The 54,368-nt window shown below is 73.8% G+C and carries 57 protein-coding genes, 1 tRNA gene, 5 pseudogenes and 1 riboswitch (1 of these 64 cut by a window edge); of the genes and pseudogenes, 9 read left to right on the plus strand and 54 right to left on the minus strand.

Annotated features, from left to right (window positions below; translation table 11 throughout):
• On the minus strand, positions 1-705 hold the 5' portion of the coding sequence (locus tag BJF81_RS06320) for a GNAT family N-acetyltransferase (RefSeq protein ID WP_075957566.1). The gene continues 303 nt to the left of window position 1, outside the view; the window shows 705 of its 1,008 coding nt (coding positions 1-705); its start codon is at positions 703-705; its stop codon lies beyond the left edge, outside the window.
• 104 nt (positions 706-809) lie between these two features.
• Here BJF81_RS06320 and BJF81_RS06325 point away from each other — a divergent pair, with 104 nt between their 5' ends.
• Entirely contained in the window at positions 810-1,478 is a 669-nt protein-coding gene (locus tag BJF81_RS06325) for a DUF421 domain-containing protein (RefSeq protein WP_075957567.1), read from the plus strand.
• 20 nt (positions 1,479-1,498) lie between these two features.
• On the opposite strand, the gene BJF81_RS06330 is transcribed toward BJF81_RS06325, so the two are convergent.
• The 19 genes and pseudogenes from BJF81_RS06330 to cmk form a co-directional block, all read right to left on the minus strand.
• Positions 1,499-1,933, minus strand: a complete 435-nt coding sequence (locus BJF81_RS06330) for an OsmC family protein (protein WP_075957568.1) — start codon at positions 1,931-1,933, stop codon at positions 1,499-1,501.
• Positions 1,926-3,449, minus strand: coding sequence for a glutamate--cysteine ligase (locus BJF81_RS06335; RefSeq protein WP_075957569.1), 1,524 nt, complete (start codon positions 3,447-3,449; stop codon positions 1,926-1,928). Before BJF81_RS06335 ends, BJF81_RS06330 begins: the two co-directional genes overlap by 8 nt.
• Positions 3,450-3,542: 93 nt before the next feature.
• A pseudogene (gene gcvP, locus BJF81_RS06340) lies at positions 3,543-6,484 on the minus strand (aminomethyl-transferring glycine dehydrogenase).
• Positions 6,485-6,562: 78 nt separating this feature from the next.
• Positions 6,563-6,656, minus strand: a riboswitch (glycine riboswitch).
• A gap of 67 nt (positions 6,657-6,723) precedes the next feature.
• Complete coding sequence (locus tag BJF81_RS06345; RefSeq protein ID WP_075957570.1) at positions 6,724-7,311, minus strand: MerR family transcriptional regulator; 588 nt, start codon at positions 7,309-7,311, stop codon at positions 6,724-6,726.
• A gap of 127 nt (positions 7,312-7,438) precedes the next feature.
• Entirely contained in the window at positions 7,439-7,903 is a 465-nt protein-coding gene (locus tag BJF81_RS06350) for a bifunctional nuclease family protein (RefSeq protein ID WP_075957571.1), read from the minus strand.
• Positions 7,904-7,943: 40 nt separating this feature from the next.
• Positions 7,944-8,324: a hypothetical protein gene (locus tag BJF81_RS18320; RefSeq protein WP_187345498.1), complete on the minus strand. Its 381-nt coding sequence runs from the start codon at positions 8,322-8,324 to the stop codon at positions 7,944-7,946.
• Positions 8,300-8,476, minus strand: coding sequence for a hypothetical protein (locus BJF81_RS19275; protein ID WP_237770078.1), 177 nt, complete (start codon positions 8,474-8,476; stop codon positions 8,300-8,302). The genes BJF81_RS18320 and BJF81_RS19275 overlap by 25 nt, the downstream gene beginning before the upstream one ends.
• A 74-nt stretch (positions 8,477-8,550) precedes the next feature.
• The gene (locus BJF81_RS19280; RefSeq protein ID WP_342447084.1) at positions 8,551-8,754 is read right to left on the minus strand and encodes a hypothetical protein; all 204 of its coding nucleotides are present in this window, start codon (positions 8,752-8,754) and stop codon (positions 8,551-8,553) included.
• Entirely contained in the window at positions 8,751-9,206 is a 456-nt protein-coding gene (locus BJF81_RS06360) for an FHA domain-containing protein (protein WP_075957572.1), read from the minus strand. The genes BJF81_RS19280 and BJF81_RS06360 overlap by 4 nt, the downstream gene beginning before the upstream one ends.
• Positions 9,207-9,323: 117 nt before the next feature.
• The gene (gcvH, locus tag BJF81_RS06365) at positions 9,324-9,713 is read right to left on the minus strand and encodes a glycine cleavage system protein GcvH (protein WP_075957573.1); all 390 of its coding nucleotides are present in this window, start codon (positions 9,711-9,713) and stop codon (positions 9,324-9,326) included.
• Positions 9,714-9,777: 64 nt separating this feature from the next.
• Positions 9,778-10,584: a DUF881 domain-containing protein gene (locus BJF81_RS06370; RefSeq protein ID WP_083664026.1), complete on the minus strand. Its 807-nt coding sequence runs from the start codon at positions 10,582-10,584 to the stop codon at positions 9,778-9,780.
• On the minus strand, positions 10,584-10,916 hold the full coding sequence (locus BJF81_RS06375; RefSeq protein ID WP_075957574.1) for a small basic family protein: 333 nt from the start codon (positions 10,914-10,916) through the stop codon (positions 10,584-10,586). The genes BJF81_RS06370 and BJF81_RS06375 overlap by 1 nt, the downstream gene beginning before the upstream one ends.
• A complete protein-coding gene (locus BJF81_RS06380; protein ID WP_075957575.1) occupies positions 10,913-11,800 on the minus strand; it encodes a DUF881 domain-containing protein in 888 nt (295 codons plus the stop codon). The genes BJF81_RS06375 and BJF81_RS06380 overlap by 4 nt, the downstream gene beginning before the upstream one ends.
• Positions 11,797-12,420, minus strand: a complete 624-nt coding sequence (locus BJF81_RS06385; RefSeq protein ID WP_075957576.1) for a CDP-alcohol phosphatidyltransferase family protein — start codon at positions 12,418-12,420, stop codon at positions 11,797-11,799. The genes BJF81_RS06380 and BJF81_RS06385 overlap by 4 nt, the downstream gene beginning before the upstream one ends.
• 146 nt (positions 12,421-12,566) lie before the next feature.
• Positions 12,567-12,640, minus strand: a tRNA-Pro gene (locus BJF81_RS06390).
• A gap of 92 nt (positions 12,641-12,732) precedes the next feature.
• Positions 12,733-14,157, minus strand: coding sequence for a ribosome biogenesis GTPase Der (gene der / locus BJF81_RS06395; RefSeq protein WP_237770075.1), 1,425 nt, complete (start codon positions 14,155-14,157; stop codon positions 12,733-12,735).
• A 122-nt stretch (positions 14,158-14,279) separates the two neighbouring features.
• Complete coding sequence (locus BJF81_RS06400) at positions 14,280-14,762, minus strand: SufE family protein (protein WP_075957577.1); 483 nt, start codon at positions 14,760-14,762, stop codon at positions 14,280-14,282.
• Position 14,763: 1 nt separating this feature from the next.
• Positions 14,764-15,573, minus strand: a complete 810-nt coding sequence (locus tag BJF81_RS06405; protein WP_237770059.1) for a sulfurtransferase — start codon at positions 15,571-15,573, stop codon at positions 14,764-14,766.
• Positions 15,574-15,654: 81 nt separating this feature from the next.
• Complete coding sequence (gene cmk / locus BJF81_RS06410) at positions 15,655-16,377, minus strand: (d)CMP kinase (protein WP_237770060.1); 723 nt, start codon at positions 16,375-16,377, stop codon at positions 15,655-15,657.
• 67 nt (positions 16,378-16,444) lie between these two features.
• Here cmk and BJF81_RS06415 point away from each other — a divergent pair, with 67 nt between their 5' ends.
• Positions 16,445-17,455, plus strand: coding sequence for a potassium channel family protein (locus BJF81_RS06415; protein WP_075957579.1), 1,011 nt, complete (start codon positions 16,445-16,447; stop codon positions 17,453-17,455).
• On the opposite strand, the gene BJF81_RS06420 is transcribed toward BJF81_RS06415, so the two are convergent.
• The 6 genes and pseudogenes from BJF81_RS06420 to arfB all read right to left on the minus strand — a co-directional run bounded on the left by BJF81_RS06420 (position 17,434) and on the right by arfB (position 22,264).
• Entirely contained in the window at positions 17,434-18,339 is a 906-nt protein-coding gene (locus tag BJF81_RS06420) for a pseudouridine synthase (RefSeq protein WP_075957580.1), read from the minus strand. The genes BJF81_RS06415 and BJF81_RS06420 overlap by 22 nt on opposite strands.
• Positions 18,336-18,956 (minus strand): SMC-Scp complex subunit ScpB, encoded by a 621-nt coding sequence (scpB, locus tag BJF81_RS06425; RefSeq protein WP_075957581.1) that lies wholly within the window; start codon positions 18,954-18,956, stop codon positions 18,336-18,338. The genes BJF81_RS06420 and scpB overlap by 4 nt, the downstream gene beginning before the upstream one ends.
• Positions 18,953-19,825: a segregation and condensation protein A gene (locus tag BJF81_RS06430; protein WP_075957582.1), complete on the minus strand. Its 873-nt coding sequence runs from the start codon at positions 19,823-19,825 to the stop codon at positions 18,953-18,955. Before BJF81_RS06430 ends, scpB begins: the two co-directional genes overlap by 4 nt.
• A 5-nt stretch (positions 19,826-19,830) precedes the next feature.
• On the minus strand, positions 19,831-20,700 hold the full coding sequence (locus BJF81_RS06435) for a ParA family protein (RefSeq protein WP_202817441.1): 870 nt from the start codon (positions 20,698-20,700) through the stop codon (positions 19,831-19,833).
• A gap of 147 nt (positions 20,701-20,847) precedes the next feature.
• Positions 20,848-21,813, minus strand: coding sequence for a site-specific tyrosine recombinase XerD (gene xerD, locus BJF81_RS06440; RefSeq protein ID WP_075957584.1), 966 nt, complete (start codon positions 21,811-21,813; stop codon positions 20,848-20,850).
• A pseudogene (arfB, locus tag BJF81_RS06445) lies at positions 21,810-22,264 on the minus strand (alternative ribosome rescue aminoacyl-tRNA hydrolase ArfB). The gene xerD and the pseudogene arfB overlap by 4 nt, the downstream one beginning before the upstream one ends.
• A gap of 67 nt (positions 22,265-22,331) precedes the next feature.
• Here arfB and BJF81_RS06450 point away from each other — a divergent pair.
• Positions 22,332-22,937 (plus strand): hypothetical protein, encoded by a 606-nt coding sequence (locus BJF81_RS06450; RefSeq protein ID WP_075957665.1) that lies wholly within the window; start codon positions 22,332-22,334, stop codon positions 22,935-22,937.
• Between the two features lie 19 nt (positions 22,938-22,956).
• Here the strand turns inward: BJF81_RS06450 and hisIE are convergent, their stop codons facing one another.
• From hisIE to BJF81_RS06495, 10 genes and pseudogenes are all read right to left on the minus strand, one after another.
• Positions 22,957-23,649 carry a bifunctional phosphoribosyl-AMP cyclohydrolase/phosphoribosyl-ATP diphosphatase HisIE gene (gene hisIE / locus BJF81_RS06455; RefSeq protein ID WP_075957585.1) on the minus strand — a complete coding sequence of 231 codons (693 nt, stop codon included), beginning with the start codon at positions 23,647-23,649 and terminating at the stop codon, positions 22,957-22,959.
• Positions 23,646-24,440 carry an imidazole glycerol phosphate synthase subunit HisF gene (gene hisF / locus BJF81_RS06460; RefSeq protein ID WP_141339302.1) on the minus strand — a complete coding sequence of 265 codons (795 nt, stop codon included), beginning with the start codon at positions 24,438-24,440 and terminating at the stop codon, positions 23,646-23,648. Before hisF ends, hisIE begins: the two co-directional genes overlap by 4 nt.
• Positions 24,437-25,234 carry a 1-(5-phosphoribosyl)-5-[(5-phosphoribosylamino)methylideneamino]imidazole-4-carboxamide isomerase gene (hisA, locus tag BJF81_RS06465; RefSeq protein ID WP_075957586.1) on the minus strand — a complete coding sequence of 266 codons (798 nt, stop codon included), beginning with the start codon at positions 25,232-25,234 and terminating at the stop codon, positions 24,437-24,439. The genes hisF and hisA overlap by 4 nt, the downstream gene beginning before the upstream one ends.
• Positions 25,231-25,845, minus strand: a complete 615-nt coding sequence (hisH, locus tag BJF81_RS06470) for an imidazole glycerol phosphate synthase subunit HisH (RefSeq protein ID WP_075957587.1) — start codon at positions 25,843-25,845, stop codon at positions 25,231-25,233. Before hisH ends, hisA begins: the two co-directional genes overlap by 4 nt.
• Positions 25,842-26,942 carry a bifunctional histidinol-phosphatase/imidazoleglycerol-phosphate dehydratase HisB gene (hisB, locus tag BJF81_RS06475; RefSeq protein ID WP_075957588.1) on the minus strand — a complete coding sequence of 367 codons (1,101 nt, stop codon included), beginning with the start codon at positions 26,940-26,942 and terminating at the stop codon, positions 25,842-25,844. Before hisB ends, hisH begins: the two co-directional genes overlap by 4 nt.
• Complete coding sequence (locus tag BJF81_RS20285) at positions 26,939-27,526, minus strand: aminotransferase class I/II-fold pyridoxal phosphate-dependent enzyme (RefSeq protein WP_269087312.1); 588 nt, start codon at positions 27,524-27,526, stop codon at positions 26,939-26,941. Before BJF81_RS20285 ends, hisB begins: the two co-directional genes overlap by 4 nt.
• Positions 27,527-27,639: 113 nt before the next feature.
• Positions 27,640-28,044, minus strand: a pseudogene (locus BJF81_RS21415) (aminotransferase class I/II-fold pyridoxal phosphate-dependent enzyme); the annotation flags it as partial.
• Entirely contained in the window at positions 28,041-29,357 is a 1,317-nt protein-coding gene (gene hisD, locus BJF81_RS06485) for a histidinol dehydrogenase (RefSeq protein ID WP_075957589.1), read from the minus strand. The pseudogene BJF81_RS21415 and the gene hisD, both read right to left, overlap by 4 nt.
• Positions 29,354-30,262, minus strand: coding sequence for an ATP phosphoribosyltransferase (gene hisG, locus BJF81_RS06490; RefSeq protein ID WP_075957590.1), 909 nt, complete (start codon positions 30,260-30,262; stop codon positions 29,354-29,356). The genes hisD and hisG overlap by 4 nt, the downstream gene beginning before the upstream one ends.
• Before the next feature lie 54 nt (positions 30,263-30,316).
• Positions 30,317-30,652: a YerC/YecD family TrpR-related protein gene (locus BJF81_RS06495; RefSeq protein WP_075957591.1), complete on the minus strand. Its 336-nt coding sequence runs from the start codon at positions 30,650-30,652 to the stop codon at positions 30,317-30,319.
• 126 nt (positions 30,653-30,778) lie between these two features.
• On the opposite strand from BJF81_RS06495, the gene BJF81_RS06500 reads away from it, so the two are divergent.
• Complete coding sequence (locus tag BJF81_RS06500; RefSeq protein ID WP_075957592.1) at positions 30,779-31,489, plus strand: peptidylprolyl isomerase; 711 nt, start codon at positions 30,779-30,781, stop codon at positions 31,487-31,489.
• 16 nt (positions 31,490-31,505) lie between these two features.
• Here the strand turns inward: BJF81_RS06500 and hisS are convergent, their stop codons facing one another.
• From hisS to BJF81_RS06515, 3 genes are read right to left on the minus strand one after another with little or no spacing between them, the layout of a single operon-like run.
• On the minus strand, positions 31,506-32,906 hold the full coding sequence (gene hisS / locus BJF81_RS06505) for a histidine--tRNA ligase (RefSeq protein ID WP_075957593.1): 1,401 nt from the start codon (positions 32,904-32,906) through the stop codon (positions 31,506-31,508).
• 40 nt (positions 32,907-32,946) lie between these two features.
• Positions 32,947-33,969 carry a 1-aminocyclopropane-1-carboxylate deaminase gene (locus BJF81_RS06510; protein ID WP_075957667.1) on the minus strand — a complete coding sequence of 341 codons (1,023 nt, stop codon included), beginning with the start codon at positions 33,967-33,969 and terminating at the stop codon, positions 32,947-32,949.
• A gap of 25 nt (positions 33,970-33,994) precedes the next feature.
• Positions 33,995-34,702, minus strand: coding sequence for an MBL fold metallo-hydrolase (locus BJF81_RS06515; protein WP_075957594.1), 708 nt, complete (start codon positions 34,700-34,702; stop codon positions 33,995-33,997).
• A gap of 443 nt (positions 34,703-35,145) precedes the next feature.
• On the opposite strand from BJF81_RS06515, the gene BJF81_RS06520 reads away from it, so the two are divergent.
• Together BJF81_RS06520 and BJF81_RS06525 are read left to right on the plus strand one after the other, a co-directional pair.
• Positions 35,146-36,498, plus strand: coding sequence for a DUF349 domain-containing protein (locus BJF81_RS06520; protein ID WP_083664030.1), 1,353 nt, complete (start codon positions 35,146-35,148; stop codon positions 36,496-36,498).
• Positions 36,498-37,730: pseudogene (locus BJF81_RS06525) on the plus strand (M18 family aminopeptidase); the annotation flags it as partial. The gene BJF81_RS06520 and the pseudogene BJF81_RS06525, both read left to right, overlap by 1 nt.
• A gap of 102 nt (positions 37,731-37,832) precedes the next feature.
• Here the strand turns inward: BJF81_RS06525 and BJF81_RS06530 are convergent.
• The 13 genes from BJF81_RS06530 to BJF81_RS06590 all read right to left on the minus strand — a co-directional run bounded on the left by BJF81_RS06530 (position 37,833) and on the right by BJF81_RS06590 (position 50,754).
• Positions 37,833-40,157, minus strand: coding sequence for a RelA/SpoT family protein (locus tag BJF81_RS06530; RefSeq protein WP_075957595.1), 2,325 nt, complete (start codon positions 40,155-40,157; stop codon positions 37,833-37,835).
• 57 nt (positions 40,158-40,214) lie between these two features.
• Positions 40,215-40,784, minus strand: a complete 570-nt coding sequence (locus BJF81_RS06535; protein WP_075957596.1) for an adenine phosphoribosyltransferase — start codon at positions 40,782-40,784, stop codon at positions 40,215-40,217.
• Positions 40,785-40,808: 24 nt separating this feature from the next.
• Positions 40,809-42,002, minus strand: a complete 1,194-nt coding sequence (gene secF, locus BJF81_RS06540; RefSeq protein ID WP_075957597.1) for a protein translocase subunit SecF — start codon at positions 42,000-42,002, stop codon at positions 40,809-40,811.
• Positions 42,002-43,987 carry a protein translocase subunit SecD gene (gene secD / locus BJF81_RS06545; RefSeq protein ID WP_075957598.1) on the minus strand — a complete coding sequence of 662 codons (1,986 nt, stop codon included), beginning with the start codon at positions 43,985-43,987 and terminating at the stop codon, positions 42,002-42,004. Before secD ends, secF begins: the two co-directional genes overlap by 1 nt.
• Positions 43,987-44,337: a preprotein translocase subunit YajC gene (gene yajC / locus BJF81_RS06550; protein ID WP_075957599.1), complete on the minus strand. Its 351-nt coding sequence runs from the start codon at positions 44,335-44,337 to the stop codon at positions 43,987-43,989. The genes secD and yajC overlap by 1 nt, the downstream gene beginning before the upstream one ends.
• 142 nt (positions 44,338-44,479) lie before the next feature.
• On the minus strand, positions 44,480-45,667 hold the full coding sequence (gene ruvB, locus BJF81_RS06555) for a Holliday junction branch migration DNA helicase RuvB (RefSeq protein WP_237770061.1): 1,188 nt from the start codon (positions 45,665-45,667) through the stop codon (positions 44,480-44,482).
• Complete coding sequence (gene ruvA, locus BJF81_RS06560) at positions 45,664-46,275, minus strand: Holliday junction branch migration protein RuvA (RefSeq protein WP_075957601.1); 612 nt, start codon at positions 46,273-46,275, stop codon at positions 45,664-45,666. Before ruvA ends, ruvB begins: the two co-directional genes overlap by 4 nt.
• Entirely contained in the window at positions 46,276-46,923 is a 648-nt protein-coding gene (gene ruvC, locus BJF81_RS06565; protein WP_075957602.1) for a crossover junction endodeoxyribonuclease RuvC, read from the minus strand. It abuts the gene before it with no gap.
• 177 nt (positions 46,924-47,100) lie between these two features.
• Positions 47,101-47,868 carry a YebC/PmpR family DNA-binding transcriptional regulator gene (locus tag BJF81_RS06570; RefSeq protein ID WP_075957603.1) on the minus strand — a complete coding sequence of 256 codons (768 nt, stop codon included), beginning with the start codon at positions 47,866-47,868 and terminating at the stop codon, positions 47,101-47,103.
• A 59-nt stretch (positions 47,869-47,927) separates the two neighbouring features.
• Complete coding sequence (gene pdxT / locus BJF81_RS06575; RefSeq protein WP_075957604.1) at positions 47,928-48,554, minus strand: pyridoxal 5'-phosphate synthase glutaminase subunit PdxT; 627 nt, start codon at positions 48,552-48,554, stop codon at positions 47,928-47,930.
• A complete protein-coding gene (gene pdxS, locus BJF81_RS06580) occupies positions 48,551-49,450 on the minus strand; it encodes a pyridoxal 5'-phosphate synthase lyase subunit PdxS (RefSeq protein ID WP_075957605.1) in 900 nt (299 codons plus the stop codon). Before pdxS ends, pdxT begins: the two co-directional genes overlap by 4 nt.
• A 105-nt stretch (positions 49,451-49,555) precedes the next feature.
• On the minus strand, positions 49,556-50,164 hold the full coding sequence (pgsA, locus tag BJF81_RS06585; RefSeq protein WP_075957606.1) for a phosphatidylinositol phosphate synthase: 609 nt from the start codon (positions 50,162-50,164) through the stop codon (positions 49,556-49,558).
• Positions 50,164-50,754 (minus strand): HIT family protein, encoded by a 591-nt coding sequence (locus BJF81_RS06590; RefSeq protein ID WP_075957607.1) that lies wholly within the window; start codon positions 50,752-50,754, stop codon positions 50,164-50,166. Before BJF81_RS06590 ends, pgsA begins: the two co-directional genes overlap by 1 nt.
• Positions 50,755-50,844: 90 nt before the next feature.
• Between BJF81_RS06590 and BJF81_RS06595 the strand changes: the two genes are divergently transcribed.
• On the plus strand, positions 50,845-51,327 hold the full coding sequence (locus BJF81_RS06595) for a nitroreductase family deazaflavin-dependent oxidoreductase (protein ID WP_083664031.1): 483 nt from the start codon (positions 50,845-50,847) through the stop codon (positions 51,325-51,327).
• Between the two features lie 17 nt (positions 51,328-51,344).
• Here BJF81_RS06595 and BJF81_RS06600 read toward each other — a convergent pair whose 3' ends face one another.
• Positions 51,345-51,821 carry a hypothetical protein gene (locus BJF81_RS06600; protein WP_075957608.1) on the minus strand — a complete coding sequence of 159 codons (477 nt, stop codon included), beginning with the start codon at positions 51,819-51,821 and terminating at the stop codon, positions 51,345-51,347.
• A gap of 29 nt (positions 51,822-51,850) precedes the next feature.
• Positions 51,851-53,832, minus strand: a pseudogene (gene thrS / locus BJF81_RS06605) (threonine--tRNA ligase).
• Between thrS and BJF81_RS18330 the strand changes: the two are divergent.
• Entirely contained in the window at positions 53,768-53,959 is a 192-nt protein-coding gene (locus tag BJF81_RS18330; RefSeq protein ID WP_187345503.1) for a hypothetical protein, read from the plus strand. The pseudogene thrS and the gene BJF81_RS18330 overlap by 65 nt on opposite strands.
• Before the next feature lie 73 nt (positions 53,960-54,032).
• Positions 54,033-54,368: transposase (locus BJF81_RS21420; RefSeq protein WP_143780695.1), on the plus strand; the 336-nt coding region annotated here is incomplete at its 3' end.

The following is a 54,368-nucleotide window of genomic DNA, read 5'->3' on the forward strand; positions in this document are numbered from 1 at the left end:
CGGGCGGGCCGAGCGGGCGACCCAGCGCTCGTGCCAGGGCTCGGGAGCCACCGGTCCGGAGCCCCAGTGGTCCTGGAAGGCCAGGTTGTGGGCCTCGCGGACCGCGTCCTCGTGCTCGGGCCCCGGAGCGGTCAGGCGGACCCCCGCCGGAACCTGCGGGACGTCGGGCACGCCGTCCAGCGGACGGGCGAGCATGTCGAACCAGCGCACGTCGGCATACCCCCGGCGGCGCAGCATCGCCTGGGCGGAGGACCCGACGAGGCCGGCGCCGACGGACAGGTGGCCGGGGCGGCCCGGGTGCCGCTCGGCCACCAGCTGGGCGGCGCGGGGCTCCGCGACGTCCATCAGCGCCCGTCCCAGGCCCCGCCCCCGGTGGTCGGGATGCACCCCGCCCTCGAGGTGGGCCCGCCCGTGGCCCTCGTGGTCGGGGGTCGTCGGGCAGCCGACGGCCGTCCAGGCGACCAGCTCCTCCCCCGCCCACACGGCCCAGGTGTCGCGGGCCGGGTCGACCCCGTGCCCGGTGAGCTCCTCGGCGAGGTCCTCCGGCTGGTAGAACTCCTCGGTGCCGTCGACCTCGGCGACGTGGTTGACCAGGCGGGACCACGCCTCGACGTCGTCCGGGCCGAGGGAGCCCCACCGGTATGCCGTGGACGGGCTCGTGGGGGCGGCGCCGGCCCGGGCGTCGGGGTGCTGGGTGTCGTGCATGGGGACCAGTGTGCGCCGCCCGTCCGCACGCCCGCCACCCGTTTGTCCGTCGCCCCCGCGCTGCGCCCCCGCTGCGGGTCGCCGAGGTGCCACCATGGGCTGCCATGAGCACGGACCTCTGGTACTACCTGGGCATCACGCCCGCCGGCGCGCTGGCCGTCCTCATCAGCACGGTGACGGTGTACTTCGTCTTCGGCGCGGTCCTGCGACTGTGGGGCCAGCGGCTGTGGTCCAGCCCCCGGTCCCTGGACCTGGCTGTCGTGACCGTGCTGGGCGCGATCGTGGGGCGGGCGACCATGGGCCACGTGCCGACGCTGGCCGGCGGCCTGGTCGCGCTGGGGACCCTGGCCGGCCTGGAGCTGGTGTTCCGGGGGCTGCGGCGCCTGCCGCTGCCGCCCCTGCCCCAGCTCCCTGGCGGGCAGCGCGGCCGTGCGGTGGTGCTGGCCGTCGACGGACGGGTGCGGACCGACAGCCTGACCCACTACGGGCTGACGATGCCGGTGCTGTGGAGCTCGATGCGGCAGGCCGGGATCAGCCACCCCTCGCAGGTGGCGCTGGCGGTGCTGGAGCCCAACGGCCGGATCTCGGTGCTGCGGGCCGGGCAACCGATCCACCCGCGGGCCCTCATGGGGATCAAGGGGGCGCACGTGGTCCAGGAGCAGCTGCGGGAGGCGGGTCACCTGCACACCGCGCCGTTGCACCCCGACGACGCCGGCCCGTCCGGCGGCAGCGCACCGGTGGCCTCGCCGACGCAGGAGACGTCCAAGGAGTAGCCCGCGCCCGGGGGGGCCGGTCAGCCGGAGGTGATCTCGAAGTCGACCGGGGTGGGCAGCTGGACGGTGCGGGAGACCGTGCACAGACGGTCCCGCGACTTGGCGACCGCGTCGGGGAGCCGTTCGCGGGCGGCGTCGCCGCGCTCCCCCTGCGGGAAGGTCACCTCCACGGTCACGGTGACCGGGCCGAGGTGGTTGCCCTCGCCGTCGCGGACCTTCTCGGCGGACGCCGAGATGCGGAAGTCCTCCGGCTCGGCCAGCCGGGAGGTCAGCAGGTCGATGTCGATGCCGGAGCAGCCGGCCACCCCCACGAGCAGCAGCTCGACCGGGGTGAAGTCGCTGCTGCCGCTGCCCCCGGAGGTCACGGGGAGGGTGCCGCCCCGGGCGTTGGTCGCCTCGAAGGTCGCCGGCCCGGTCCGGGTGAGGGCGACCGAGCGCACGGTGTCGTCAGCCACGGTCCTCCTCCGTGCCGGAGCTGGCCGCGGGCTGGGGAACGGGCCAGGTGTGCACGGGTGCGTTCTCCTCGGAGTTGTCCAGGTAGTGGGCGAACATCTCCCGCAGCGCCTCCTCGCGGGAGCGGCCGGCCGTCTCGTAGGCCTCGGTGACGGCGATCTGCCAGCTGGCGCCGTTGGTCCGGGTCCGGCACCGTCCCTCGATGACGGACAGGTAGTGGCTGCGCACCTCGCGCCGCAGCCCCAGCGCCGCCAGGCCGTCGTCGGCGACGCTGAGCAGGTGGTCGGCCACCAGCTCGGTGACCGGCAGGGTGCCCAGCCCGGGCCAGCTGTGCACCGAGTCGATGCCGTGCTTGGCCGCGTCCACGAAGTTCTGCTCGGCGGTCCGGAAGGCCATCTTCGTCCAGATGGGGCGGCCGCTCGTCGTGGCGGCCTCCAGCAGGCCGTAGTAGAAGCACGCGTTGGCCACCGTGTCCACGACGGACGGGCCGGCCGGTAGCACCCGGTTCTCCACCCGCAGGTGGGGCACGCCCTGGCTGGTGTCGTAGATCGGGCGGTTCCAGCGCCAGACCGTCCCGTTGTGCAGCTTGAGGTCCTTCAGCTCGGGCACCCCGCCGGCCTCGAGGACGGCCATGCTGTCCTCCTCGGAGGTCTCGGGCAGCAGGGCGGGGAAGGAGCGGACGTTCTCCTCGAAGAGGTCGAAGATGGAGGTGATCCAGTTGTTGCCGAAGTAGGCCCGGGGGCGCACCCCCTGGTACTTCAGCTCCACCGACCGGGTGTCGACCATCTGGGTGAACAGCGGGATGCGGGTCTCGGCCCACAGCCGGCGACCGAAGAGGTAGGGCGAGTTGGCCCCCATGGCGACCTGCAGGCTGGAGATCACCGACGCCGCGTTCCAGTAGACCGGGAAGTCCTGCGGGGTGACCTGCTGGTGCAGCTGGACCGACGTGCACCCCGACAGCGGCCCGATCGTGTCGTGGTAGCTGGAGACCCGCTCCCCCGTCGGGCCCTCGATCTCCAGCTCCATGCCCTCGCCGCGCTCCCGCAGCAGCGAGTCGTTGAGGCCCTGGTAGCGCACCCCCTCGGAGATCCACGGCTCGTCGAACAGCTCGGCGGTCAGCGTGGGCAGGATGCCGACCTCGGCGACGCGGGCGCCGTGGGCGCGGGCGGCGTCCCCGGCGCGTCGCAGCGCCTGGGTGAGGAAGCGGTCCAGGCGGACGGCCTGGTCGCCGGCCATGGGCCGGGGCGGCACGTTCATCTCGATGTTGTAGCGGGCGACCTCGGTCTGGAAGTCCTCCTCGCCCAGGTCGGCCAGGACCTCCCGGTTGATCATCGCCGGGGCCAGCGTCTGCCCGTCCAGGAGGTTGAGCTCGATCTCCAGGCCCATGAGCGGGCGGGTGAAGTCGAACCGGCTGCCCTCGAGCATCCGCTCGAAGACGACGAGGTCGGTCCGCACCTTCTCGCGGAACCGCAGGCGCTGCTCACGGGTGAAGTCCGCCTGGCTCACTTCCTGGCCCATGCGTCGATCCAAGCACACCGAGGGCCCGTTGGCGAGGGTGGGCGCACCCGCCCGTCCGTCCGCCTGACCTGCGGCGGACGGACGGGCCGGTGCTCAGTCCTCGGGGTGCGCGGGCAGGGGGCGGGAGGCGACCAGGTTGCGGTCGCCGTAGACGCCGTCGATGCGTCGCACCGGGGGCCAGTACTTGCGGCCGGGGTCCACCCCCGGCGGGTAGGCGGCGCTCATCCGGTCGTAGGCGTGGGGCCACTCCCCGGCCAGGGACAGCGCTGTGTGCGGGGCGTTGCGCAGGACGCTGTCCTCGACGCCGTCCCGGGCCGCGTCGTCCATCTCCCGGCGGATGGCGATCATCGCCTCGACGAAGCGGTCCAGCTCGTCCTGGTCCTCGGACTCGGTCGGCTCGACCATGAGGGTCCCCGAGACGGGGAACGACATCGTGGGGGCGTGGAAGCCGTAGTCGATGAGGCGCTTGGCGACGTCGTCGACGGTGACGCCCGTCTCCTTGGTCAGGCTGCGCAGGTCGAGGATGCACTCGTGCGCGACGAGTCCGGCGGCGCCGGTGTAGAGCACCGGGAAGTGCTCGTGCAGCCGGGCGGCGACGTAGTTGGCGTTGAGCACCGCGACCTGCGAGGACCGGGTCAGCCCGGCTCCGCCGACCAGCCGGATGTAGGCCCAGGAGATCGGCAGGATGCTGGCCGAGCCGTAGGGTGCGGCGGAGATGGGCCCCACGCCCGTCCCGGGCCCTGCGCCGTCGGCGACCGGGTGGTTGGGCAGGTAGGGGGCCAGGTGGGAGCGCACCCCGATCGGGCCCACCCCGGGTCCGCCGCCCCCGTGGGGGATGGTGAAGGTCTTGTGCAGGTTCAGGTGGGAGACGTCGCTGCCGAACTCGCCCGGCTTGGCGATCCCCATCAGCGCGTTGAGGTTGGCGCCGTCGAGGTAGACCTGTCCGCCGGCGTCGTGCACCAGCTGGCACAGCTCGGTGATGGTGCCCTCGTAGACGCCGTGCGTCGAGGGGTAGGTGATCATGATCGCGGCGAGCTCGTCGCGGTGCTTGTCCACCTTGCTCCGCAGGTCCTCCAGGTCGACCTCGCCCTCGGACGTGCTCTTGACCACGACCACCGTCAGGCCGGCCATGACGCGCTCGCGGCGTTGGTCCCGTGCGCGCTGGAGGGGATGAGGCAGACGGTGCGCTGGTGGTCGCCCTGCGCCTCGTGGTACTTGCGGATGGCCAGGAGCCCCGCGAACTCGCCCTGCGAGCCGGCGTTGGGCTGGAGGGAGACCTCGTCGTAGCCGGTGATCTCGCACAGCCACGCGGAGAGCTGACGGACGAGCTCGTGGGTGCCCTCGGCCTGGTCGGCCGGGGCGAAGGGGTGCAGCGCACCGAACTCCGGCCAGGTGATGGGCTCCATCTCGGTGGTGGCGTTGAGCTTCATCGTGCACGAGCCCAGCGGGATCATCCCGCGGTCGAGCGCGAAGTCCTTGTCGGCCAGGCTGCGGATGTAGCGCAGCATCGCGGTCTCGCTGCGGTAGGTGTTGAACACCGGGTGGGTCAGGTAGACCTGCTCCTCGGTGCGCACGAGGGCGTCCCAGTCGGGGGCCGGGACCGCGTCGACCGCCGAGGGGCCCTCGACGCCGAAGGCGCCGGCGACGGCCTGCAGGTCGGCCAGCGTGGTCATCTCGTCGGTGGACAGCAGGATCGTGTCCTCGTCCACCCGCCACAGGTTGATCCCCTGCTTCAGGGCCGCGGCCAGGACCTCGTCGGCCCGGCCGGGGACGGCGACGGTCAGGGTGTCGAAGTAGCGGTCGACCTTCAGCGTCAGCCCGCCGGCGGTGAGCGCACCGGCCAGCGCGCGGGCCTTGGCGTGCGTCTCCAGCGCGATGCGGCGCAGTCCCTCCGGACCGTGCCACACCGCATACATCCCGGCCATGACGGCCAGGAGCACCTGGGCGGTGGTGATGTTGGAGGTGGCCTTCTCCCGGCGGATGTGCTGCTCCCGGGTTTGCAGGGCGAGGCGGTATGCCGGGTCGCCGTCGGCGTCCCGGCTCACCCCCACGAGGCGACCGGGCAGGGACCGCTCCAGGCCGGACCGGATGCTCAGGTAGCCCGCGTGCGGGCCGCCGAAGCCCATCGGCACCCCGAAGCGCTGCGTGGTGCCGACGGCGACGTCGGCGCCCCACTCGCCGGGGGGCGTCATCAGGGTGAGGGCGAGCAGGTCGGCCGCCACGGTGACCAGCGCCCCGACCTCGTGCGCCGCCTCGGCCACCGCGCGCCAGTCGCGCACCTGGCCGTCGGCTCCGGGGTACTGGACGACGACGCCGAAGACGTCGCGGTCCCCCGCGGCCGCACGCAGGGCGGTCGCGTCGGTGACCTGCTCCAGGTCGGCGGGGACCACCTCGATGCCCAGCGGGGTGGCGCGGGTGGTCAGCACGCCCAGCGTCTGCGGGAGCAGGTGCTCGTCGACGAGCAGGACCGCGTCCTGGGCCACCTTGCTGTTGCGCCGCATGAGCGCGACCGCCTCCGCGGCCGCGGTGCCCTCGTCCAGGAGGGAGGCCCCGGCGACGGGCAGGCCGGTGAGGTCGCTGACCATGGTCTGGAAGTTGAGCAGGGCCTCGAGCCGGCCCTGGGAGATCTCGGGCTGGTAGGGGGTGTAGGCGGTGTACCAGGCCGGGTTCTCCAGGATGTTGCGCTTGACGACCGGCGGGGTCTGGGTGCCGTAGTAGCCCAGCCCGATCATCGAGGTGAGCACCCGGTTGCGCGAGGCCAGCTCGCGCAGCTCGGCGATGACGGCCTGCTCGCTGGGCGCCGCCTGGATGGACAGGGGGTCGGCGGACCGGATCGCGGGGGGGACGGCCGCGTCGACGAGCGCCTCGAGGCTGTCGTGCCCGAGGACCTCCAGCATGTGCTCGATCTCCTCGGGCCGGGGACCGACGTGCCGGGACACGAAGTCGGACAGCGTGTCCGGTCCCAGCGGGCGGGCGTCGTCGGTGGTGACTGTGGTGGTCCGGCCCGCCGGCGTGGGGGTGGTCTGGGTGCTCATCGTCGTGCTCCTCGGGGCAGGGGGGCAGTGGCCCTCCCCCTCTGTCCGCCCGCGGCGTCGCGGACGTTCCAGAGTTGCCTGGTCCGCGCGGTCCTGGCGCCTGAGAGCTTGTCGGGGAGATTGCCCCTTCGGCGCCCCACGACCGGCGTGGGGACTCTCCCGCGCGGCGTCGACGGCACCGTCAATCTAGCAGCCCGGCGGCCACCTCGGCGCGTGCGGCGCCGGAGGGGGCGGCGCGGTCAGGAGGTGCGGCGGGCCCTCCGGCGGGCGGAGAGCTCGTCGCCCGGGTGGTGGGCCACCGGGTCGTCGGCGCGTTCGCCGGGCAGCTGGGCCAGCTGCCCCTCGACCTCGCGCCAGACGCTGCCCACGGCGATGCCGAAGACACCCTGGCCGCCGCGGACGAGGTCGATGACCTCGTCGTCGCTGGTGCACTCGTAGACGCTGGCACCGTCGCTCATGAGGGTGATCCGGGCCAGGTCCTCGACCCCCCGCTCGCGCAGGGCGTTGACCGCGACCCGGATCTGCTGCAGCGAGACCCCGGTGTCGAGGAGCCGCTTGATGATCTTCAGGACGAGGATGTCCCGGAAGCTGTAGAGCCGCTGCGTGCCCGAGCCGCTGGGGTTGCGCACCGACGGCTCCAGCAGCCCCGTCCGTGCCCAGTAGTCCAGCTGGCGGTAGGTCACCCCGGCGGCGCCGCAGGCCGTCGGGCCGCGGAAGCCGATGGTCTCGTCCAGGGCGGGGACGTCGCCGGTGAAGAGCACGCCCTGGGACGGGCGTCCGTCCCGGCCGGACCCGGCCTCGGTGCCGGGGTCTGCGCCAGCGCTCACCGGTCCTCCTCGGATGTGTGAGTGGTGTGACTCGTGTGCACCGTGTGCACACCCCGACCGTAGGTGTCCCGGGGTGCCCGGTCAACGACCGACGCGCCGAGGACCGCCCCGAAGGGCCGTGGGGCGCTCACTCCTCGAAGTCCTCGGCCGAGACGTTGTCGAGGAACTCGCGGAAACGCTCCACCTCGTCCTCCTCCTCGACCGCCATGGTGATGCCCACCTCGTCGAGCAGCTCCTCCGGGGCCAGGATGGAGGTGGCCGTCCGCAGGGCCAGCGCGATCGCGTCCGAGGGCCGGGCCGAGACCACGGTGCCCCCGTCGAAGTGCAGCTCGGCGTAGAAGGTGCCGTTCTCCACCGTGGTGACGTGGACCTGCTCCAGACGTCGGCCGAGCGCCTCCACCACGTCGACCATGAGGTCGTGGGTGAGCGGCCGGGGCGGCTCGACCCCCTGCTGGGCGTAGGCGATCGCGGTGGCCTCGGGGGCACCGATCCAGATCGGGACGTACCGCTGGCCGTCGCGCTCACGCAGCAGCACGATGGGGCTGTTGGTGGGCATCTCCACCCGCACTCCGAGGACGTCGAGCTCCTTCACCCCACCCACGGTACTCCGCCGGGGGGACCCGTGCGGCCCGTCAGTGCCCGCGGGCGAGCCCCGAGCGCACGAGGGCGACGTGCAGCGCCAGCATCGTGGAGAGCAGCTCGGCCTCCGCCTGGGCGGGGTCGGGCCCTTCCGCGCCCCTCGCGCGGCGCCGCCGGAGCGGTTCGAGGATCTGCTGGGCCAGCCCGATCTCCCGGTCGGCGCCGACCCGGAAGGCACGCAGGTGGCGGGCCTCGAGCCCGTAGCGCGCCAGGGCCGACGCCGCGGTCGCCACGTCCAGGTCGTCGGCGTGGTGCCGACCTGACGCGTCGGTGCGCAGCAGCCCGAAGGCGACCAGGTGGCCGTAGGCGCCGCGGTCGAGCCCGGTCCGCTCACGCAGCTCGAGCGGGGTCAGCCGTACCGCACGCCGCCGCACAGGGCGGCGGCGCTCAGGTCGGCGACGGGCGGGACGGGCCGCTCGTCGCCGGTGGCGGCGGGTGCGTGCGGCGCCGCGTCGGCGTGCCCTACGGGGACGCCCGGGGCGTCCTCCCCGGGGCGGGGCGTGGCGCCGTCGGTCAGCCCGGGCACGTCCAGACCCCGGTCCAGCCGGTCCAGGGCGTCCTTGATGACCTTCAGCGGCCAGAAGCGGTCCCGCTGGGCGGTCAGGACGAACCGCAGGCGGGCGACGTCCGCAGGGGTGAAGAGCCGGTAGCCGGACGCCTGCGCTCCGGGGAGATGAGGCCCTCGGTCTCCAGGTAGCGGATCTTGGAGATCGTCAGGTCGGGGAAGTCGCCCTGCAGCTCCCGCAGGACCGCACCGATGGACACCCCCTCGGGGGCCGCGTCGGCCCGTGCCGCCGAGGTCACGAGCGGCTGCGGTAGTAGACCAGCCGGAACTTGCCGATCTGCACCTCGTCCCCCTGGTGCAGCACGGACTCGTCGATGCGCTCCCGGTTGACGTAGGTGCCGTTGAGGGATCCCACGTCCCGCACGAGGTACCCGTCGCCCTCACGGGCAAAGACGGCGTGCCGCCGGGACACCGTGACGTCGTCGAGGAAGATGTCGCTGCTGGGATGCCGCCCGGAGCTGACCTCGTCCGCGTCCAGGAGGAACCGGGCGCCCGCGTTCGGTCCGCGCAGCACGATCAGCAGGGCCGTCCCGGGACGGAGGGCGTCGACGGTGCGCTGGTCGTCCGGGGAGAGCCGGGGGGCCTCGTCGTCGAAGGTGTAGTCCGCCGACGGCAGCTCCGCTCCCCCGGGGAGACGCGCCGTGGCGGGGTCGGTGCCGAAGTCGTGGTGCTCACGGTCGCGGTCGCTCACGGGATGTGACCTTCCTGGTGGTGCGCGGTGGTCCGGGGACGAGAGGGACCGGTGCCCGACGTGGTCGGCCACCGGTCACCCACTCTAGTGCAGGGCGTCCAGGACGCCCGGGCGGTCTCAGTCGAGCGTGGCCTGGTAGGCGGACGCGTCCAGGAGGCTCTCCAGGACGGCCGGGTCGTCGACCCGGACCTCGTACATCCAGCCGTCGCCGTACGTGTCGGTGTTGAGCAGCTCCGGGGTCCCGTCGAGGCCGTCGTTGACGCCGGTGACCTCGCCGGCGACGGGGGCGTAGATGTCGCTGACCGACTTGGTGGACTCCACCTCCCCCACGGCGTCGCCCACGGCGACGGTGTCGCCCACCGTGGGCAGGGAGACGTAGACGACGTCCCCCAGCGCGTCCTGCGCGTAGGCGGTGATGCCGATGCGGACCACGCCCTCGCCCATGTCACGGACCCACTCGTGGTCGGTGGTGTACCGAAGGTCGTCCGGATACTGCAAGGTGCTCATCGCTCTCCTCGGTCTGGGCGGGTGCGCCGCTGCGCCCGTCGGTGGTGTGTGTCCCTTTTCTACCCTACGAGGAGGGGGTCGCGGGCACCGGCTCGGCCCACCGGAGGTCCGGGGTGGGCCGGACCGCGTCGACGAGCACCTCGTCCCCCTCCACGACCTGGACGGTGGCGCCCGCCCCCCGCAGGCTGTCGAGGAAGCCGCCGGGGATGGCCAGCCCCCCGGCGAGCGTGTCGGGCTCCCCGACGGCCACGATGCGGAACGGGGGGACGAGCACCGCGCCGTCCAGCGTCACCGATCCGCCTCCGGCACCCTCGGCCACGCCGACGTGGCTGGAGGCCACGACCCGGACCGACCCGACCTGGATCGCCTCGGCCCCGGCGTCGCGCAGCTCCTGGATGGCGTCCAGGAGCATCGTCTGGGTCATCCCTCCGTCGGGGTCGTCGACGATGACCGAGATGCCGGGGCCCGTCACGGGCGCCGTCCCGGCCAGGATCGCGTAGGACTGCAGCCGCTCACGGGCAGCCTCCGCGGCGGCCACGTCGCCCTGCTGACCCTCCAGCCGGCGACGGTCGGCCTCCAGCTCCAGGACCTCCTGCTGCAGGTCGTCCACCCGGCCCGAGACGTCGTCGAGCAGGGCGACGAGCTCGCTCTCGCGCAGCTGGCTCAGCCCGGCCTCGTCCTGGGCGCGCACCTGGGCGACCAGGGCGACGCCGAGCAGGGCGGTGATCACGGCCGCGACGACCTGGCCGGGGGCGAGCCGCAGCGAGGTGATCGCCCGGAGCCGGCGACGGGCCTGCTCGGGCGTGGGGTCGTGGCCGGCTCGCCGTCGGATCCGCTCCAGCGCCCCCCGGGGTCGCGGTGTCCCGGGCATCAGGCACCCAGGAGATGGCGCCGGATGGCGGCGACGTTGGAGAAGATGCGCAGCCCCAGCACCACGACGACGCCGGTGGAGAGCTGGGCCCCGACACCGAGCTGGTTGCCCAGGAAGACGATGAGGCCGGCGACGACGACGTTCGACAGGATCGAGATGACGAAGACGCGGTCGTTGAAGATGCCCTCGAGCGCCGCCCGGGTGGCACCGAACACGGCGTCGAGGGCGGCGATCACGGCGATGGGCAGGTAGGGCTGGAGCCAGACGGGGACCTCCGGGCTGACGACCAGCCCGAGCAGCACGCCCAGGACCAGTCCGATGAGCGGGATCATGCGTCCTCCTCGGCGGTGGGCGGCAGGGCGGGGACCTGCCCCACCCGGGTGGTCAGCCGCGCGGCCGGGTCGACCACGACCTCGGCCTCCGCGGCGACGTCGGAGCGGATCCCCAGCTGGGCGCGCAGCTGGCCGAGGTAGGCGCCGGTCACCCCGGTGGTGGCCTCGCGCAGCAACGTCTCGGGGTCGCCGATGGCCCGCACCTCGTAGGGGGGTGCCAGGCTCCGGAAGTCCACGACCACGGCCTCCCCCGCGTGCCGGATCGCGGACATGGAGGTCAGCCGGTGGCCGTTGACCGAGACCGCCTCGGCCCCCGCGGCCCACAGGCCGTTGACGACGAGCTGGATGTCCCGGGCGTTGACCCTCTCGGGCGGCCCCTCGTCGCCGGGGGCCGCGTCCACCCGGGTGGTCGCGTCCTCGAGCAGCACCACGACACCCGGCCCGCGCACGGCCGTGGCACCCACGGCGGTGCCCGCCGCGGCCACCTCAGCCCCCGCGTCGGGCCCCTCGTCCACGCTCGCCCGCTGCTGCTCCAGCTCGAGGATGTCGGTGCGCAGCGCCTCGATCCGGGCACGCTGGTCGTCGCCGGCCTCCTGCAGCGTCTCGATCCGTGCGATGAGGGACGCCCGGGTCTCGGCCGCGGCGGGGTCCGGCGTGCGCAGGGTCCCCGCCGAGACGGTGACGAGCAGCCCCAGCACCAGGGCGGTCGCGAAGAGCAGCCAGGTGGAGTACCCCGACGACGGCGGTAGCCCGGCCTCCGTCCGACGCTCCGCGGCGGAGTGGTAGCCCGGCCCGAGCGGAGGGTCCAGCACCTCGTCCAGGAGCGCCATCGACGCGGCGGGATTGGGGTCGGGCCGGGCCGTGCCCCGGCGCGGGATCCTCATCCGGCCGCCTCCAGCACCCGGCGCTGGGCCATCATGCCGCGGACCTGGGCGGCGTAGACCAGCCCGGTCACCCAGTACAGGCCAACGCCCCACCAGGCCAACGCCCAGCCGGTGGCCAGCGCCGGCACCGTCCACCACCCGGGGACGTGGCCGAGGAGCAGGAGGGGGAAGGCCCCCAGCAGGTTGAAGGTGGCCGCCTTGCCCACGAAGTCGACCGAGGGGATGGGCAGGTGGTGGCGGCGCACGAGGGGGTACATGGCCAGGATGAAGGCGTCCCGGGCCACCAGCACGGCGACCAGCCACCAGCCGATGACCCCCGTCCCGGCGAGGCTGAGCAGGGTGACCGCGATGTAGAGCCGGTCGGCGATGGGGTCGAGCAGCTGCCCCAGTCGGCTCACCAGCCCGTAGCGACGGGCGATCTTGCCGTCGAGGTAGTCGGTGAACCCGGACGCCACCAGGACCGCGGCCGCCCAGACGAGGTGGCCGGAGACCAGCAGCCAGATGAACACCGGCAGACCCAGCAGCCGCACGATGCTCAGCACGTTGGGCACGGTGAGGAGCCGGTCGGTCACCGGCAGGACCCGCTGGTCGTGCCGGCCCTCCCCCGTTCCTTCCCTCATGGGGCCTCCCCCGTTCCTTCCCTCATGGGTGCAGTCTAGGGCGGGCCGGCCGCCGGCCCCGGCGCACCGCCGCGGGGACCGCATGCCCGACGCCGGAGGGGCGGTCCCGTCGTGCGGGACCGCCCCTCCGGCGTACTGCCTCTCGGTCGGGCTGACAGGATTTGAACCTGCGACCCCTTGACCCCCAGTCAAGTGCGCTACCAAGCTGCGCCACAGCCCGAGGCCCGTGCGGGCGAGGATCACCTTAGCCCATGGCCGGCCCCGCCCACGAATCCGTGGCGGCGCCCGGCCGGTGCCTCCCGCCGGCCGGGGTCAACGCCGGCCGCGCCGTTCCCGGACCCGCACCGAGATCTCGATCGGGGTGCCCTCGAAGCCGAACTCCTCGCGGATCCGGCGTTCCAGGAACCGGCGGTAGCCGTGCTCGATGAACCCCGAGGCGAACACCACGAAGGTGGGCGGCCGGGTGCCGGCCTGGGTGGCGAACAGGATGCGGGGCTGCTTGCCCCCGCGCACGGGGTGCGGGTGGGCCGCGACGACCTCCCCGAGGAAGGCGTTGAGACGCCCGGTGGGCACCCGGCGGTCCCAGGAGGCCAGCGCCGTCTCCAGCGCCGGCACGAGCCGGGCGACGTTGCGTCCGGTCGAGGCGGACAGGTTGACCCGGGGCGCCCACTGGATCTGCACCAGCTCGCGCTCGATCTCCCGTTCCAGGTAGTGGCGGCGTTCCTCGTCGAGCAGGTCCCACTTGTTGTAGCCGATGACCAGGGCCCGGCCGGAGTCCACCACCTGCTGGACCACGCGGATGTCCTGCTCGGCGATGGGCTCGGAGACGTCGATGAGCACCACGGCCACCTCGGCCTTCTCCAGCGCCGTCTGGGTGCGCAGGGAGGCGTAGAAGTCGGCGCCGCGGGTCTGGTGCACCCGCCGGCGGATGCCGGCGGTGTCCACGAACCGCCAGACCTTGCCTCCGAGCTCGACGAGCTCGTCGACGGGGTCCCGGGTGGTGCCGGCGACGGCGTCGACGACGACCCGCTCGCTGCCGGCGAGCCGGTTGAGCAACGAGGACTTGCCCACGTTGGGCCGGCCCAGGAGGGCCACCCGTCGGGGACCGCCCCGGGCGTAGGCACCGGCGACGGACGTCTTCTCCGGCAGGACGTCAAGCAACGCGTCGAGCACGTCGCCCGAGCCGCGCCCGTGCAGGGCCGAGACCGGCCACGGCTGCCCCAGGCCCAGGGACCACAGGGCGGCGGCGTCCGCCTCCTGCCGCTGGTCGTCCACCTTGTTGGCGACGAGGACCACCGGCTTGCCCGACCGCCGCAGCAGCCGGACGACCTGCTCGTCGGTGTCGGTGGCTCCCACGGTGGCGTCCACGACGAACAGGACCGCGTCCGCCAGCTCCACGGCGACCTCGGCCTGCTCGGCCACCCGCAGGTGGATCCCGCTCGCGTCGACCTCCCAGCCGCCGGTGTCGACCACGGTGAACCGGCGGCCGGACCACTCGGCGTCGTAGGCGACCCGGTCCCGGGTCACGCCCGGGACGTCCTCGACGACCGCCTCGCGACGGCCCAGGATCCGGTTGACCAGGCTCGACTTGCCGACGTTGGGCCGACCGACGACCGCCAAGACGGGGCGCACGGCCTCCTCGTCGTCCTCCTCGGAGGGGCCCTCCGAGTCCACGAGCGAGAGGTCCTCCTCGGAGAGCTCGAAGTCCTCCAGGCCGGCGCGCAGGGCCTCCGCCATCCGGTCGGAGCCGTCGTCCTCCAGGTCGTCCGCCGCATCGGCGGCCCCCGGATCACGCCCCCCGGTCCACTCGACCTCGACCTCGTCCTCCCCGGCCCCGTGCCCGGCCGGCCCGGGGTAGGTCATGCCCCGCCGCCGGCGGTCAGGGCCTCGCTGCGCAGCCGCACCTGACGCTTGATGCGGCCGAGCATCCCCACCATGCCGCGCATGCGCAGCGGGGAGACGGCCTCGGCCAGACCGAAGCGGTAGGGCGCGTCGTCGGGCACCGCCAGGACCTCCTCGGCAGGCAGACCGTCCAGACCCTCGTGGAGGATCCCGGCGAACCCGCGGGTGGTCGGCGCCTCGGCCGGCGCGTCGAAGAAGAGCGACACGGTACGGGCCTCGTCGTCGGCGACCTCGACCGCGAGGAAGAGCGGCGACTGGCACTCGTCGACGCGCTCCATCTGGTCCAGCCGGCCGGCGTAGCGTTCGGGCAGGTCGGGCAGCTCGTGGCTCAGCTCGAGGAGCAGCTGCAGGCGCTCCCGCTCGGTCACCGCGTGGAAGTCCTCGGCCAGGTTGGTCATCGCGGCCGGGAGGTCGGCGCGCACGTCGTCGGTGGTGCCCATCTCAGCGCTCCACCGGCACGCCCACGGCGTTGCCCCACTCGGTCCAGCTGCCGTCGTAGTTGCGGACCTTCTCGAAGCCCAGCAGGTGGGTCAGGACGAACCAGGTGTGGCTGGACCGCTCGCCGATCCGGCAGTAGGCGACCGTCTCCTCGGCGGGGTCCAGGCCCTGCTCGGCCAGGTAGATCGCCTCCAGCTCCTCGCGTGCCTTGAAGGTGCCGTCCTCGTTCGCGGCCCTGGCCCAGGGGACCGACCGGGCCCCGGGGATGTGCCCGCCGCGCATGGCCCCCTCCTGCGGGTAGTCGGGCATGTGCAGCAGCTCGCCGGAGTACTCCCCCGGGCTGCGCACGTCGACGAGCGGGCCGCCCAGGTGGGCGAGCACGTCCTCCCGGAAGGCCCGCACCTGCGAGTCGTCCCGCTCCACGACCGGGTAGTCGACCGGCTCCACCTGGGGCACGTCGGTGGTCAGCTCACGCCCCTCGGCGATCCAGGCTGCCCGCCCGCCGTCGAGCAGGCGCACGTCCTCGTGGCCGAACAGGGTCATCACCCACAGGGCGTAGGCGGCCCACCAGTTGGACTTGTCGCCGTAGATCACCACGGTGGTGTCGCGACCGACGCCGCGCTCGCCCATGACCTGGGCGAAGCGCTCGCCGTCGACGTAGTCGCGGGTCAGCGGGTCGTTGAGGTCGGTGTGCCAGTCGAGCTTGAGGGCGCCGGGGACGTGGCCGGTGTCGTAGAGCAGCACGTCCTCGTCGGACTCGAGCACCACCAGCCCGTCGTCACCGAGGTGCTCGGCCAGCCAGGTGGTCGTCACGAGCCGCTCGGGGTGGGCGTAGGCGGCCAGCTTCTCGCTGGGGTCGGGGGGGAAGGCTCATGTCGGTCTCTCCTCGGGGGTTCAGGGGGTATGGGGTGTGCCGGCCGCGGCGTCCGGGCGGACCTCGCCACGCGCCAGCGCCAGCAGGGCGGCCACGACCTCCTCGAAGGTCAGGGCCGAGGTGTCCACGGTCGCCACGCCGTCGGTGGCCTCCAGGAAGGCCGACACGGTGGAGTCCTCCCGGTCGCGCCGGAGCACCAGGTCACGGGTGGCGGCCAGGGTGACGGCGTCCGCGGCACCGTGGCGCTCGGTCGCGCGCCGGGCCAGCCGGGCCTCCTCGGAGGCGGTGAGCAGCACCCGCAGCTCGGCGTCCGGGGCGACGACGGTGGTGAGGTCGCGGCCCTCGGCGACCACGCCGCCGGTCGTGCTGCGCTGCTCCTCGATGATCCGCCGCTGCCGGCGGCGCAGCTCGGCACGGACGTCCAGGTTGGTGGCCACCGCCGAGACCTGCCCGGTGATGCGGTCCTCCCGGATCGCGTCGGTGACGTCGACGTCCCCCACGCGCACGTGCGGGGCGTCGGGGTCGGTGGAGATGGTCAGCGGCAGGTCGGCCGCCGCCCGCGCCACCGCGACGTCGTCGGACAGGTCCACCTGCTGGTCCAGGCACCACCAGGCCAGGGCCCGGTACATGGCCCCGGTGTCCAGGTAGCCCAGCCCCAGCTCCCGGGCCACGGCGCGGGACACCGAGGACTTGCCGGACCCGCTGGGTCCGTCGACGGCGATCGTCATGGGGGTCTGGGGCACCCGTCCAGCCTAACGGCTGCCGGGGTGTCCTCCCCGGTCGCAGGCCGCGGCGCGGGACACTGGACCGGTGACGGTGCTGCTCAGCGTGCTCGGCTGGTCCCTCGTCGTCCTCGTCGTGTGGGACGCGTTCGTGACGATCCTGCGGATCGACGGTCCCGGACCCCTGACCCACGCGTGGTCCCAACCGACATGGCGGGCCCTGCTGGCGGTCCACCGGCGCCGGCGGATCCACCCGCTCCTCGCGGTGGCGGGTCCGGCGATCACGATCCTGACCATCGTGCTGTGGTTCGCGGGGCTGGTCCTGGGCACCTGGCTGGTGCTGCGGGCCGCGCCGGGGTCGGTCGTGCTGGCCACGGGACGGGTCCCCGCCGGGCCCCTCGACCTGGCCTACTACGTCCCGGTGGCGCTGACCGGGCTGGGCTACGGCGACTACGTGCCGGCCGGTCCCCCGTGGACGTTCGTCACCGGTGCGCTGACCTTCGTGGCCACGACCCTGCTCACCCTGGCCGTCTCCTACCTCGTCTCCGTCATCTCGGCGGCCCTGCAGCGCCGGACCACGGCGTCCTCGGTCTTCGCCCTGGGCGAGGACCCCGAGACCGTCGCCCGCCGCCTGGGCGAGGACCCGGGCAGCTGGGCCGGGCCCTACCTGGCCGGGCTGGCCGGGGACGTCTCGCAGGTCGCGGCCCAGCAGCGGGCCTTCCCGGTGCTGCGCTACTTCCACAGCGCCGACCCGCAACGCTCCCCCGCGCTGGCCACGCTCCTGCTGGCCGACGCCGCGCACCTGCTGCGCAGCCGCCCCGGCGAGGGACTGCCCGCGGGACTGGCGGCCGTGGTGGACTCGGCGGTGGGCGACCTCGTCGACGTCAAGGCGGTCGGTGCGGCCGCCCTCGACGAGGAGCACGAGGAACGGGTCCTCGTCGGGGCGGCCCGCCGGCTGGGCATCCCGACGGGGGAAGGAACCCCGTTCCGGACCCGGTGGCGGGAGCATGCGCAGGTGCGGCAGGATCTCGCCCGCGCGGTCGCCGACGACGGGTGGGACGTCTCGCAGGTCGGACCTCAGAGCCCGGCCGCGCGGTAGAGCTGGGCGACCTCCTCGGCGGACAGGGCCCGGTAGCGGCCGGGGCGCAGCTCCGCGAGCCGGACCGGCCCGACCTGCACCCGGGAGAGCATCTCCACCGGGTAGCCGACGGTCTCCATCATCCGCCGGACGATGTGCTTGCGGCCCTCGTGCAGCACGATCTCCACGATCGAGTGACCGGGCACGTTGTCGACCAGACGGAAGGAGTCCGCCCGGGCGACGCCGTCGTCGAGCTCGACCCCCTCCCGCAGCCGGCGGCCGACGTCCTTGGCCACGAGCCCGTGCACCTGGGCCACGTAGGTCTTGGGCACCCCGTAGGCGGGGTGCTGGAGGCGGTGCGCCAGGTCGCCGTCGTTGGTCAGCAGCAGCAGCCCCTCGGTGTCGACGTCGAGGCGGCCGACGTGGAACAGCCGGGTGGACAGCTGGCCGACGTAGTCGGCCAGGCAGGGTCGCCCCTCCTCGTCGTGCATCGTGGACACCACGCCGGCCGGCTTGTTGAACGCCAGGTAGACCTTGTCGGTGTCGAGGATGACGCGGTCGCCGTCGACGTGCACCACCTGGGTGGCCGGGGAGACCCGCACGCCCAGCTCGGTGACGACCTGCCCGTCGACCGCGACCCGGCCCTGCTCGATGAGCTTCTCGCACGCCCGTCGGCTGCCGAACCCGGCCGCGGCCAGCAGCTTCTGCAGCCGGACGCCGTCCGGGTCGTGCACGTCGAGGTCCGGCGTGGCCGCCCGCTGGGGCTGGGGCCGTCGGCCCCGTGGGGGCCGGGACCCGCCCGCCTGCCGGGGGCCGGCGTTGCCGCCGCCACCGCGTCGGGGACCGCCGGGTCCGCCGCGGCCGCCCTGGCGGCCGCCGCCGCGGCCCCTTCTGTCGTCGTTCATGCCAGTCCTTCCGCCGCCAGCTCCTCGAGCACCTCTGCCGAGGGCAGGTAGGGCGCGAGGGCCGGCAGGTCGTCGAGGGAGTCCAGTCCCATCTTCTGCAGGAAAAGGTCGGTCGTGCCGTAGAGCACCGCACCCGCGGTGGGGTCCTGCCCCACCTCGGTCACCATGCCCCTGGCGAGCAGGGTACGCACCACGCCGTCGACGTTCACGCCGCGGATCGCGCCGATGCGGGCCCGGCTGATCGGTTGCCGGTAGGCGACCACGGCCAGGGTCTCCAGCGCGGCCTGGGTGAGCCGGGCCTGCTGGCCCCCGAGCAGGAAGCCCTCGACGACCGGGGCGAGGTCGGCCCGCGTGTAGAGCCGCCACCCTCCCCCGAGGCGGCGCAGGACGAACCCGCGCTCCTGCACCGCATACTCCTGGGCGAGCGTGTCGAGGAGGCCGCCGACCTCCTCGACCGTGCTCCGCAGGGCGGTGGCCAGCGCCTCCTCGGTCACTGGCTCGTCCAGCACCATGAGGACGGCCTCGAGGGCGGCCCGGGCACCGCCGGGCACGGTCGCCACGTCGAGGGCAGGCTCCTCCGGGTCGTCGGCCCGGTCCGGCACGGCCTCCTCGCTCACGTCGCCTCCTCGGGGTCGTCGTCCTCGTCGAACTCGTCGCTCACCTGGACGGTACCCGCGTCGGGACCGGTCCAGCGCACGACGATCTCGCCGAGGGCCTCCTCCTGGTGCAGGGCGACGACGGTGTCGCGGAAGAGCTCCAGCAGCGCGAGAAAGCGGGCGACGACCACGAGGGTGGAGTCGGCGTCGGCGACGAGCTCGCGGAAGCTGGCCTGCCCGTGCTCGCGGAGGCGGGCCACGACGATCGAGGCCTGCTCGCGGACGGAGACCTGCGGCGCGTGCAGGTGGCCCACCCCCACCGCGGGCGGTGGCCGGGGGATCATCGCCCGTGCGGCGATCATCGCCAGCTGCTCGGGGCCGACGGAGAGGACGACCTCGGGCAGCAGGGTGGCGAAGCGGTCCTCGAGGCCGACGTCGCGGGGGTAGATGCGTCCCGCGCCGGCCATCCGCAGCCGCAGCTCGTCGGCCACCTGCTTGAAGGCGCGGTACTGCAGCAGCCGGGCGAAGAGCAGGTCCCGGGCCTCGATCAGCGCCAGGTCCTCCTCGTCGTCCTCGCGGGCCCCGGGCAGCAGCCGGGCGGCCTTGAGGTCCAGGAGCGTCGCGGCGATGACGACGAACTCGCTGGCCTGGGACAGGTCCCAGTCCTCCTGGGCCTCCCGGGCCGCGCGCAGGTGCGCCACGAACTCGTCGGTCACCGACGCCAGGGCGATCTCGGTGACGTCGAGCCGATGCTTGGCGATCAGGCCCAGGAGCAGCTCGAACGGCCCGGAGAAGACGTCGAGGTGCACCTCGAAGCTGCCCCGTGAGCCGGTGAGCACCCCGCCGGGGGTGGCCTCGGGCGGTGCCGCGGGCGCCCGCTCCACGGCCATCGGGCTCAGGGGGCGCCGCCGCGGGCCACGAGCTCGCGCGCCAGCTGCCGGTAGGCCTCGGCACCGGAGTGGGTGCTGGCGTAGGAGGTGATCGGCTCGGCGGCCAGGGTGGCGTCGGGGAACTTGACGGTGCGGCTGATCACGGTGTGGAAGACGGTGTCCTGGAAGTGGTCGACGACGCTGCGGACCACCTCGCGCGAGTGCAGCGTGCGCCCGTCGTACATGGTCGCCAGGATGCCGTCGACCTGCAGGCGCGGGTTGAGCCGGTCGGTGATCTTCTCGATCGTCTCGATGAGCAGGGCCACGCCGCGCATGGCGAAGAACTCGCACTCCAGCGGGATGATCACGCCGTGCGCCGCCGTGAGGGCGTTCACGGTCAGCAGGCCCAGCGAGGGCTGGCAGTCGATGAGGATGACGTCGTAGTCGTCGACCACGGGCCGCAGCACCCGGGCCAGGATCTGCTCGCGGGCCACCTCGCCGACCAGCTTGACCTCGGCGGCCGACAGGTCGATGTTGGCGGGCAGCAGGTCGACGTCCTGGACGGTGGTGGGCTGGATGACCTCGCGCACGTCGTGCCCCCGCTCGACGAGCAGGTTGTAGACGGTCACGTCCAGGTCGTGGGTGCGCACCCCGAGGCCGACCGACAGCGCTCCCTGGGGGTCGAAGTCGACCATGAGCACCCGCCGGCCGTACTCGGCGAGCGCCGCCCCCAGGTTGATCGTCGTGGTCGTCTTGCCGACGCCGCCCTTCTGGTTGCACATGGCGATGATGCGGGCCGGGCCGTGCCCGGCCAGCGGCGGCGGCACGGGGAAGTCGGGCAGCGGGCGACCGGTGGGGCCGTCCTGTCCCACGCCGGTCGTCTCGGTCCCGGGCAGGCGGTCGTAGGTGGCGTGTGCCTCGCGGTTCACGTGTGTGGTCTCCAGCCTCGCTCGCGTCGGGTCGGCTCGCGCCGATCATCCCCGACCCTAACGGAGCCGGCGACCCGGGGCGGCGGTCGGTGAACCTCGACCTGAGGTCGAGAGTTACCCTTCCTGCCGTGCGGCGGAGCGTGCCCGGGGGTGGGCCTGCGCGTAGACCTCCCGCAGCCGCTGGGTGGAGACGTGCGTGTAGATCTGGGTGGTGGTCACCGACGCGTGCCCGAGGAGCTCCTGGACCACCCGGACGTCGGCCCCCCCGTCGAGCAGGTGGGTGGCGAAGGAGTGCCGCAGGGTGTGGGGGCTCACCGTGGATGCCAGGCCCGACCGTTCGGCGGCGGTCTTGATAGCGGTCCAGGCGGACTGGCGCGACAGCCGGCCGCCCCGCGCGTTGACGAACACCGCCGGGGTGCCCCGCCCCGTCCGCACCAGCTCGGGGCGGCCCCGGACGAGCCAGGCGTCCAGCGACGCCCGGGCGTAGCGGCCCATGGGGACGATCCGTTCCTTGCGGCCCTTGCCGAAGAGCCGCACGACGCCCCCGGTGCCGTCCTCGGCCCGGCCCAGCTCCAGGTCGTCCAGGTCGAGGGCGACCGTCTCCCCGACCCGGGCCCCGCAGCCGTAGAGGACCTCGAGCAGGGCACGGTCGCGCAGCGCCGCCGGGGTGTCCCCGACGGAGGCGGCCTGCAGCAGCCGGTGGACCTCGTCCACCGACAGCGCCGACGGCAGCCGGCGCGGCGGGGTCGGGGGCGAGACCTCCCGGGCCGGGTCGTCCGGGGTCTCCCCCTCCAGCGCCAGGAAGGTGTGCAGCCCACGGACGGCGACGACGGCGCGGGCGGCCGACGTCGCAGCCAGCGGCGGGTGGTCGGCGTCGCCGGCCCGCAGGTGGGCCAGGAACTCGCTGACATGCTCCTCGCGCACCTGCTCGGCCGAGGTGATCCCTCGTGCGGCGAGGAAGTCGAGGTAGCGGACCACGTCCCGCCGGTAGGCCCGCAGGGTGTGCTCCGAGCGACCCCGCTCGACCCGTAGGTGGTCCAGCCAGCCGTCGGCCGCCAGGCGCAGGCCCGTCCCGCTCACGTCTGGTCCCCGGATCCGGGCCGGCGGCGCGTCCGCTTGAGGCGGGCGCGCTGCTCCTTGCCCCGCAGCCGTCGCTCCACCGAGCCCCGGGTCGGCCGCGTCGGCCGCCGGCGCCGGGCCGGCGGCGCGGTGGCCTCCCGCAGCACCTGGGCGAGCCGGCGGCGGGCGGCGCGCCGGTTGTCCAGCTGCCGCCGGTGCTCGGCGGCGACGACCGTCAGCACCCCGTCGACGAGGCGGGGCCCCAGCGGTCCGTGGCCCGGGCGCGCAGGTCGGGGGGAAGGCTGGTCGTGCCGGCCACGTCGAGGCTCAGCTCCACCCGGGAGTCGGCGGTGTTGACCCCCTGCCCGCCCGGCCCGGAGGAGCGGGAGAACCGTTCGAGGAGCTCGGCCGCCGGCACGACGACCCGGGCGGAGACGACCAGGTCCTCGGTCACGTCCGGGCGGGGGCTCATCCGGTCACTGTGCCACGCCGGTCCGTCGGTGCGGCCCGTCGGCCGCGGGCGGGGCGACACTGGGCGCATGCGCCTCTACGCCGACGCCCCCGCCCGCCGCGCGCGGCAGGTGGCCGCCGACCTCTTCGTGCTGGCCTGGGCCGTCGCCTGGATCCTGCTCGGCCGGTGGGTCTTCGACCTCGTCCAGACGCTGGCCCGGCCGGCCGTCCCCCTGCGCAGCGCCGGGACCGGGCTGAGCGAGCGGATGGAGGACATCGCCGGGCGCATCGGGCAGGTCCCCCTGGTCGGCGACCAGCTGGACGCGCCCTTCACCGGTGCCGCGGCCGTCGGGGAGGACCTGGTCAGTGCGGGGGACCAGCTCGAGACCTCGGTCCGCACCGTCGCGTGGGTGGTCTCGCTGCTCACCGCCGGCACCCCCGTGCTGCTCGTGCTCCTGGCCTGGGCGCTCCTGCGGCTGTCCTGGGTGCGACGGGCGGCGTCCCTGGGGCACGAGGTCTCCGACCCGCAGTCCCAGCAGCTGCTCGCCCTGCGCGCCCTGGTCCGGCAGCACCCGCGGCGGCTGCAGCAGGTGCATCCCGACCCGGTCGCGGCCTTCCGGTCCGGCGACCCCGAGCTGCTGCGCCGGCTGGCCGACCTCGAGCTGGCCCAGGTGGGCCTGCGCACCCGTCGCTGACGTCGCCCGGCGGCAGGGGTCAGCCGTGCCGCCGGCGCAGGACGTCCTCGACGTCCGCGAGGGACAGGTCGCGCGCGCGGAGCAGCACGATCAGGTGGTAGAGCAGGTCGGCGGACTCCCCGAGGAGCGCCTCGTCGTCCTGCACGACCCCGGCCAGGGCGGTCTCCACGCCCTCCTCCCCCACCTTCTGGGCGATCCGGCGAACGCCGTCGGTGAACAGCCGGGTCGTGTAGGACCCCTCCGGCAGGGCGGCGCGCCGGTTGGCCACGACCGCGTCGAGCACCGGCAGGAAGGTCCCGGTCCCGTGAGCGGACCCTGCGTCAACGGGACCCTCCGCCGCGGCCCGCGGCCCGCGGGCGGCGTCGAAGCAGCTGCGGTCGCCGGTGTGGCAGGTGGGACCGGCCGGCAGCGCGTGGATCAGCAGCGTGTCCCGGTCGCAGTCCACGTCGACCGACACCACCCGCAGGGTGTTGCCGCTGGTCTCGCCCTTGGTCCACAGGCCGCCCCGGCTACGGCTGCGGAAGGTCGCCAGGCCGGTGCGCAGCGTCGTCCCCAGCGCGTCCGCGTCGAGGAACCCGACCATGAGCACCTCGGCCGTGCGCGCGTCCTGGACCACGCCGGGCACGAGCCCGCCGGCCTTGGCGAAGTCGACGTCCGCCACCTGCAGGCCTCCCCCGAGCACGAGGGGGTATGCGGTCTCCTCCGTGCTCATGCCGCCTCCTCCGGGGGGCGCACCTCGACCCCGGCGGCCGCCAGGGTGCGCTTGAGCTGCGGGATGGGCAGCGAGCCGTCGTGGAAGACGGTGGCGGCCAGCGCCCCGTCGACGTCGGCCTCGCGGAACACCTCGACGAAGTGCTCGGCCGCACCCGCCCCGCCGCTGGCGACGAGGGGGACGTCGCAGACGGCGCGCACGGCGGCCAGCTGCTCCACGTCATACCCCGACCGCACCCCGTCCGAGCCCATGCAGTTGAGCACGACCTCGCCGGCCCCGAGCTCCTGCACCCGGCGCACCCAGTCGAGGGTCCCGACGGGCAGGGCGCGGGTGGCCTCGGGGTCCCCGGTGAACTGGCGGATCCGCCAGGTGTCGTCCTCGTCCCGCAGGCTGTCCACCCCGACGACGACGCACTGCACCCCGAAGGCGGCGGCCAGCTCGGAGACCAGCTCGGGCCGCTGGGTCGCGGGGGTGTTGACCGAGATCTTGTCGGCCCCGGCGTGCAGCACCGCCCTGGCCGTGTCCACCGAGCTGATGCCGCCCGCGACGCAGAACGGGATGTCGATCGCGCGGGCCACCCGGCGGACCCACTCGACGTCGACCGGTCGGCCCTGAGGGCTGGCGGTGATGTCGTAGAAGACCAGCTCGTCAGCGCCCTCCGCTGCGTAGCGGGTGGCCAGCTGCACGATGTCGCCCATGTCGCGGTGGTCGCGGAACCGGGTGCCCTTGACGACGCGCCCGTCCCGCACGTCCAGGCAGGGGATGACCCGGCGCGCCAGGGTGGTGCTCACAGTCCCTCCTCGGAGATGGCCTCGCCCACCGTGAGGCGGCCCTCCAGCAGGGCCTTGCCCAGGATGATCCCGGCGGTGCCGGTGCGGCGGGCGGCCCGGACGTCGTCGACGTTGCGGGCGCCGCCCGAGGCCTGGACCTGCAGCCCGGGGGCGGAGCGGGTGAGCATGGTGTAGAGGTGGAAGTTGGGCCCGGAGAGGGTCCCGTCGCGGCCGATGTCGGTGCACAGCACGTGCCGCAGGCCGGTCCCGTCGTACTGGTGCAGGCAGGTGATGAGGTCCTGCTCCCCCACGGACGTCCAGCCGGCCACGGGCAGCACCCACCGGCCGTCGTCGGAGGTGCGGGTGTCGAGGGCGACGGTGAGCTGCTCGGGGCCGAAGCGGTCGAGCCAGCCGGAGACCGTCTGCGGCTCGCGCACCGCCAGCGACCCGACCACGACCCGGGTGGCGCCGGCGTCCAGGAGTCGCTGCACGTCGTCGGCGCTGCGCACCCCTCCGCCGGTCTGGACCATCAGGCCGGTGGTGTCCACGATGCGGGTGAGGGTCTGCTCCAGGGTGTAGCCGCCGGCGCGGGCGGCGTCGAGGTCGACCAGGTGCAGCCAGCGCGCCCCGCCGCGGGCGTAGTTCTCCGCCACCGCGACCGGGTCGTCGGTGTAGCGGGTCTCCTGGTCGTAGTCGCCGCGCAGGAGCCGGACCACGGCACCGCCGCGGACGTCGATGGCCGGGTAGACGGTGAACGGGCGGGCGGTGGTCACAGCTGTCTCACTCCGGACGTCGTCGGTGGGGCCGGTCGTCATCGGTCGACCTCCAGCAGGAAGTTTCGCAGAAGGAGGGCCCCGACCCGACCTGAACGTTCCGGGTGGAACTGCGCGCCCCAGCGCAGCCCGGAGCGCACGACCGCCGAGAAGGTGGTGCCGTGCGTGGTCGAGGCCAGGGTGGCGGGGCCGACGGGGGCGGCGTAGGAGTGCACGAAGTAGGCGCGCTCCCCGGGGGTGATGCCGGTCAGCAGCGGGTCCTCGACGAGGTCGTCCAGCCGGTTCCAGCCCATGTGCGGCACCCGCACGCCGGGCGCCGGGGGGATCGGCACGACCTCGCCGGGGACCAGGCCCAGGGTGGGCGTGCCCCCGTCCTCGGCCGAGCGGTCGAAGAGCAGCTGCATCCCCAGGCAGACGCCGAGCAGGGGGGCCTGCACCTGACGCAGCAGGTCCTCCAGCCCGGCCGCCCGCAACCGGGCCATGCCGGCCCCGGCGGCGCCCACGCCGGGCAGGACCACCCGGTCGGCGGCGAGGATCTCGGCGGGGTCGTCGGTGAGCCGGGTCGAGGCGCCCAGCCGTTCCAGGGCGTAGCTCACCGAGCCGATGTTGGTGCCGCCCCCGTCGACGAGGGCGACCCGTGGGGCGGTGCTCACAGGACGCCCTTGGTGGAGGGCAGCTCGGTGCCGTCGCCCTGACGGGCCAGCGCCATCCGCAGGGCCCGCGCGACGGCCTTGAACCCCACCTCGACCTGGTGGTGGGCGTTGTCCCCCAGGACGCTCAGGTGCAGCGTGCACCGCATCGCGTCGGCGAACGAGCGCCAGAAGTGCTCGACCATCTCGGTGGGGAAGCCGCCGACGTGGGACCGCGTGAAGCTGCCCTCGTAGCGGAAGTAGGGCCGCCCGGACAGGTCGATCGAGGCGCTGGCCCGGGCCTCGTCCATCGGCAGGGTGAAGCCGTAGCGGGCGATCCCGCGCTTGTCCCCCAGGGCGGTGCGGACCGCCTCGCCGACGGCCAGGGCGACGTCCTCGATCGTGTGGTGGTCGTCGATGTGCAGGTCGCCGTCGCAGCGGACCGTCATGCTGAAGCCGCCGTGCTTGGCCAGCTGGTCGAGCATGTGGTCGAGGAACCCGAGCCCGGTGCTGGCGTCGGCCCCGCCGGGGCGGTCCAGGTCCACGTCGACGCTGATCCGGGTCTCGGCGGTGTTCCGGTCCACGTGCGCGGTCCGCGGCCGGTCGGCGAGCGCGTGGGCGATCTGCTCCCAGCTGGTGGTCGCGGTGCCCTCCGGCGTCGCGGCGGAGGGCAGCAGGTAGGTGGCGATGCCCAGGTTGTCGCCGAACTGCCGGTCGGTCTCCCGGTCGCCCACCATGACGCTGCGCTCCCAGTCCACCCCCTTGTCCTTGAGGAGGTGCACGACCATGCCGATGCCCGGCTTGCGGGTCCACGGGGCGTCCGGCCCGGCCGGGTGCGGGTCGAGGAGCACCTCGCGGAACCGGATCCCCTGGCTGGTGAGGATCTGCAGGAGCAACTCGTGCGGGCCGTCGAAGGACTCCTGCGGGAAGGCGTCGGTGCCCAGCCCGTCCTGGTTGCTCACCATGACCAGGTCGTAGCCGGCGGCCTGGATGCGCAGCAGCGCGGGGATCACGCCCTCGACCAGGCGCAGTTTGGCCAGGTCGTCGACCTGGAAGTCGTCCGGCTCGGCGATGATCGTCCCGTCGCGGTCGACGAGGCAGAGGGGACGGGCGGTGCTCATGCGAGGTTCTCCCTGAGGGCGGTGTCGAGGGCGGTCATCTCGTCGGCGGTGCCGACGGTGATCCGCAGGGCGTCGTGCAGGCCGGGCTGGTGCCGCAGGTCGCGGACCACGATCCCGGCCGAGGCGAGGGTATGCAGCAGCGCGTCCGGGTCGTCGGACCGGACGAGGAGGAAGTTGGCGTCGCTGGCGTAGACCGCCCGCACGCCGGGGACGTCCCGGAGCCGGCGTCCGGCGGTGTCGCGCAGCCGGAGGGTCTGCTGCACCCGGCGGCGGGTGGCGGCCAGGGCCTCGGGCCCCAGCGCGGAGAGCCCCATCGCGGCGACCGGCGCCGGCACCGGGTAGGGCGCCTGCACCCGTCGCAGCACGGCGGCGAGGTCGGGGTGCGCCAGCCCGATGCCGATCCGGGCCCCGGCCAGGCCGTGCGCCTTGGACAGGGTGCGCAGGACGACGACGTTCGGCCGTTCCTCGAGCAGGGCGATGGCGGAGCGCTGCTCGGCGTACTCCCCGTAGGCCTCGTCGACGACCACGACGGCCTCCTCGGCCAGCTCCTCGGCCAGCGCGGCCAGCTCCCGCAGCGGCACCACGGTGCCGGTCGGGTTGCCGGGGGAGGCGACGAAGACGACCCGGGACCGGTGCGCCGGGCGGTCCGGGCCAGTCCGTCGGTGTCCACCCGCCAGGTCAGGTCGTCGTCGGTCTGCGGCACCTCGTGGACGGGCACGCCGTGGAGGCGGGCGGAGACGGCATACATCCCGAAGGTGGGCGGGGCCACGACGATCCCGTCGCCGCCGGGGCGGCACAGCGTCCGCACGAGCAGCTCGATGACCTCGTCGCTGCCGCGACCCACGACCACCCGGTCCGGCGTCGTGGCCCACAGGTCGGCGAACGCCTCGACCAGCGCGGGGGGCTGGGGCTCGGGGTAGCGCCGGCACTCCCCGTCCGGGTCTGCGGTGCTGGGCTCCCCGGACTCGTTGGCGTTCAACCAGATCGACGCCGGAACCCCGGGGGCGCTCGTCCGCGCGGACGAGTAGCCGGTGAAGTCGCGCAGGTCCTCCCGGACCAGGTGGGCCGGGAACGGGGCCGTGCGGGAGGGGGCGGCGGTCACGGCGCCACCGCCGCGGCGTCGATCCGGGCCAGCCGCCGGGTGACCGCCCGCTGGTGGGCGTGCAGCTGCTCCGCGCCGGAGAGCGTCACCGCGCAGGGCCCGACGGCCGCCAGGCCGGCGGGCGTGGCCTGCTGGACGGTCATGGCGACCTGGAAGGAGGCGACGTTCACCCCGCCGGTGAACCGGGCGGCGCCGGCCGTGGGCAGGACGTGGTTGGTTCCGGAGCAGTAGTCCCCCAACGTCTCCGGGGTGTGGTCGCCGATGAAGACCGACCCGGCCCGGTCGACGCGGTCCACCCAGGACGCGGCGTCCCGCAGCGCGAGGATGAGGTGCTCGGGGGCGTAGTCGTTCGACACCTCGAAGGCGGTGTCCAGGTCGGGCGTCACGATGAGCCGGCTCGCGGCGAGCGCCTTGCGGGCGATGTCGGCGCGGGGCAGCGTCTCGACCTGCCGCTCGACCTCCTCGGCCACGCGCTCGGCCAGGCCCCGGTCGTCGGTCAGCAGCACGACCTGGCTGTCGGGGCCGTGCTCGGCCTGGCTGAGCAGGTCGGCCGCGACGAACTCGGCGTCCGCGCCCGCGTCGGCGACGACCAGGACCTCCGAGGGGCCGGCCGGCATGTCGATGCCGGGGCCGCCCTCGGCGGTGCTCACCTGCCGCTTGGCCTCGGTGACCCAGGCGTTGCCGGGCCCGAAGATCTTGTCCACCCGCGGCACGGAGGCCGTCCCGTAGGCCATCGCGGCGACCGCCTGGGCCCCGCCGACGAGGAAGATGCGGGTGATGCCGCACTCGGCGGCCGCGGCGAGCACGGCCGGGTCGGCGGTGCCGTCCGGCCGGGGCGGGGTGCACAGGACCACCTCGGGGCAGCCGGCGAGCTGCGCCGGGACGCCGAGCATGAGGGCGGTGGAGGGAAGCGGCGCGGAGCCGGCCGGGACGTAGAGCCCGACCCGGCGGACCGGCCGGACCACCCGGCGGCACTCCACCCCCGGGGCGGTCTCCACGGCATACCCCTGCTGCATGCCGGCCTCGTGGAAGACCCGGATGCGGCCGGCGGCCTCGGTGATCGCCTCCCGCAGCACCGGGTCGAGGCCTGCGACGGCGGCGTCCCGGTCGGCGACGGGCACCTCGAGGGTCTCGACCTCGGCACCGTCGAGGCGGGCGGTGAGCTCGCGCAGGGCGGTGTCCCCCTCGGTGCGCACCCGCCGGAGGATGTCGGCGACCCCGGCGGTGACCTCCGCGCCGGCCGCGGCGGTGCCGCGCCGCAGGGCCTCCTCGCGGGCGGTGTCCTCGAGCTCGGACCAGGTGAGCACGTTCATGCGAGCATCCCCTCCACGGGCAGGACCATGAGGTTGGCGGCGCCGGCACGCTTGAGGTCCTCGAGCTTGGCCCAGGGCACCGGCCCGTGGACGAGCACCTGGACGGCGACCTCGTCGCGGCCCTCGACCTGGGTGACCGTCGGCTCGTGGCCGGCGGGCAGCAGGGGGCCCACCGCGTCGAGGTCCGACCGCGCCACCCGCAGCATGAGCAGGCGGGACTCCTTGAGCTGCACGGCGCCGTCGATCCGGCGCAGGAGCAGGTCGGCGATCTCCTGGCGGCCGTCGTCCAGGGTGCCGGACGGCCCGGCGATGACCGCCTCGGAGTGCAGGATCGTGGTGACCGGCCGCAGCTGGTTGGCGCGCAGGGTGCCGCCGCTGGAGACGAGGTCGCAGACCACGTCGGCCTGGCCCAGCCGCGGGGCGATCTCCACGGACCCGTTGAGCACGACCGGCTCGGCGTCCACGCCCTGCTCCTGCAGCCACCGTCCCAGGGTGCGGGGGTAGGAGGTGGCGATGCGCAGCCCCTCCAGCTGCTCGGGGCCGGTCCACTCCTGCTGCTCCTCGATCGCCACGTCGAGCCGGCAGGCCCCCCACCCCAGCTGGCGCCACTCGGTCAGGTCGGCGGGCCGGCCCTGCGCGGCGCGCTCCAGGCCGTGCTCGACGAGCACGTTGCGCCCCACGATGCCGAGGTCGCAGACGCCGTCGGCGATGAGGCCCGGGATGTCGTCGTCGCGCACGAGGAGCAGGTCGACCGGCAGCGACTCCCCGTAGCAGAACAGCTTGTCCCGGCTCTCGCGCCAGGTCAGCCCGCACGAGGCGAGCAGGTCGCGGGCCGGCTCGCCGAGCCGGCCGGACTTCTGGATGGCCACGCGCAGGCGTTCGCGCGGCTGGGCGGGCGGGGTCATGGGGACCTCTTCGTGGGAGCAGGGGTATGGCGTGGTGCGGCGGAGGGGGCGGGCTCAGGCCGTGGAGGTGGCCCGCGGATGCCCGTCCCCGGCGGCATGGTGCTCCAGCGCGGCCCGGTAGCCGCCGGCACCGGCCTCCAGGCAGCGGGCGATGCGGCCGACGGTGGTCACGCTCACGCCGGTCGCCTCGTGGGCCTGCCGGTAGGACAGCCCCTCGGCCAGCAGCGGCACCACCGCCCAGCGGTCGGCCAGCGCCTCGATCTCGGCCGGGGTGCACAGGTCCTCCAGGAAGGCGTCGACCTGCTCGGGGTCCTGCAGCGCGGCGAGCACGTGGGCGAGGTCGGCACGGGTGCGCGAGGCGCGGGTGCTGTCCCCGTGGCGCTGCTTCACCGGTGCTCCTGCCGTCGTCGTTCCGTGGCCCCGCCTGTCACAGCGTGCTAGTACGTTAACACGCTGGGTGCGCCCCGCCGAAACCTGTCCCGCGCCGGTGCACGGGGCGCGCCTACACTTCCGGTCGTGTCCCCGCGCACCGGCCTGGCCGCCCTGCTGCCCCTGCTCGTCCTGGTCGCGGCGGGCTGCGGCGACGGGTCCCGGCAGGAGGGGCCGGACCCGGCACCCGACCCCGGCGCCACCGTCGCCGCCCTCGACTGCGCCGAGCCGCCCGCCCCGCCGGCGGAGGTCGCGGCGTTCGGCCAGGACGACCTGCCCGACCCGTGGAGCGGCGCGGACCAGGTCGACGCGACTATCCGGACCACCTGCGGCGACGTCGTGGTCGAGCTGGCCGCCGCGCAGGCGCCGCAGACCGTCGCCTCGTTCACCTTCCTGGCGAAGCAGGGCTGGTGGGAGGGCAGCCCCTGCCACCGGCTGACCACCTCGGGAATCTTCGTGCTGCAGTGCGACGACCCCACGGGCACGGGGCGGGGCACCCCGGGCTACGGCTACGGCATCGAGAACGCCCCGGCCGACGTGACCTACCCGGCCGGCACGCTGGCGATGGCCCGGACGCAGGACCCGCAGAGCAACGGCGGCCAGTTCTTCGTCGTCTGGGAGGACTCGCAACTGCCCACCCAGGGAGGCGGCTACAGCATTTTCGGACGGGTCACCGAAGGTCTGGACGTCGTGCGGGCGATCGCCGCCCAGGGGGTCGAGGGCGGAGCCACCGACGCCGCCCCCGCGCAGCCGGTCAGCATCCTCGAGGTCGAGGTCGAGGTCGACGAGGGCCGCTGAGCCCGGGCCCGTCGGCTCAGACGAGCGGCTGGGCCAGCTCGACCCGCAGGGCGGAGACGACCTCGTCCCGCGCGACGGTGAACTGGTCCTGACGGCGCAGGTCCTTGAGGGTCACGGTGCCGTCGGCGACCTCCTGGGGGCCCAGGATCGCCACGAAGCGGATGCCGGCGCGGTCGGCATACCGCAGCTGCTTGCCGAGCTTGCCCCCGTCGAGGACCGCCTCGGTGTTGATCCCGCCGTGGCGCAGCTGCGAGGCGAGCGCGAGCTGGTCGTCGAGAAGTGCGGCGTCGACCTGCGGGACGAGCACCTGGACGGTGGACTCCCCCGCCGAGGCCTCCACCAGGCCGGCCTCGCGCAGCTGCCAGAACAGCCGGGACAGGCCGATGGAGATGCCCACACCGGGCAGCCGGGAGCGGGTGTACTGCCCGGCCAGGTTGTCGTAGCGGCCGCCCGAGCAGATCGACCCGATCTGCGGGTGCTCGTCGAGGGTCGTCTCGTAGACGGTGCCGGTGTAGTAGTCCAGCCCCCGGGCGATGGAGAAGTTGAGCCGGTAGTCGCTCTCGGGCACCCCGAGGGCGCGGACGAGGGTGAGCACCTCGCGCAGCTCGGCCACCCCCTCGGCGAGCGCGCCGCTGCCGCCGGACGCGGCCTCGACCGCCGCCAGCCGAGCCAGGGCGTCCTCGTGCCCGTCGGAGCGCACCTGCACGAAGGCGAGGATCTGCTCGACCACGTCCGCGGGCAGGCCGAACCCCTCCCCCGTGAGGGTCGTCCGCAGGTGGTCCTCGCCCCGCTTGTCGAGCTTGTCGACCTCGCGCAGCACCGCCGCCTGCCGGTCCGGGTCGACGATGCCGAGGTCCTCGTAGAACCCGCGGAGCAGCTTGCGGTTGTTGATCTGGATGGTGAACGGGCCGATGGCCAGGTCGGTGAAGATCGTGTGGATGACCGCCGGGCACTCGGCGTCGTGCCGCACCGACAGCTCGTCCTTGCCGACGATGTCGACGTCGCACTGGTAGAACTCGCGGAACCGGCCGCGCTGGGGGCGCTCCCCCCGGTAGACCCGCTGCATCTGGTAGCGGCGGAAGGGGAAGGTCAGCTGGTGCTCGTGCTCGGCGACGTAGCGCGCCAGCGGCACCGTGAGGTCGAACCGCAGGGCGAGCTCGGGGTATGCCGCGTCCTCGGCAGCACCGTCGCGCACCTTCTCCAGGGCCCCGGTCGACTGGACGAAGTAGACCTGGCGCTCGGTCTCCCCGCCCGTCTTGGTCAGCAGCACGTCCGAGCGTTCGAACACCGGGGTCTCGATCGGCAGGAAGCCGAACCGTTCGTAGCCGGCCCGGATGGCCTCCAGCATCCGTTGGAAGGCGACCTGCTCGCCGGGGAGCAGCTCGAGGACTCCGGAGGGGGTGCGGGGCGTGATCACCGGGTGAGTGTATCGAGGCGTCGACCGATGCCCGGCACGTTCATGAGCTCCACAGCGAGTGGTAGGCGTTCACCGCAGGCTGCCCGCCGAGGTGGGCGTAGAGCACCGTGGAGTCCTTCGGGATCTCGCCACCCCGGACGAGGTCGATCAGCCCGGCGAGCGACTTGCCCTCGTAGACGGGGTCGGTGATCATCGCCTCCAGCTGCGCGCCGAGGGCGATCGCCTCCATCGTCGAGTCCACGGGTATGCCATACAGGTCACCGGCCCACCCCTCGAGCACCTGGATCTCGTCGTCGCGCAGGTCTCGTGCGAGCTCGATGAGCCCCGCCGTGTGGCGTGCGATGCGGGTGACCTGGTCGCGGGTCCGTTCGATGGTGGCCGAGGCGTCGATGCCCAGGACCCGACGCCGCACGCCGGTCAGCTCCTCCAGGACGGCGAACCCCGCGATCATGCCGGCGTGGGTGGAGCCCGTGACGGTGCAGACGACGACGGTGTCGAAGAAGACGCCGAGATGCTTCTCCTGCTCGGCGACCTCGAGGGCCCAGTTCGCAAAGCCCAGGCCGCCGAGCGGGTGTTCCGAGGCACCGGCCGGGATGGGGTAGGGAGTGCCACCCGCCTCCTCGACCTCGTGCAGCGCCTGCTTCCACGAGTCGCGGATCCCGATGTCGAAGCCCGCGTCAGTGAGCCGTGAGTCCGCTCCCATCATGCGGGAGAGCAGGATGTTGCCCACCTTGTCGTTGACCGGATCGTCCCAGGGCACCCACCGCTCCTGCACGAGCCGGCACCGCATACCCAGGTGCGCGGCGACTGCCGCGACCTGCCGGGTGTGGTTTGACTGGTAGCCCCCGATGGACACGAGCGTGTCGGCGTCGGAGTTGAGGATGTCGGGGACGATGTATTCGAGCTTGCGCATCTTGTTGCCGCCGTAGGCCAGCCCGCTGCTGACGTCCTCCCTCTTGGCCCACACCTGTGCACCGCCGAGGTGCTTGGAGAGTCGGCGCAGGTGGTGCACGGGGCTGGGGCCAAAGGTGAGGGGGTACCGGGGGAACTCGGAGAGTTTCATGGTGCGTGCCTCGCTGGTCGGGTGCTCAGGGACGGTCAGCCGCAAGGTTCTGCAGGAACGGGTTGGTCGTGCGCTCCCGGGCCATGGTCGTGGCCGGCCCGTGCCCCGGCAGCACCAGGGTGGAGTCGGGCAGGGGCAGGACGCGGTCCCGCAGGGAGCGCTGCATGGCCGCCGGGTCGCCGCCCGGCAGGTCGGTGCGCCCGATCGACCCGGCGAAGAGGACGTCGCCGGAGAGGACCGTGCGGTCGAGGTCGTCGGCGGGGATGGCGGCGGGCAGGTCGCCCAGGCCGAAGATCACCGACCCCTCGGTGTGCCCCGGCGCGTGGCTGACGCTCACGCTCAGCCCGGCCAGCTCCAGGACCTGCTCGTCCACCAGCTCGACCACCCGGTCCGGCTCCTGCCAGCGGGCCCGGGTGCCGAACTGCTGCTCCAGGGCCTCCACCAGGCCCGGCCCCAGGCCGGACAGGGGGTCGGTGAGCCGGTAGCGGTCGTCGGCGTGGATGTGCGCGGCCACCGTGCCCCCGCAGACCGGCGTCACGGCATACACGTGGTCCAGGTGGCCGTGCGTGAGCAGGACCGCGGCGGGCCGCAGCCGGTGCTCGCGCAGCAGCTCCTGGACGCGTCCCTCGACCCCGATCCCGGGGTCGACGACGAGGCACTCCTCCCCCTCGGCGGGGGCGAGCACGTAGCAGTTGGTGCCGAAGGCGTCGGCGACGATGCTGCGGACGAACACGGTGCCGACCCTACCGAGCGACGGGTGGCCACGCCCCAGGCGGCCCCGAGCGCCCTGGGACGTCGGACCGGGCAGGTAGGGTCGGTGGCGAACTGTCAGTCGAGCCGGCCCCGATGGCCGCGCTCGCGGTCGAGAGAGGCCACCATCGTGTCCGAGCAGCCCGCCCAGCCCCAGCAGCCCGAGCCCGCGGAGGACGCCGTCCAGCCGCAGGCCGAGCAGCCCGCCCCGCCCGGGCCGGACCAGGCACGCCGGCGGCCGAGGAGCCCGCGACCGAGACCGCTGAGCAGCCGGAGGCCGAGACAGCACCCCAGCAGCCCGAGCCCGAGGCAGCGCCCGAGCAGCCTGAGCCCGAGGCGGCACCCGAGCAGCCCAAGCCTGGGACGGCCGGGCAGCCCCCGGCGGCCGAGGCGCCGCGCCCGTCGCCCGGTGCGCCCACGCCGGCCATGTTCGCGGCGCGCAAGGCCGCGGTGCCCCGACCGCCGCAGGGTGGGGACGCCGCACCCGCCGCGCCCACCCCCGCTCCTCCCTCGGCGGAGCCGGGCCCGCCGAGCGACTCGGTCCGGCACGGCCGGGTCGACGACGACGGGACCGTGCACGTGCGCCTGGCGGACGGCACCGAACGGGCCGTGGGTTCCTACCCGGGAGCCAGCGCGGAGGAGGCGTTGGCCTACTTCGCCCGCAAGTACGACGAGCTGCGCGCCGCGGCCGACCTGCTCGCGCAGCGGCTGGCCCACACGGACGTCTCCGCCCACGACGCCCGGCAGTCGCTGGCCCACCTCAAGGAGCAGATCGGCGAGGCGCACGTCGTGGGCGACCTGGCCGCGCTGGAGTCGACCGTCGCCGGCCTCGAGGAGTCCGTCGCAGCGCGGTCGGCGGCGGAGGCCGCCGAGCGGGCCGAGGCCAAGGCGAGGGCGACCACCGAGCGGGAGGCCCTCGTCGTCGAGGCCGAGACCCTCGCGGCCACCGAGCCGGCCAAGGTGCAGTGGAAGCAGGCCAGCGCCCGGGTGCGTGACCTGCTCGAGGAGTGGAAGGCCCACCAGCGCTCCGGCCCCCGGCTGGACAAGGACGTGGAGAACGCGCTCTGGAAGCGGTTCAGCCACGCCCGCACCGCCTTCGACAAGATGCGCAAGACCTGGTTCGCCCAGCTCGACGAGGAGCACGGGCAGGCCAAGTCCGTGAAGACCAAGCTGGTGGCCGAGGCCGAGGCCCTCTCGACGAGCACCGACTGGGGCGCCACGGCCGGAGCCTTCAAGCGGCTCATGCAGGAGTGGAAGCGCGCTGGCCGGGCCGCCCGGTCCGACGACGACGCGCTGTGGGCCCGGTTCAAGGCCGCCCAGGACGCCTTCTTCGACGCCAAGGACCAGGTGGTCGCGGCCGAGGAGGCGGAGTACGTCGAGAACCTCAAGGTCAAGGAGCAGCTGCTCGAGGAGGCCGAGGCCCTGCCCGTGGACGCCGAGCACCTCGACAGCACCAAGGCCGCCCTGCGCCGCATCCAGGACCGCTGGGAGGCGGCCGGCAAGGTGCCCCGCGCGGACGTCCGGCGCGTCGAGGGCCGCCTGCGGGCGGTCGAGCAGAAGGTGCGCGACGTCGAGGACAAGCAGTGGCAGCGCACCGACCCCGAGCTGGCGGCCCGGGCACAGTCCATGGTCGACCAGCTCGAACGGGGCGTCCAGGGCCTGGAGTCCGACCTCGCCGCCGCGCAGGCCGCGGGCGACGAGAAGAAGGTCGCCCGGCTGACGAGCGAACTGGAGACCAAGCGCACCTGGCTGGAGTCCGCCCGGGGCGGTCTGTCCTGATGCCCGCCGCCGACCTGACCACGCAGGTGACCGAGGTCGCCGACGGCCTGTGCACCTACCTGGACGCCTCCCCGTCCCCGTTCCACGCCGTCGACGGCGCGGCTGCGCTGCTGACGGCCGAGGGCTTCACGGAGGTCGCCGAGACCGACCCCACCCCCTCCACGCCCGGCAGCTACGTCGTGCGCCGGGGCGGCTCGCTGCTCGCCTGGTCCACCGCCCACCTCGACGGCCCCGACCGAGCCGCGCACACCCCGTTCCGGATCGTGGGGGCCCACACGGACTCGCCCAACCTGCGGGTCAAGCCCCGTCCGGACTGGGCGCGTGCCGGGTGGCAGATGCTCGGCGTGGAGGTCTACGGCGGAGCGCTGACCAACTCCTGGCTGGACCGTGACCTGGGGCTCTCCGGACGCGTGGCGGTGCGCGACACCGACTCCCCCGGCGGCGTCGGCCACCGCCTCTTCCGGACCGACGACCCGGTCCTGCGCGTGTCCCAGCTGGCCATCCACCTGGACCGCAACGTGCGCAGCGAAGGGCTCCAGCTCAACGACCAGCAGCACCTGGCCCCGCACTGGGGGCTGGGCGCCGGCCCCCGGTCCTTCCGCGGCTGGCTGGCCGAGCTCGTCGACGCCGACCCCGACGACCTGCTGGCCTACGACGCCATGACCCACGACCTGACCCCCGCCCGGCGCATCGGCGCGGACGGCGAGCTGATCGCCTCCGGACGGCTGGACAACCTGGCCACCAGCTACGCCGCGGTCCGCGCGCTCCTGCACGCGGTCTCCGAGCCGTCCAACACACCGGCCGTCCCCGTGGTCGTCCTCTTCGACCACGAGGAGGTCGGCAGCACCTCCGAGCGGGGCGCCCAGTCCACCTTCCTGCCCGCCTGGCTGGAACGGATCGTCCTGGCCGCGGGCGGCACGCGCGAGGACCTGTGGCGTTCCCTGGCCGGGACGGTCGTCGCCTCCGGCGACATGTCCCACGCCACGCACCCGAACTACGCCGACCGGCACGAGCCCGAGCACCCGATCGTCATGAACGGCGGCCCGGTGCTGAAGGTCAACAACAACCTGCGCTACGCGACCGACTCGCTCGGCGCGGCGGCCTTCGCGCTGGCCTGCGAGCAGGCGGGCGTGCCGATGCAGACCTTCGTCACCCGGTCCGACCTGCCGTGCGGCTCGACCGTCGGGCCGATGACCTCGGCCCTGACCGGTGCGACCACGGTCGACTTCGGCGCCCCGGTGCTGTCCATGCACTCGGCCCGGGAGATCTGCGGCACGCTGGACCAGGCTGCTACGCCGCCGCGCTGGCCGCCTTCCTCGCGCCCGCCTGAGCGCTCAGGCGGTGCGTCCGCGTCGGTGCGGGTCGGTGCTGGTCGTCCCGGTGATCCGGTAGGCGTCCAGCACCCCGGGGACGCCGCGCACGGCGCGGATGACCGACTCCAGGTGGGAGGGGTCGGCCATCTCGAAGGAGAACTTGCTCAGCGCCACCCGGTCGCGCCCGGTCTGCACCGAGGCCGACAGGATGTTCACGTGCTGGTCGGAGAGCACCCGGGTGATGTCCGACAGCAGCCGGGAGCGGTCCAGGGCCTCGACCTGCAGGTTGACCAGGAACAGGCTGGTCGCGGTGGGGGCCCACGCCACCGGGATGATGCGCTCGGGGTGCTGGCGCAGCTGCTCGGCGTTGGTGCAGTCGGTGCGGTGGACCGAGACCCCGCGGCCGTGGGTGACGAAGCCCATGATCGGGTCGCCCGGCACCGGGGTGCAGCACTTGGCCAGCTTGACCCACACGTCGTTGGTGCCGACCACCGTGACGCCCGGGTCGGTGTGGGCGACCCGGCCGCGTCGCGGGCGGGTGGCCTCGGCCAGGTCCTCCTCGGTGCCGTCCTCGCCGCCGAGGGTGGCGGTCAGCTGCTTGACGACGTGCTGGGCCGAGACGTGGCTCTCCCCCACCGCGGCGTAGAGCCCGTCGATGTCCTTGTAGCCCAGGTCGCCGGCGACGGCCGAGAGGGTCTCGTGCGACATGAGCCGCTGGAGCGGGGCGTTCTGCTTGCGGAGGACCTTGGCGATCTGGTCGCGGCCGGACTCGACCATCTCCTCGCGCCGCTCGCGGGTGAACCACTGGCGGATCTTGTTGCGGGCGCGGGCGCTCTTGACGAAGCTGAGCCAGTCCCGGCTCGGCCCGGCCTCCTGGGCCTTGCTCGTGATGATCTCGACGACGTCGCCGTTGGACAGCTCGGAGTCCAGCGGCACCAGCTTGCCGTTGACCCGGCCACCGACGCAGCGGTGTCCGACCTCGGTGTGCACGGCGTAGGCGAAGTCCACCGGCGTCGCACCGGCCGGCAGCGCCATGACGTCCCCGCCGGGGGTGAAGACGTAGACCTCGGCCGCACCGATCTCGAAGCGCAGCGAGTCGAGGAACTCCCCCGGGTCCGCGGTCTCCCGCTGCCACTCGAGCAGCTGGCGCAGCCACTGCATACCCTCCAGCGCCCCCGGCGCCCCGTCCTGGCCGGCGACGGCGCGGGTCCCGTCCGGGGACTGCTCCTTGTACTTCCAGTGCGCGGCGACGCCGTACTCGGCCCGGCGGTGCATCTGGTGGGTGCGGATCTGGATCTCGACCGGCTTGCCCTCGGGGCCGATGACCGTCGTGTGCAGGGACTGGTACATGTTGAACTTGGGCATGGCGATGTAGTCCTTGAACCGCCCCGGCACCGGGTTCCACCGGTTGTGCAGGGCGCCGAGCACCGCGTAGCAGTCCTGGATGGAGTCGACCAGCACCCGCACCCCGAGCAGGTCGTAGATCTTGTCGAAGTCGTGCCCCCGCACGATCATCTTCTGGTAGACGGAGTAGTAGTGCTTGGGCCGCCCGGTGATGGTCGCCCGGATCTTGCTGGCCCGCAGCTCCTCGTTGATCTCCTGACGGATGGTGGCCAGCAGCTCCTCGCGGGCCGGCGCCCGCTCGGCGACCATCCGCACGATCTCGTCGTAGACCTTGGGGTAGAGCTGGGCGAAGGCCAGGTCCTCCAGCTCCCACTTGATCGTGTTCATCCCCAGCCGGTGGGCCAGCGGGGCGTAGATCTCCAGGGTCTCGGCGGCCTTGCGGGCGGCCGACTCCGGGGACACGTAGCGCCACGTGCGGGCGTTGTGGACCCGGTCGGCCAGCTTGATGACCAGCACCCGGATGTCCTTGGCCATCGCCACGACCATCTTGCGCACGGTCTCGGACTGGGCCGCCTCGCCGTAGGTGACCTTGTCCAGCTTGGTCACGCCGTCGACCATCATCGCGATCTCGTCGCCGAAGTCGCTGCGCAGCTGGTCCAGGGAGTATGCCGTGTCCTCCACCGTGTCGTGCAGCAGCGCCGCCGCGATGGTCGAGGGGGTCATCCCCAGCTCGGCGAGGATGGTGGCCACCGCCAGCGGGTGGGTGATGTAGGCGTCCCCGCTCTTGCGGCGCTGGCCGCGGTGGGCCTCCTCGGCCACGGCGTAGGCGCGCTGGATGACGGACAGGTCGGCCTTGGGGTGGGTCGCGCGGACCGCGCGCAGCAGCGGCTCCAGGGTCGGGTTGACGCTGGAGGTGCGCGCGCCGCCCAGCCGGGCCCAGCGCGGGCGCAGGCCTCCCCCGGCCCGGGCGGGCGGGTGCGTGGAGGCGGCGCCGTCGGTCATGACGAGATCATAGTTGGCCCGGCCGGGGACGGACCCCGCCCCGCCGGGCCGGTCCCTTCAGATGGTGACCGTGGACCGCACGTCGTAGCCGGTGAGCTTGCTGCGTCCCTCGAGGGGGCCGATCTCCAGCACCAGCTCGATCGCGGCGACGCTGGCCCCGCAGCGCTCGACGAGCTCGCAGGTGGCCGCCAGGGTGCCGCCGGTGGCGAGCACGTCGTCGACGACGAGGACGCGCTCCCCGTGCGAGACGGCGTCCTGGTGGATCTCCAGGGTGGCGGTGCCGTACTCCAGCGAGTAGGACTGGGCGTGCACGGCCGAGGGCAGCTTGCCCTCCTTGCGGACGGGGACGAACCCGACGCCCAGCTCGTGGGCGATGACCGCGCCGAGGATGAACCCCCGCGCCTCGATGCCGGCGACCACGTCGACCTGGCCGCGGCGCCGGTCGACGACGTCGGCGATGATCCGGGACCGCAGCGCGTGGTCCAGCAGGACCGGGGTGAAGTCCTTGAAGACGACGCCGTTGACCGGGAAGTCGGGGATGTCGCGCAGTCCGGCCAGCACGTCGGCGGCCAGGTCGGGGTCGCCGGCGTCCTGGGTGGTGGTGTCGGCACGTTCGGAGGTGCTCATGGCTCTCGTCTCCTGGGGCGGTGGTCAGCTGCGGCGCTTCTTGCGCCGGGGCTGGTTGCGCGGGCCGCGCTGGGCGTAGGGGTGCAGCTGGCGGCCGGCGGTCGCCGACGGCGCAGGTGCCTGCTCCACCGGCGGGGCCGCGGCCCCGGTCTGGTCGGCGGGGGCGCCGACGACGGCCGGCTCGGGCTGACCGCCGGTCTGCGCGACCGGGTCGGTGCCCCGGGCCGCGCGGTCCTGCGACCGCTGCCGCCGCTTGCGCACCGCCGCGTCGTGCTTGCGCAGGTCCAGCTCGCCCCGGCGCAGGTCGACCAGCAGCGGCGTGGCCACGAACACCGAGGAGTAGGTCCCGACCGCGATGCCGATGAACAGCGCCCAGGCCAGGTCGACGAGCGTGCCTGGACCGATGATGGTCAGGCCGACGACGAGGATGACGGCCACCGGCAGCAGGGCCACCACCGAGGTGTTGATCGAGCGCACGAACGTCTGGTTGACGGCCAGGTTGGCCGCCTCGCCGTAGGTCCACCGGCGGGTGTCCATGGCGTGGTCGGTGTTCTCCTTGACCTTGTCGAACACGACGATCGTGTCGTAGATCGAGTAGCCCAGGATGGTGAGGAAGCCGATGACCGACGCCGGGGAGACCTCGATGCCGAGCAGGGCGTAGACCCCCACGGTGAAGACGACGTCGTGCAGCAGCGCGACGAGCGCGGCCGCGGCCATCTTCCAGGTGTGGAAGTACAGCGTGAGCACCACGGTCACCAGGAGCAGGAAGACCCCCAGGGCGATGAGGGCCCGGTTGGTCACGCTGTCGCCCCAGGACGGACCCACCAGGGAGCTGGTGACCGCGCCGACCGGCACGCCGAACTCGTCGGCCAGCTCGCCGCGCAGGGCCTCGGCCTCCGGCGAGGTCATCTCCCCGGTCTGCACCCGGACGGTGTCGTCGCCGATCCGGGTGACGGCCGTGGTGCCTCCGTCGGCCGGCGCCTGGACGACCTCCTGGGCGCGGCTCTCGTAGTCGTCCATGTCCTGGACCTGGCTCACGCGCAGCTCGGTGCCGCCGCGGAACTCGATGCCGAAGTTGAGCCCCTGGCCGAGCAGGCCGACCAGGGACAGCCCCAGCAGGACCAGGGAGACGACGTAGAACCACCGGCGCCGACCGATGACGTCGATCGACCGCTTGCCCGAGTAGAGGTCGTTGCCGAGCTGGCTGAAGCGCGACATCAGACCACACCCCCTTCCAGCTCCTCGCGGGTATGGCGTCGCCGTCCCGGGGCGAGCACCTCGGGCTCGGGCTCGCGGAACTGGCCTCGGCCCAGGTAGGCCGAGCGCTTGGCGCCGAGCCGCTCGGGCTCCATGCCCGACCAGCGCCGGCCCTCGCCGAAGAACTTCGTGTTGGCCAGGATGCTCACGAGCGGGTGGGTGAACATCATCACCACGACGAGGTCGATGATCGTGGTCAGCCCCAGGGTGAAGGCGAAGGCCTTCACGCCCGCCTCGGACAGGTAGTACAGGACGCCCGCGGCGATGAGGTTGACGAGGTCGGAGATGATGATCGTCCGGCGCGCCCGCTCCCAACCGGTGTCCACGGCATACCGCAGGGGGCGGCCGGAGCGGACCTCGTCCCGGACACGTTCGAAGTAGACGATGAAGCTGTCCGCCGTGACACCGATGGCCACGATGAGCCCGGTGACCCCGGCCATCGTCAGGCGGAAGTTGATCGCCCAGCCCTGCAGGGTGACCGCGCCGTAGGCGATGACCGCGGCCAGGAGCAGCGAGCCGATCGCCACCAGGCCGAGGGCGTGGTACTGCAGGAGCATGTAGAGGAACACCAGCGCGAGGCCGACGGCGCCGGCGATCAGGCCCCAGCGCAGCTGCTCCCCGCCGAGGGTGGGGCTGATCTGCTCGGAGGTCTGCACGTCGAAGGAGACGGGCAGGGCGCCGAAGCGCAGCTGGTTGGCCAGGGTCTCGGCCTCCTCGACGGTGAAGTCGCCGGTGATGGTGGCGATGCCCGCGCTGATGACGCTGTTGACGGTCGGCGCGGAGATGACCTCGCCGTCGAGGACCATCGCGAAGCGGTTCTGCGCCGAGTTCTGCGGGTAGCCCATCAGCCGGGTGGTGACGTCGGCGAAGGCGTCGCCGCCCTCGTCGTCGAAGGTGAGCACGACCTCCCAGCGGCCGGTGACGGCCCCGCCCTGGGCCTGCTCGGGGCCGGCGGTGGCGTCGGTGAGGTTGCCGCCGGACAGCTCGACGGGGCCGAGGACGTACTTCTCCGTGCCCTCGGTGTTGCACACGACGAGCGGCTGGGCGGCCGGGGCGACGGCCGCGCGGTCGGCCAGGTCGGGGTCCTCGCAGGTCGTCTCGGCGAAGGCCTGCTGGATCTCGGGGGTGACCTGGGCCAGGTCGGAGGGGTTGGCCACCGGCGGTGCCGGCTCCTCGGTCGCCGGCTCCTGGGTGGCCCCGTCGCCGTCGGTCCCCGGCTGGCCGGTCGCGTCGGCCTCGTCCGTGGCGGCGGGCAGGGCCGTGCCGCCACGGTTCTCCTCGGTGCTGGACGCCTCGTCCCCCGCGGGCTCGTCCTCGGCCGGCTCCTCGACGTCCTGCGGCGCCGGCGGCGGCTGCATGAGCTCGGCCTGCTCGGCCAGCCGGTCGTCCGGCAGGGGCAGCTCCCGCGGGACCTGCGGCTCCTCGCCAGGGGCGAAGACCGGCTCGGCCAGGAGCACGGGACGGAAGGCCATCTGGGAGGAACGGCTGAGCGCCTCGAGCTGGTCGGGCGACGGGTCGCCGGGGATGGCGACCGAGATGTTCTGGCCCAGGCGGGTCACCTCGGCCTCGGAGGTCCCGGTGGCGTCGACCCGGCGCCGGATGATGTCGATGGCCTGGTCGAGCTGGTCGGCGTCGATCGAGGCGCCGTCCTCGGTAAGGGGGGCCAGGACCACCTGACGGCCGCCGGCGAGGTCGAGCCCCAGCTGGGGGGCCAACGGTGCCTTCGGCGTGCCCCACAGGTGGGCGGCGCCGATCCCGGCGAAGAGCAGGAGCGTGAGCACCAGCAGCGTGGTGAGCGTCCGCAGGGGCCCCCGCATGCGGGCCTTGCGGGCGCCCTGCGGTCCGCGACGGCGGGTGGCACCGCCCCGTCCCGGCCGTCGGCCGCTGCCCGCGGCCAGACCCGGAAGGTCCTCCTCGCGGCGTGAGCCGCGCGTCGACATCGACATCAGGCGGTCGCCCCCGGCCCCTCGTCCCGGGGGGTGCGCGACACGCGGCCGGAGGCGTCGGTGCCGGGCGGGATGACCGCGCGACGGGCGACGCGCAGCACGACGCCCTCGGCGACCTGCAGCCGCACCACGTCGTCCTCGACGCCGACGACCGTGCCGAAGATGCCGGCCGCAGCCATGACCTCGTCCCCCACCTGGAGCGCGGCCTGCGCCTCGCTGACCGCGCGGGCGCGGCGGCGCTGGGAGAACATGAGGTAGAGCAGCACCAGGAACGGGACCGCGAGCAGCAGCAGCGTCGTCATCCCCCCGCCCGTGGGGGGTGCTGCGGCGGCGGTGGCCAGTGGCGTCATGGTCGACCCTTCGGGTGGTGAGCGTGCGGTGCCGTCCGGGCAGCGGCCGTCGACGGCCGGGGAGCGGGCACCCGGGGCAGTCTAGGTGAGCGCGCCGGGCCGACCAAAGGCACGGGGTGCCGTGTCCGCCGGGCCGCCGCGGTCATCCCTGCCCGTCGTCCCCTGCGTCGTCCCACGGCAGCGGCACCTGGCCGCCGTCGGCCGCCCGGGGCCCGAGCCGGGCACCGCCGGAGGCGTGGGCGGCGGGGCCGGTCCCGTTACCCACGCCCGTGGCGGCCGGCGTGGGCGCCGACAGACCCAGGTGCTCCCACGCGGCGGCGCTGGCGGCCCGGCCCCGAGGGGTGCGCACCATGAAGCCCTCCCGGACCAGGTAGGGCTCGGCGACGGTCTCGACGGTGTCCGGCTCCTCCCCCACCGCGACGGCCAGGGTGGACAGTCCCACCGGTCCCCCGCCGAAGCGGGTGCACAGCGCCTCCAGCACCGCGCGGTCGAGGCGGTCCAGGCCCAGGACGTCGACGTCGAAGAGCTCGAGGGCCGCCTGCGCGGCCGGCTCGTCGACGACGTGCCGGCCGTGGACCTGGGCCCAGTCGCGCACCCGGCGGAGCAGCCGGTTGGCGATCCGCGGCGTCCCGCGCGACCGGGAGGCGATCTGGGTGATGCCCTCCTCGTCGGCCTCGATCCCGAGCAGGTGGGCGTTGCGGGTGAGGATGGTCACCAGGTCGGCGGTGTCGTAGAAGTCGAGGTGTCCGGTGAAGCCGAACCGGTCGCGAAGGGGCGCCGGCAGCAGGCCGGCCCGGGTGGTGGCCCCCACGACGGTGAACGGCGGCAGCTCGAGCGGGATCGCGGTCGCACCGGGCCCCTTGCCGACGATGACGTCGACCCGGAAGTCCTCCATGGCCAGGTAGAGCATCTCCTCGGCCGGACGGGACATCCGGTGGATCTCGTCGAGAAAGAGCACCTCGCCCTCGACCAGGGAGGACAGCACCGCAGCCAGGTCCCCGGCGTGCTGGATGGCCGGCCCGCTGGTGATCCGGATGGGCTGCTCGAGCTCGCCGGCGATGATCATCGCCAGGGTGGTCTTGCCCAGCCCGGGCGGGCCGGAGAGCAGGACGTGGTCCGGTGGGCTGCCCCGTCGCCGGGCGGCCTCCAGGACCAGCCCCAGCTGGTCCCGGACCCGTCGCTGCCCCGGGAACTCCGAGAGCCGGCGGGGACGCAGGGCCGCCTCGATGCGGCGCTCCTCGTCGGTGCCGGCCGGGTCGACGATCCGGCCGTCCTCCCCCGGGCTGCCCGCCACGCCCGGGAGGTCTTCGTCCTCGCCCGGCCTGCTCATCGTCCGAGCTCGCGCAGGGCGGCGCGCAGGACGGCCGACACCTCGGCCGGCGGCTCCTCCCCGCCGGTGACCGTGGAGACCGCGTCGGCGGCCTGGCGGGCCGACCAGCCGAGCCCCTCCAGCGCCTCGCGCACCTGGGAGGCCACCGCCTCGCCCTCCCCGGCGGCGGGAACGGCGGGAGCGCCGGCCGGACCGGTCCCGCCGCCGACCACCGCCACCTTGTCCTTGAGCTCGAGGACCAGCCGCTCGGCCGACTTGCGCCCGATGCCGGGCACCTTCGTCAGCGTGGCCAGGTCGCCCTGCGCCAGGGCGCGGCGGACCTCGTCGGGGGCCAGGACCGACAGCATCGCCAGGGCCAGACGGGGACCGACCCCCGAGACGGTCTGGACCTGCTCGAACAGCGCGCGGGCGTCGGGGTCGGCGAAGCCGTAGAGGGTCAGCGACTCCTCCCGCACCACCAGGGTGGTCTCCAGGGTGACCTCCTGGCCGGGCCGCAGCTCGGCGACGGTGGCCGGGGTGGCGTGCACGAGCAGCCCGACACCGCCCACCTCGACGACGGCACGGTCCAGGCCGACGTGGCGCACGGGGCCGCGGACGGACGCGATCACTTAGACGTTCCTCCTGGTCGGGACGGGCCGGGCCGAGGCACGGGCGGTGGCGGCCCGCGCCGCGCTGCGGTGCTGCGAGTGCAGCTCGGCGAGCCGGTTGGGGGCGGCCGACCGGGCCAGCCGCTCGGCCTCGTGGATGCGGTTGGTCGTGCTGCCCTCGCCGGGCCGCCCGTCGGTCCCTGCGCGCCAGACGTGGCAGATGGCCAGGGCGAGCGCGTCGGCGGCGTCCGCGGGCCGGGGCGGGTCGGCGAGCTGGAGGATGCGGGTGACCATGTGCGTCACCTGGGCCTTGTCGGCGCGGCCGTTGCCGGTGACGGCGGCCTTGATCTCCGAGGGGGTGTGCAGGCCCAGCTGCAGGCCCAGGCGTGCGGCGGCGAGCATCGGGATGGCCGAGGCCTGGGCGGTTCCCATGATGCCGCGGATGTTGGCCTTGGCGAAGACCCGCTCCACCGCGACGGCGTCGGGCTGCCAGTCCGCCAGCCACTGGTCGATCTCGGTCTGGACCGACAGCAGCCGCTCCTGCGGCTCGTCCCCGACCGGGGTGCGCACGACCCCGACGGCGACCATGCGCAGCCGTCGGCCGGGCAGGCCCTCGACCACGCCCAGCCCGCACCGGGTCAGGCCGGGGTCCACGCCGAGCACGCGCACGGGCGACCTCCTCGGGCTGGCCGGCCGGCCCCGGACGCGGGTGCCACCGGTGTGGACAGGTGTTCGCACCCCACGCTACCCAGCGGGGCCGACGCACGCGGGTTGCGACACGCACACCGGAGCGGCCGACGTCCCCCGTGCCGGGACGGCAGCGCCGGGGAGGGACCCCAGGGGGTGTCAGTCGCCGTCGATCTCGGCCATGACCTCGTCGGAGATGTCGGCGTTGGAGTACACGTTCTGCACGTCGTCGCAGTCCTCCAGGGCGTCGACGACGCGGATGACCTTGCGCGCGCCCTCGGCGTCCAGCGGCACCTCCATGCTGGGCACGAAGGTCACCTCCGCCGAGTCGTAGTCCAGGCCGGCCTCCTGCAGCGCGGTCCGCACGGCCACGACGTCGGTGGCTTCGCTGATGACCTCGAACGCGTCGTCCAGGTCGTTGACCTCCTCGGCGCCGGCCTCGAGGACGGTCTCCAGGAGGGTGTCCTCGGTCAGCTCACCCGACTCCTGGGACCGCGGCACGACGACCTGGCCCTTGCGGTCGAACAGGTAGGCCACCGAGCCGCTGTCGGCCATCGACCCGCCGTTGCGCGTCAGCGCCGTGCGGACCTCCATGACGGCTCGGTTCTTGTTGTCGGTCAGGCACTCGATGTAGAGCGCCACCCCGCCCGGGGCGTAGCCCTCGTAGGTCAGCGCCTCGTAGCTGGCCCCGCCGGCCTCGGCGCCGGAGCCGCGCTTGACCGCCCGGTCGATGTTGTCGTTGGGCACCGAGGTCTTCTTCGCCTTCTGGATGGCGTCGAAGAGGGTGGGGTTGCCGGCGGGGTCGCCGCCCCCGGTGCGGGCGGCCACCTCGATGTTCTTGATGAGCTTGGCGAACAGCTTGCCGCGCTTGGCGTCGATCGCGGCCTTCTTGTGCTTCGTGGTCGCCCACTTGGAGTGTCCCGACATGCCTCGTCCTCTCGTGCCTTCGACGGCCGTGGAAATCGGCCTCCGATGCTACCGGCCGTTCAGCGGTGCTCGTGCACCATCCGGACGAACAGTGCGTGCACCCGGTGGTCCTCGGTGACCTCGGGGTGGAAGGAGGTGGCCAGCAGGGGCCCCTGCCGGACCGCGACCGGGTGGTCGTCGGCCCGGGCGAGCACCTCGACGCCGTCGCCGAGACGCTCGACCCAGGGGGCGCGGATGAAGACGGCGCGGAAGGGTCGGTCCGGGTCGTCGATCCCCTCGACGTGCAGGTCGGTCTCGAAGGAGTCGACCTGCCGGCCGAAGGCGTTGCGCCGCACCGTCATGTCGATGCCACCGAACGTCCGCTGCTCCGGGTGCCCGTCGAGGATCTCCTCGGCGAGCTGGATCATGCCGGCGCAGGACCCGTAGACCGGCAGGCCGTCGGCGACCAGGTCGCGCAGCGGCCGGTGCAGCCCGAAGATCCGGCTGAGCCGGTCGATCGTGGTGGACTCCCCGCCGGGCACCACCAGGCCGTCGAGGCCCTCGAGCTCGCCGGGCCGGCGGACCGGGCGGGCCCGGGCCCCGGCCAGCTCCAGGGCGCGCATGTGCTCCCGGACGTCGCCCTGGACGGCGAGGATCCCGACGAGCGGGCCCTCGGCGGGCTCCGCAGCCTGCGGGCCCGCCCTCACCAGCCGCGCTCGGCGAGCCGGTGCGGCTGCGGGATGTCGTCGACGTTGATGCCGACCATGGCCTCGCCGAGGCCGCGGGACACCTCGGCGATGGTGTCGGGGTCGTCGTGGAAGGTGGTCGCCTTGACGATGGCTGCGGCCCGCTGGGCGGGGTTGCCGGCCTTGAAGATGCCTGAGCCGACGAAGACGCCCTCGGCACCCAGCTGCATCATCATCGCCGCGTCGGCGGGCGTGGCGATGCCGCCGGCGGTGAACAGCACCACGGGGAGCTTGCCGGTCTGCGCGACCTCCTTGACGAGGTCGTAGGGGGCCTGCAGCTCCTTGGCCGCGACGTAGAGCTCGTCGGGGGCCATCGCGGTGAGCCTGCTGATCTCCGCGCGGATGGCCCGCATGTGGGTGGTCGCGTTGGACACGTCGCCGGTGCCGGCCTCGCCCTTGGAGCGGATCATCGCGGCCCCCTCGGTGATCCGGCGCAGCGCCTCGCCGAGGTTGGTCGCCCCGCAGACGAAGGGCACCGTGAAGGCCCACTTGTCGATGTGGTTGGCGTAGTCGGCGGGCGTGAGCACCTCGGACTCGTCGACGTAGTCGACCCCCAGGCTCTGCAGCACCTGCGCCTCGACGAAGTGGCCGATCCGGGCCTTGGCCATCACCGGGATCGAGACGGCCTCGATGATGCCGTCGATCATGTCGGGGTCGCTCATCCGGGACACCCCGCCCTGGGCGCGGATGTCGGCCGGCACGCGCTCCAGCGCCATGACGGCCACCGCGCCGGCGTCCTCGGCGATCTTGGCCTGCTCGGCGGTGACGACATCCATGATGACGCCCCCCTTGAGCATGTCGGCCATCCCCCGCTTGACGCGGGTCGTGCCGGTGGTGTGGGTGGTGGGCTCGCTCATCGGTGCCTCTCGGGAGCGGGGGCGACCGTGCCGGGTCGCGGGGCGGGGAAGGGTCGCACCGGGGTGCGGACGTCCCAGTCTACGAGCCCGGGCGGGATGCCCGGGTCAGGCGGCCAGCGCCTGGCGGCGGACCATGCCCATGCGCTGGACGATGGTGACCAGTGAGGCCAGCGCCAGCAGCGCGAGCACGACGGTGAGCACCCACCCGGGCAGGAACAGGCCGGTGAACCCGGTGGTCACCAGCACGGCGACCAGGCGGTCGGCCCGCTCGGCGATGCCGCCCTCGCACCGCCAGCCGAGCGACTCGGCCCGGGCCTTGGCGTAGGAGACGAGAAAGCCCAGGACCAGGCACGCCAGTGCCAGGTAGCCGTCCACGGGCCGCCCGCCCGGGCCGAGGAACCACAGCACGAGCCCGCCGAAGACGGCGGCGTCGCCCAGCCGGTCGAGCGTGGAGTCGAGGTAGGCGCCCCAGGGGCTGGCGCGTCCCGAGATCCGCGCCATCGTCCCGTCGACCAGGTCGGCGAAGACGAACGCGGTGATGAACAGCGTGCCCCACCACAGCTCGCCGCGCGGGTAGAACCACAGCGCCCCGACGACCACCCCGAGGGTGCCGACCACGGTGACGAGGTCGGGGTGGATCCCCAGGCGCAGCAGGAGCCGGGCCAACGGGCCGAACACCCGGGTGAAGGTCCCGCGTGCGTAGCGGTTGAGCATCAGGCCTGCTCGCCCTCGGCCGGGCGCGGGGTCGGCCCGGACGCGGGCCAGGCCGCGACCAGCTGCCGGCGCACGTCCTCCAGCAGCTGCGGCAGGGCCTTGGTCCGGCCGACGATCGGCAGGAAGTTGGCGTCCCCCAGCCACCGTGGCACGACGTGCTGGTGCAGGTGCGCCGCGACCCCGGCCCCGGCGACGTCGCCCTGGTTGATGCCCAGGTTGTAGCCGGCCGGCCCGCTGGCGGCCTCCACGGCCCGGATCGCCTGCTTGGTCAGCGCGGTGAACTCCGCGGTCTCCTCGTCGGTGAGGTCGACGTAGAGCGGGACGTGCCGGTAGGGGCACACGAGCAGGTGACCGGGGTTGTAGGGGAACAGGTTGAGCACGACGAAGCAGGTCCGGCCGCGGTGGACGATGAGCCCCTCCGCGTCGTCCTTGCCGGGGGCCGCGCAGAAGGGGCACCCCGTGCCCGCGTCGCGGCTGGGCCGGTCACCCTTGACGTAGGCCATCCGGTGGGGCGTCCAGAGCCGCTCGAAGCCGTCGGCGGTGCCGGCGAGTTCGTCGGCACCGGTCACCGTCGGGGGTCCCTCGGTCATGGGCCGATCCTACGTGCCGGGCACCGGGCGTCCGGGCAGGACAGGCCTGCCCGCCGGAAGAGCGGGACCTCCGCCGGCGTTGTGAGGGGTATGCCGTTCCCGCAGCCGTCCTCGTCCACCCCGCTGAGCGCCCAGGCGGCCGACCCCGCCGCCTACCTGCCCGAGCGCAGCGGCTGGGTGGCCCGCCAGCTCGCCGAGATCGACGGGGCCGGCGACACCCGTGCGGTGCAGGTCCAGGGCCGCCCGGTGGTGGTCGTGACGATGCGGGGTGCCCGCAGCGGGCTGCTGCGCAGGGTTCCGCTCATGCGGGTCGAGCACGACGGGGACTACCTGGCGGTCGCGAGCAAGGGTGGTGCGCCGGAGCACCCGCAGTGGTTCCACAACCTGCGCGTCCACCCCGACGTCCTCGTCCACGACGGCACCGAGCAGCACGTCCGGCACGCCCGGCTGCTCGAGCAGGGCCCGGAGCGCGAGGCCTGGTGGGAGCGCGCCGTGCGGGCCTTCCCCTCCTACGCCGACTACCAGTCGTCGACCGGACGGACCATCCCGGTCTTCGTCCTCGAGCGTCGCTGAGGAGCCGCCCCCGGCCCTCAGGGCCTCGTCGGCAGGCTGACCCGCCGACGGGGCAGCACGTCGGCCCGGGCGGCGTCCAGCACCGCGGCGGGCAGCCGGACGTCGTCGGCCACGTCGACGGACAGGTGGCCCTGCCGGCCGAACCAGCTGACCACCGCGCGCACCATCGCCAGGGCCACCGCCTCCTCGTGCCCGCCCAGGCAGCTCAGGGACAGCAGCTGGGGGACGCCGGCCCCCAGTGCGGGCAGGAGCGGGACCTGGCACACCACCATCCCCACGTGCTGGCCGTCGCACTCGCCCACCCAGGCCGGCAGGTCCGCCGACCGGACCCGCCAGGCGGCGGCGAACGCCTGCACGTGGCTCGGCGGACCGGGGTCGGGCTCCCGGCCCGCCCGGCGCAGCGCCTGCAGGTGCAGCGCACCCAGGAGCAGGGCCTCGTCCTCCAGGACCGGCCGCACCCGCACGCGCGCGGCCTCCTGGCCGAGCGACGGCATACCCCGCTCCCCCGTCCGCGCCACGGGACTCAGACCTGCACGCGTCCGCGGACGGCGGCCACGACCTCGGCCACGGCCTCCTCGACCGGCACGCCGTTCTTCTGCGAGCCGTCGCGGTAGCGGAAGGACACCGCGCCGGCGTCCCTGTCCTCGCCGCCGACGATGAGGATGAAGGGGGCCTTGGAGCGGCTCGCGTTGCGGATCTTCTTGGGGAACCGGTCGTCCGAGGTGTCCAGCTCGACCCGGATCCCCTCGGCCCGGAGGCGGGCCGCGACGTCCCGGAGGTAGTCGTCGAACTCCTCGGCCACCGGGACGCCCAGCACCTGCACCGGGGCCAGCCACGGCGGGAACTGCCCGGCGTAGTGCTCGGTGAGCACCCCGATGAAGCGTTCGATCGAGCCGAACTTGGCCGAGTGGATCATCACCGGCTGCTGGCGGGTGCCGTCGGCGGCGGAGTACTCCAGGCCGAAGCGCTCCGGCTGGTTGAAGTCGTACTGGATCGTCGACATCTGCCAGGTGCGCCCGATCGCGTCCCGGGCCTGGACCGAGATCTTCGGGCCGTAGTAGGCGGCGCCGCCGGGGTCGTCGACGAGCTCCAGGCCGGACTCACGGGCCACCTTCTCCAGCACCGCGGTCGCCTCGGTCCACTGCTCCTCGGACCCGATGAACTTGTCCCTCTTGCCCTCGCTGTCGTCGCGGGTGGACAGCTCCAGGTAGTAGTCGTCCAGGCCGAAGTCGCGCAGCAGGCCCAGGACGAAGTCGAGCAGGTGCTTGATCTCGCCGGGCGCCTGCTCCTTGGTGACGTAGGAGTGGCTGTCGTCCTGGGTGATCATCCGCACCCGGGTCAGGCCCTGCAGGACGCCCGACTTCTCGTTGCGGTAGACGGTGCCGAACTCGAAGTAGCGCAGCGGCAGGTCGCGGTAGGACCGTTGCTGGGAGCGGTAGATGAGGTTGTGCATCGGGCAGTTCATCGCCTTGATGCGGTAGGCCTGCCCGTCGTCGTCCAGCTCGGGCATCATGCCGTCGGCGTAGTAGGGCAGGTGCCCGGAGGTGTGGAACAGCCCCTCCTTGGACAGGTGCGGGGTGGTGACGTAGGAGAACCCGGCCTCGACGTGCCGCTGCCAGACGTAGTCCTCCATGGTGCGGCGCAGGATAGCGCCCTTGGGGTGGAAGACGGGCAGACCGGGGCCGACCTCCTCGGGGAAGGAGAACAGGTCCATCTCGGCACCGAGCTTGCGGTGGTCCCGGCGCTCGGCCTCCGCCAGCCGCTCCAGGTAGGCCTTCAGCTCGTCCTTGCTGGGCCAGGCGGTGCCGTAGATGCGCTGCAGCTGGGGGTTCTTCTCGCTGCCTCGCCAGTAGGCGGCCGCGCTGCGCATGAGCTTGAAGCCGTTGGCGATCAGCTTGGTGGTCGGCACGTGCGGGCCGCGGCACAGGTCGCCCCAGACAGCCTGGCCGGTCCGGTCGACGTTGTCGTAGATCGTCAGCTGGTTGCCGCCGACCTCGACGCCGGCGCCCTCGGCCGCCTCGTCGGCGGACCCGCCCTTGAGCCCGATGAGCTCCAGCTTGTAGGGCTCGCCGGCCAGCTCCTCGCGTGCCTCCTCGTCCGAGACCTCGCGCCGGGCGAACGTCTGGCCGGTGTTGATGATCTTCTGCATCGACTTCTCGAGGCGCTTGAGGTCCTCGGGGGTGAACGGCTCCGCGACGTCGAAGTCGTAGTAGAACCCGTCCCGGATCGGCGGGCCGATCCCCAGCTTGGCGTCGGGGAAGGTCTGCTGGACGGCCTGGGCCAGGACGTGGGCGCAGGAGTGGCGCAGCACGTCCAGCCCGTCCTGCTCGGTGACCAGGACCGCTCGACGGCGTCCCCGTCGCCGAGGACGTGGTCCAGGTCGACGAGCTCGCCGTCGACCCGGGCGACGACGACGTGCGGGTCGTCGGCGAAGAGTTGGGTGGCCGTGGTGCCCTGCTCGACCGTGCGCTCGCTGCCTGCGACGTGGACGGTGATCTGGGACACGGGTGCGCTCCTCGTGGTCTGCGGCGTCTGCGGCGTGCTGCGGGGTGGGGGCCTGCGGGGACGACCGGCCTGGCCGGTGCCCGTCAAACCCTACCGCCAGCGGCACGGCATACCCCCGCGCGCCTAGGGAAGCGCTGATCATTTCGCGGTGCCGGGGTGGCGTGCGGGGCTGGTGGGCGGTTGGCCGGGATGATGTTGGTGTGGTCGACGAGCAGCCCAGCTTCACCGATATCGAGTACGGAAACCGGCGGCGGGTCTCTCGCCGGGAGAAGTTCCTGGACATGATGGACCAGACGGTCCCGTGGGATCGGTGGGTCGCGGTGATCGAGCCGCACTACTACCAGGATCGGGCGGGTAAGCGGGGCCGTAAGCCGGTTCCGATCGAGACGATGCTGCGGATGTACCTGCTGCAGGTGTGGTTCTCCCTCTCGGATGAGGGGGTGGGAGGATGCGATCTACGACTCCTACGCGATGCGCCGTTTCATGGGCCTGGACTTCGCGCGTCAGCAGGTCCCCGATGCGACGACGCTGCTGCA

The sequence above is a fragment of the Ornithinimicrobium sp. CNJ-824 genome, assembly GCF_001942405.1.
Classification (GTDB): domain Bacteria; phylum Actinomycetota; class Actinomycetes; order Actinomycetales; family Dermatophilaceae; genus Ornithinicoccus; species Ornithinicoccus kibberensis.

Excerpts from the sequence above, each read along its gene's own strand:
- yajC (WP_075957599.1), bottom strand. The coding sequence starts at position 44,337 with ATGACGCCACTGGCCACCGCCGCCGCAGCACCCCCCACGGGCGGGGGG.
- pdxS (WP_075957605.1), bottom strand. The coding sequence starts at position 49,450 with ATGAGCGAGCCCACCACCCACACCACCGGCACGACCCGCGTCAAGCGG.
- der (WP_237770075.1), bottom strand. The coding sequence starts at position 14,157 with ATGGCGGAGGCCCTGCGCGCCGGCCTGGAGGACTTCGAGCTCTCCGAG.
- secD (WP_075957598.1), bottom strand. The coding sequence starts at position 43,987 with ATGTCGATGTCGACGCGCGGCTCACGCCGCGAGGAGGACCTTCCGGGT.
- BJF81_RS06600 (WP_075957608.1), bottom strand. The coding sequence starts at position 51,821 with ATGCCGTCGCTCGGCCAGGAGGCCGCGCGCGTGCGGGTGCGGCCGGTC.
- BJF81_RS06325 (WP_075957567.1), top strand. The coding sequence starts at position 810 with ATGAGCACGGACCTCTGGTACTACCTGGGCATCACGCCCGCCGGCGCG.
- hisD (WP_075957589.1), bottom strand. The coding sequence starts at position 29,357 with ATGAACGTGCTCACCTGGTCCGAGCTCGAGGACACCGCCCGCGAGGAG.
- hisG (WP_075957590.1), bottom strand. The coding sequence starts at position 30,262 with ATGACCCCGCCCGCCCAGCCGCGCGAACGCCTGCGCGTGGCCATCCAG.
- BJF81_RS06375 (WP_075957574.1), bottom strand. The coding sequence starts at position 10,916 with ATGATCCCGCTCATCGGACTGGTCCTGGGCGTGCTGCTCGGGCTGGTC.
- BJF81_RS06510 (WP_075957667.1), bottom strand. The coding sequence starts at position 33,969 with ATGAAACTCTCCGAGTTCCCCCGGTACCCCCTCACCTTTGGCCCCAGC.
- secF (WP_075957597.1), bottom strand. The coding sequence starts at position 42,002 with ATGTCGCGCTTCAGCCAGCTCGGCAACGACCTCTACTCGGGCAAGCGG.
- BJF81_RS06520 (WP_083664030.1), top strand. The coding sequence starts at position 35,146 with ATGTTCGCGGCGCGCAAGGCCGCGGTGCCCCGACCGCCGCAGGGTGGG.
- BJF81_RS06450 (WP_075957665.1), top strand. The coding sequence starts at position 22,332 with ATGCGCCTCTACGCCGACGCCCCCGCCCGCCGCGCGCGGCAGGTGGCC.
- ruvB (WP_237770061.1), bottom strand. The coding sequence starts at position 45,667 with ATGAGCAGGCCGGGCGAGGACGAAGACCTCCCGGGCGTGGCGGGCAGC.
- BJF81_RS06400 (WP_075957577.1), bottom strand. The coding sequence starts at position 14,762 with ATGGGCACCACCGACGACGTGCGCGCCGACCTCCCGGCCGCGATGACC.
- BJF81_RS06385 (WP_075957576.1), bottom strand. The coding sequence starts at position 12,420 with ATGAGGGAAGGAACGGGGGAGGGCCGGCACGACCAGCGGGTCCTGCCG.
- BJF81_RS06535 (WP_075957596.1), bottom strand. The coding sequence starts at position 40,784 with ATGAGCACCTCCGAACGTGCCGACACCACCACCCAGGACGCCGGCGAC.
- BJF81_RS06370 (WP_083664026.1), bottom strand. The coding sequence starts at position 10,584 with ATGCCCGGGACACCGCGACCCCGGGGGGCGCTGGAGCGGATCCGACGG.
- BJF81_RS06335 (WP_075957569.1), bottom strand. The coding sequence starts at position 3,449 with ATGGGCCAGGAAGTGAGCCAGGCGGACTTCACCCGTGAGCAGCGCCTG.
- BJF81_RS06595 (WP_083664031.1), top strand. The coding sequence starts at position 50,845 with ATGCCGTTCCCGCAGCCGTCCTCGTCCACCCCGCTGAGCGCCCAGGCG.
- gcvH (WP_075957573.1), bottom strand. The coding sequence starts at position 9,713 with ATGAGCACCTTGCAGTATCCGGACGACCTTCGGTACACCACCGACCAC.
- BJF81_RS06380 (WP_075957575.1), bottom strand. The coding sequence starts at position 11,800 with ATGAGGATCCCGCGCCGGGGCACGGCCCGGCCCGACCCCAATCCCGCC.
- BJF81_RS06420 (WP_075957580.1), bottom strand. The coding sequence starts at position 18,339 with ATGAACGACGACAGAAGGGGCCGCGGCGGCGGCCGCCAGGGCGGCCGC.
- BJF81_RS06590 (WP_075957607.1), bottom strand. The coding sequence starts at position 50,754 with ATGACCGAGGGACCCCCGACGGTGACCGGTGCCGACGAACTCGCCGGC.
- BJF81_RS06530 (WP_075957595.1), bottom strand. The coding sequence starts at position 40,157 with ATGACCGACGGCGCCGCCTCCACGCACCCGCCCGCCCGGGCCGGGGGA.
- BJF81_RS06430 (WP_075957582.1), bottom strand. The coding sequence starts at position 19,825 with ATGGCCGTGGAGCGGGCGCCCGCGGCACCGCCCGAGGCCACCCCCGGC.
- hisIE (WP_075957585.1), bottom strand. The coding sequence starts at position 23,649 with ATGAGCACGGAGGAGACCGCATACCCCCTCGTGCTCGGGGGAGGCCTG.
- hisA (WP_075957586.1), bottom strand. The coding sequence starts at position 25,234 with ATGACGACCGGCCCCACCGACGACGTCCGGAGTGAGACAGCTGTGACC.
- BJF81_RS06570 (WP_075957603.1), bottom strand. The coding sequence starts at position 47,868 with ATGTCGGGACACTCCAAGTGGGCGACCACGAAGCACAAGAAGGCCGCG.
- hisB (WP_075957588.1), bottom strand. The coding sequence starts at position 26,942 with ATGAGCACCGCCCGTCCCCTCTGCCTCGTCGACCGCGACGGGACGATC.
- pgsA (WP_075957606.1), bottom strand. The coding sequence starts at position 50,164 with ATGCTCAACCGCTACGCACGCGGGACCTTCACCCGGGTGTTCGGCCCG.